The organism is Arthrobacter sp. UNCCL28 (genome assembly GCF_900102805.1).
In the GTDB taxonomy this organism is placed as follows: domain Bacteria; phylum Actinomycetota; class Actinomycetes; order Actinomycetales; family Micrococcaceae; genus Arthrobacter; species Arthrobacter nicotinovorans_A.
On the sequence record NZ_FMWE01000002.1, the window covers coordinates 347,180 to 403,897 of the forward strand.

Annotated in this window: 48 protein-coding genes, 2 tRNA genes and 1 riboswitch (2 of these 51 only partly in view); of the genes, 13 read left to right on the plus strand and 37 right to left on the minus strand. The window is 63.5% G+C overall.

Annotated elements, in window-relative coordinates:
- From BLQ01_RS06285 to BLQ01_RS06325, 9 genes are all read right to left on the minus strand, one after another.
- Positions 1 to 56 (minus strand) — tRNA-Asn (locus BLQ01_RS06285); it reaches 17 nt to the left of the window's first position.
- A gap of 115 nt (positions 57 to 171) precedes the next feature.
- Positions 172 to 244: transfer RNA gene (locus BLQ01_RS06290), tRNA-Asn, on the minus strand.
- Between the two features lie 53 nt (positions 245 to 297).
- Complete coding sequence (dnaG, locus tag BLQ01_RS06295; RefSeq protein WP_026541477.1) at positions 298 to 2,184, minus strand: DNA primase; 1,887 nt, start codon at positions 2,182 to 2,184, stop codon at positions 298 to 300.
- Between the two features lie 59 nt (positions 2,185 to 2,243).
- Complete coding sequence (locus tag BLQ01_RS06300) at positions 2,244 to 3,560, minus strand: deoxyguanosinetriphosphate triphosphohydrolase (RefSeq protein WP_091550642.1); 1,317 nt, start codon at positions 3,558 to 3,560, stop codon at positions 2,244 to 2,246.
- Between the two features lie 64 nt (positions 3,561 to 3,624).
- Positions 3,625 to 4,806 carry a tRNA dihydrouridine synthase DusB gene (gene dusB / locus BLQ01_RS06305; RefSeq protein WP_026541475.1) on the minus strand — a complete coding sequence of 394 codons (1,182 nt, stop codon included), beginning with the start codon at positions 4,804 to 4,806 and terminating at the stop codon, positions 3,625 to 3,627.
- Between the two features lie 109 nt (positions 4,807 to 4,915).
- The gene (locus BLQ01_RS06310) at positions 4,916 to 6,433 is read right to left on the minus strand and encodes a YibE/F family protein (protein ID WP_091550643.1); all 1,518 of its coding nucleotides are present in this window, start codon (positions 6,431 to 6,433) and stop codon (positions 4,916 to 4,918) included.
- A 129-nt stretch (positions 6,434 to 6,562) separates the two neighbouring features.
- A complete protein-coding gene (locus tag BLQ01_RS06315; protein ID WP_091550645.1) occupies positions 6,563 to 7,525 on the minus strand; it encodes a GNAT family N-acetyltransferase in 963 nt (320 codons plus the stop codon).
- A gap of 2 nt (positions 7,526 to 7,527) precedes the next feature.
- Complete coding sequence (locus BLQ01_RS06320; protein WP_026541472.1) at positions 7,528 to 8,913, minus strand: glycine--tRNA ligase; 1,386 nt, start codon at positions 8,911 to 8,913, stop codon at positions 7,528 to 7,530.
- Positions 8,914 to 9,058: 145 nt separating this feature from the next.
- Positions 9,059 to 10,063: a DMT family transporter gene (locus BLQ01_RS06325; RefSeq protein ID WP_091550646.1), complete on the minus strand. Its 1,005-nt coding sequence runs from the start codon at positions 10,061 to 10,063 to the stop codon at positions 9,059 to 9,061.
- A 23-nt stretch (positions 10,064 to 10,086) separates the two neighbouring features.
- Here BLQ01_RS06325 and BLQ01_RS06330 point away from each other — a divergent pair, with 23 nt between their 5' ends.
- On the plus strand, positions 10,087 to 10,314 hold the full coding sequence (locus tag BLQ01_RS06330; protein ID WP_026541470.1) for an RNA-binding S4 domain-containing protein: 228 nt from the start codon (positions 10,087 to 10,089) through the stop codon (positions 10,312 to 10,314).
- A gap of 119 nt (positions 10,315 to 10,433) precedes the next feature.
- On the opposite strand, the gene BLQ01_RS06335 is transcribed toward BLQ01_RS06330, so the two are convergent.
- Entirely contained in the window at positions 10,434 to 11,084 is a 651-nt protein-coding gene (locus tag BLQ01_RS06335; protein ID WP_026541469.1) for an alpha/beta hydrolase, read from the minus strand.
- A gap of 70 nt (positions 11,085 to 11,154) precedes the next feature.
- On the opposite strand from BLQ01_RS06335, the gene BLQ01_RS06340 reads away from it, so the two are divergent.
- The 3 genes from BLQ01_RS06340 (at position 11,155) to BLQ01_RS06350 (ending at position 13,812) form a co-directional block, all read left to right on the plus strand.
- Positions 11,155 to 11,997 carry an SGNH/GDSL hydrolase family protein gene (locus tag BLQ01_RS06340; RefSeq protein ID WP_051420857.1) on the plus strand — a complete coding sequence of 281 codons (843 nt, stop codon included), beginning with the start codon at positions 11,155 to 11,157 and terminating at the stop codon, positions 11,995 to 11,997.
- A 74-nt stretch (positions 11,998 to 12,071) separates the two neighbouring features.
- Entirely contained in the window at positions 12,072 to 13,235 is a 1,164-nt protein-coding gene (locus tag BLQ01_RS06345; protein ID WP_091550648.1) for a winged helix DNA-binding domain-containing protein, read from the plus strand.
- A 94-nt stretch (positions 13,236 to 13,329) separates the two neighbouring features.
- Positions 13,330 to 13,812, plus strand: coding sequence for a hypothetical protein (locus BLQ01_RS06350; RefSeq protein ID WP_091550649.1), 483 nt, complete (start codon positions 13,330 to 13,332; stop codon positions 13,810 to 13,812).
- 36 nt (positions 13,813 to 13,848) lie between these two features.
- Here the strand turns inward: BLQ01_RS06350 and BLQ01_RS06355 are convergent, their stop codons facing one another.
- Together BLQ01_RS06355 and BLQ01_RS06360 are read right to left on the minus strand one after the other, a co-directional pair.
- Positions 13,849 to 14,970 carry a homoserine O-acetyltransferase MetX gene (locus tag BLQ01_RS06355; RefSeq protein WP_091550651.1) on the minus strand — a complete coding sequence of 374 codons (1,122 nt, stop codon included), beginning with the start codon at positions 14,968 to 14,970 and terminating at the stop codon, positions 13,849 to 13,851.
- 15 nt (positions 14,971 to 14,985) lie between these two features.
- Positions 14,986 to 15,102: riboswitch (SAM riboswitch) on the minus strand.
- A gap of 185 nt (positions 15,103 to 15,287) precedes the next feature.
- Positions 15,288 to 16,628 (minus strand): bifunctional o-acetylhomoserine/o-acetylserine sulfhydrylase, encoded by a 1,341-nt coding sequence (locus BLQ01_RS06360; RefSeq protein ID WP_302846715.1) that lies wholly within the window; start codon positions 16,626 to 16,628, stop codon positions 15,288 to 15,290.
- A 202-nt stretch (positions 16,629 to 16,830) separates the two neighbouring features.
- Here BLQ01_RS06360 and BLQ01_RS06365 point away from each other — a divergent pair, with 202 nt between their 5' ends.
- The gene (locus BLQ01_RS06365; protein WP_026541463.1) at positions 16,831 to 17,469 is read left to right on the plus strand and encodes a VOC family protein; all 639 of its coding nucleotides are present in this window, start codon (positions 16,831 to 16,833) and stop codon (positions 17,467 to 17,469) included.
- Positions 17,470 to 17,611: 142 nt separating this feature from the next.
- Here the strand turns inward: BLQ01_RS06365 and BLQ01_RS06370 are convergent, their stop codons facing one another.
- Positions 17,612 to 18,385, minus strand: coding sequence for a CPBP family intramembrane glutamic endopeptidase (locus tag BLQ01_RS06370; protein WP_091550653.1), 774 nt, complete (start codon positions 18,383 to 18,385; stop codon positions 17,612 to 17,614).
- Positions 18,386 to 18,408: 23 nt separating this feature from the next.
- On the opposite strand from BLQ01_RS06370, the gene BLQ01_RS06375 reads away from it, so the two are divergent.
- Positions 18,409 to 19,089: a histidine phosphatase family protein gene (locus BLQ01_RS06375; RefSeq protein WP_026547271.1), complete on the plus strand. Its 681-nt coding sequence runs from the start codon at positions 18,409 to 18,411 to the stop codon at positions 19,087 to 19,089.
- Between the two features lie 40 nt (positions 19,090 to 19,129).
- On the opposite strand, the gene BLQ01_RS06380 is transcribed toward BLQ01_RS06375, so the two are convergent.
- From BLQ01_RS06380 to BLQ01_RS06400, 5 genes are read right to left on the minus strand one after another with little or no spacing between them, the layout of a single operon-like run.
- Entirely contained in the window at positions 19,130 to 19,921 is a 792-nt protein-coding gene (locus BLQ01_RS06380) for a DeoR/GlpR family DNA-binding transcription regulator (protein WP_026541460.1), read from the minus strand.
- A gap of 24 nt (positions 19,922 to 19,945) precedes the next feature.
- Positions 19,946 to 20,800 (minus strand): class II fructose-bisphosphate aldolase, encoded by an 855-nt coding sequence (locus BLQ01_RS06385; protein WP_091550654.1) that lies wholly within the window; start codon positions 20,798 to 20,800, stop codon positions 19,946 to 19,948.
- Positions 20,782 to 21,750 (minus strand): 1-phosphofructokinase family hexose kinase, encoded by a 969-nt coding sequence (locus BLQ01_RS06390; RefSeq protein ID WP_026541458.1) that lies wholly within the window; start codon positions 21,748 to 21,750, stop codon positions 20,782 to 20,784. Before BLQ01_RS06390 ends, BLQ01_RS06385 begins: the two co-directional genes overlap by 19 nt.
- Entirely contained in the window at positions 21,747 to 22,700 is a 954-nt protein-coding gene (locus BLQ01_RS06395; RefSeq protein ID WP_091550655.1) for an ROK family protein, read from the minus strand. The genes BLQ01_RS06390 and BLQ01_RS06395 overlap by 4 nt, the downstream gene beginning before the upstream one ends.
- A 9-nt stretch (positions 22,701 to 22,709) precedes the next feature.
- Positions 22,710 to 23,627, minus strand: coding sequence for an SIS domain-containing protein (locus BLQ01_RS06400; protein WP_091550657.1), 918 nt, complete (start codon positions 23,625 to 23,627; stop codon positions 22,710 to 22,712).
- Between the two features lie 275 nt (positions 23,628 to 23,902).
- Here BLQ01_RS06400 and BLQ01_RS06405 point away from each other — a divergent pair, with 275 nt between their 5' ends.
- Positions 23,903 to 28,300, plus strand: a complete 4,398-nt coding sequence (locus BLQ01_RS06405) for an endo-alpha-N-acetylgalactosaminidase family protein (RefSeq protein WP_091550659.1) — start codon at positions 23,903 to 23,905, stop codon at positions 28,298 to 28,300.
- A gap of 82 nt (positions 28,301 to 28,382) precedes the next feature.
- Here the strand turns inward: BLQ01_RS06405 and hutI are convergent, their stop codons facing one another.
- Both hutI and BLQ01_RS06415 read right to left on the minus strand, forming a co-directional pair.
- Positions 28,383 to 29,621: an imidazolonepropionase gene (gene hutI, locus BLQ01_RS06410; RefSeq protein WP_091550660.1), complete on the minus strand. Its 1,239-nt coding sequence runs from the start codon at positions 29,619 to 29,621 to the stop codon at positions 28,383 to 28,385.
- An 11-nt stretch (positions 29,622 to 29,632) separates the two neighbouring features.
- Positions 29,633 to 30,730, minus strand: a complete 1,098-nt coding sequence (locus BLQ01_RS06415) for an NAD(P)/FAD-dependent oxidoreductase (protein WP_026541454.1) — start codon at positions 30,728 to 30,730, stop codon at positions 29,633 to 29,635.
- Positions 30,731 to 30,995: 265 nt separating this feature from the next.
- On the opposite strand from BLQ01_RS06415, the gene BLQ01_RS06420 reads away from it, so the two are divergent.
- Positions 30,996 to 31,712: an AAA family ATPase gene (locus BLQ01_RS06420; RefSeq protein ID WP_091551143.1), complete on the plus strand. Its 717-nt coding sequence runs from the start codon at positions 30,996 to 30,998 to the stop codon at positions 31,710 to 31,712.
- A gap of 244 nt (positions 31,713 to 31,956) precedes the next feature.
- On the opposite strand, the gene BLQ01_RS06425 is transcribed toward BLQ01_RS06420, so the two are convergent.
- Together BLQ01_RS06425 and tdh are read right to left on the minus strand one after the other, a co-directional pair.
- Positions 31,957 to 33,150 (minus strand): glycine C-acetyltransferase, encoded by a 1,194-nt coding sequence (locus tag BLQ01_RS06425; RefSeq protein ID WP_091550662.1) that lies wholly within the window; start codon positions 33,148 to 33,150, stop codon positions 31,957 to 31,959.
- A 58-nt stretch (positions 33,151 to 33,208) separates the two neighbouring features.
- Complete coding sequence (gene tdh / locus BLQ01_RS06430; protein ID WP_091550664.1) at positions 33,209 to 34,255, minus strand: L-threonine 3-dehydrogenase; 1,047 nt, start codon at positions 34,253 to 34,255, stop codon at positions 33,209 to 33,211.
- A 107-nt stretch (positions 34,256 to 34,362) separates the two neighbouring features.
- On the opposite strand from tdh, the gene BLQ01_RS06435 reads away from it, so the two are divergent.
- The gene (locus BLQ01_RS06435; RefSeq protein WP_026547145.1) at positions 34,363 to 35,301 is read left to right on the plus strand and encodes a LysR family transcriptional regulator; all 939 of its coding nucleotides are present in this window, start codon (positions 34,363 to 34,365) and stop codon (positions 35,299 to 35,301) included.
- 34 nt (positions 35,302 to 35,335) lie between these two features.
- Here BLQ01_RS06435 and BLQ01_RS06440 read toward each other — a convergent pair whose 3' ends face one another.
- From BLQ01_RS06440 to BLQ01_RS06460, 5 genes are all read right to left on the minus strand, one after another.
- A complete protein-coding gene (locus tag BLQ01_RS06440; RefSeq protein WP_254779258.1) occupies positions 35,336 to 36,520 on the minus strand; it encodes a Gfo/Idh/MocA family protein in 1,185 nt (394 codons plus the stop codon).
- Between the two features lie 26 nt (positions 36,521 to 36,546).
- On the minus strand, positions 36,547 to 37,599 hold the full coding sequence (locus tag BLQ01_RS06445) for a LacI family DNA-binding transcriptional regulator (protein WP_091550667.1): 1,053 nt from the start codon (positions 37,597 to 37,599) through the stop codon (positions 36,547 to 36,549).
- A 65-nt stretch (positions 37,600 to 37,664) separates the two neighbouring features.
- On the minus strand, positions 37,665 to 39,323 hold the full coding sequence (locus tag BLQ01_RS06450) for a type 2 periplasmic-binding domain-containing protein (protein WP_026541447.1): 1,659 nt from the start codon (positions 39,321 to 39,323) through the stop codon (positions 37,665 to 37,667).
- 74 nt (positions 39,324 to 39,397) lie between these two features.
- Positions 39,398 to 40,321, minus strand: a complete 924-nt coding sequence (locus BLQ01_RS06455) for a carbohydrate ABC transporter permease (RefSeq protein WP_026547142.1) — start codon at positions 40,319 to 40,321, stop codon at positions 39,398 to 39,400.
- Positions 40,322 to 40,363: 42 nt separating this feature from the next.
- Positions 40,364 to 41,395 (minus strand): ABC transporter permease, encoded by a 1,032-nt coding sequence (locus BLQ01_RS06460; RefSeq protein ID WP_091550668.1) that lies wholly within the window; start codon positions 41,393 to 41,395, stop codon positions 40,364 to 40,366.
- A 290-nt stretch (positions 41,396 to 41,685) separates the two neighbouring features.
- On the opposite strand from BLQ01_RS06460, the gene BLQ01_RS06465 reads away from it, so the two are divergent.
- Positions 41,686 to 42,708, plus strand: coding sequence for a formylglycine-generating enzyme family protein (locus BLQ01_RS06465; RefSeq protein ID WP_091550670.1), 1,023 nt, complete (start codon positions 41,686 to 41,688; stop codon positions 42,706 to 42,708).
- A gap of 15 nt (positions 42,709 to 42,723) precedes the next feature.
- On the opposite strand, the gene BLQ01_RS06470 is transcribed toward BLQ01_RS06465, so the two are convergent.
- The 5 genes from BLQ01_RS06470 to BLQ01_RS06490 form a co-directional block, all read right to left on the minus strand.
- Positions 42,724 to 43,281 carry a DUF5666 domain-containing protein gene (locus BLQ01_RS06470; RefSeq protein WP_091550671.1) on the minus strand — a complete coding sequence of 186 codons (558 nt, stop codon included), beginning with the start codon at positions 43,279 to 43,281 and terminating at the stop codon, positions 42,724 to 42,726.
- A 74-nt stretch (positions 43,282 to 43,355) separates the two neighbouring features.
- Positions 43,356 to 44,864: an Asp-tRNA(Asn)/Glu-tRNA(Gln) amidotransferase subunit GatB gene (gatB, locus tag BLQ01_RS06475; RefSeq protein ID WP_026541442.1), complete on the minus strand. Its 1,509-nt coding sequence runs from the start codon at positions 44,862 to 44,864 to the stop codon at positions 43,356 to 43,358.
- Entirely contained in the window at positions 44,864 to 46,426 is a 1,563-nt protein-coding gene (gatA, locus tag BLQ01_RS06480) for an Asp-tRNA(Asn)/Glu-tRNA(Gln) amidotransferase subunit GatA (protein WP_091550673.1), read from the minus strand. Before gatA ends, gatB begins: the two co-directional genes overlap by 1 nt.
- 4 nt (positions 46,427 to 46,430) lie before the next feature.
- Positions 46,431 to 46,727 (minus strand): Asp-tRNA(Asn)/Glu-tRNA(Gln) amidotransferase subunit GatC, encoded by a 297-nt coding sequence (gatC, locus tag BLQ01_RS06485; RefSeq protein WP_026541440.1) that lies wholly within the window; start codon positions 46,725 to 46,727, stop codon positions 46,431 to 46,433.
- Between the two features lie 540 nt (positions 46,728 to 47,267).
- Positions 47,268 to 48,767, minus strand: coding sequence for a CitMHS family transporter (locus BLQ01_RS06490; RefSeq protein WP_091550675.1), 1,500 nt, complete (start codon positions 48,765 to 48,767; stop codon positions 47,268 to 47,270).
- A 156-nt stretch (positions 48,768 to 48,923) separates the two neighbouring features.
- Between BLQ01_RS06490 and BLQ01_RS06495 the strand changes: the two genes are divergently transcribed.
- Complete coding sequence (locus BLQ01_RS06495) at positions 48,924 to 50,639, plus strand: sensor histidine kinase (protein WP_091550677.1); 1,716 nt, start codon at positions 48,924 to 48,926, stop codon at positions 50,637 to 50,639.
- A complete protein-coding gene (locus tag BLQ01_RS06500; RefSeq protein ID WP_026541437.1) occupies positions 50,632 to 51,291 on the plus strand; it encodes a response regulator in 660 nt (219 codons plus the stop codon). The genes BLQ01_RS06495 and BLQ01_RS06500 overlap by 8 nt, the downstream gene beginning before the upstream one ends.
- Before the next feature lie 2 nt (positions 51,292 to 51,293).
- On the opposite strand, the gene BLQ01_RS06505 is transcribed toward BLQ01_RS06500, so the two are convergent.
- Both BLQ01_RS06505 and BLQ01_RS06510 read right to left on the minus strand, forming a co-directional pair.
- On the minus strand, positions 51,294 to 51,686 hold the full coding sequence (locus BLQ01_RS06505; RefSeq protein WP_026541436.1) for a RidA family protein: 393 nt from the start codon (positions 51,684 to 51,686) through the stop codon (positions 51,294 to 51,296).
- A 56-nt stretch (positions 51,687 to 51,742) separates the two neighbouring features.
- On the minus strand, positions 51,743 to 52,255 hold the full coding sequence (locus BLQ01_RS06510; RefSeq protein WP_026547135.1) for a GNAT family N-acetyltransferase: 513 nt from the start codon (positions 52,253 to 52,255) through the stop codon (positions 51,743 to 51,745).
- Positions 52,256 to 52,552: 297 nt separating this feature from the next.
- On the opposite strand from BLQ01_RS06510, the gene BLQ01_RS06515 reads away from it, so the two are divergent.
- A complete protein-coding gene (locus tag BLQ01_RS06515) occupies positions 52,553 to 53,920 on the plus strand; it encodes an LLM class flavin-dependent oxidoreductase (protein WP_091550678.1) in 1,368 nt (455 codons plus the stop codon).
- A 23-nt stretch (positions 53,921 to 53,943) separates the two neighbouring features.
- On the opposite strand, the gene BLQ01_RS06520 is transcribed toward BLQ01_RS06515, so the two are convergent.
- The 3 genes in view from BLQ01_RS06520 to ligA are tightly spaced (at most 10 nt apart) and all read right to left on the minus strand, a layout consistent with a single transcriptional unit that may run on beyond the window.
- Positions 53,944 to 55,152, minus strand: coding sequence for an AAA family ATPase (locus BLQ01_RS06520; RefSeq protein ID WP_091550680.1), 1,209 nt, complete (start codon positions 55,150 to 55,152; stop codon positions 53,944 to 53,946).
- 10 nt (positions 55,153 to 55,162) lie between these two features.
- Positions 55,163 to 55,987, minus strand: a complete 825-nt coding sequence (locus BLQ01_RS06525; RefSeq protein WP_026547132.1) for an inositol monophosphatase family protein — start codon at positions 55,985 to 55,987, stop codon at positions 55,163 to 55,165.
- Positions 55,984 to 56,718, minus strand: partial view of an NAD-dependent DNA ligase LigA gene (gene ligA, locus BLQ01_RS06530; protein WP_091550681.1) — the 3' portion only. 1,578 nt of this gene lie beyond the right edge of the window; 735 of the gene's 2,313 nt are visible here — the last part of the coding sequence; the start codon falls outside the window, past its right edge; its stop codon occupies positions 55,984 to 55,986. The genes BLQ01_RS06525 and ligA overlap by 4 nt, the downstream gene beginning before the upstream one ends.

The window sequence follows — 56,718 nt, forward strand, 5'->3', positions numbered from 1 at the left end:
GAACCAGTAACCCTTCGATTAACAGTCGAATGCTCTGCCAATTGAGCTACGGAGGAATGAAGCGGTTATGACTTTAGCAAAGGTTTTACCGGAATGCGAAATCGGCTCCGGATACCCCCTCCGGGTATAAAAATACCCCCGTTCCGGAACCCGGAACGGGGGTATTGTGCGCTCCTCCGACTGGACTTGAACCAGTAACCCTTCGATTAACAGTCGAATGCTCTGCCAATTGAGCTACGGAGGAATGAAGCGGTTACTAGCTTAACAGGGGCCCGGCGGAAAACGAAATCGAGCTTCTCAGCCGTCCGATCGCAGCGCCCGGCGCTCCATTTCGAGCTGCATCAGTTCGCGGTTCAGGCGCTGGAATTCCTCCGGATTTGCTCCTGCGTCCAGTCGCTGCAACTGGCCCATCTTGTCTGCCTTGATACGGGTGATCTGCAATTCAAACAGGCGGGCCAGGATGTCGCGGCAATACCGCTGCATGGCCTCCGGGGTACTGGCAGGCAGGGGTGTTACTGCCAGCTCGGATACCAAGGGCCGCAGGGGCTCGGGTACTTCCTGGCGGACCTGCTCCACCCAGGCCACGGGATCGCCCGCATGGGCAAGCCCGGCAGCCCGCACTGCCGTGTGGACGGCGGCGTAGGCGGGGGTGGCGAAGTGGGAGGCTTCGAAGCGCTCCCAGGCTCCCCCGCCCAGCACGCCCGGCTCCTGGAGGACAACCTCCAGCGCCTGGCGTTCCATGCCGGCAATGGGATCCCGGGGATCGGGGCGTTGAAAGACAAGGCCGCTCGACGGCGGTGCTCCCGCCGGTTGTTCGGCGGCACCGGCCGGCAGTGGTGCACTGCCACCGGATGCAGCGCGCTTTGCCGCTGCCCCCACGTAGCTGCTGACTTCCTCAATGGGCATACCCAGCCAGCCGGCCAGGTTGCGTGTGTAGCCGGGCCTGGTGGCTGAATCCCTGATCTGCGCCACCACTGGGGCGGCTTCGCGCAGGGCTGCCACACGGCCCTCGACGGTGTCCAGGTTGTGCCTGCGGAGCGTCGCGCGGATGGCGAACTCGAAGAGGGGCTTCCGGGTCCCGATGAGGTCGCGCACCGCCGCGTCGCCCTTAAGCTGGCGAAGGTCGCAGGGATCCGCGCCCGATGGTTCCACGGCAACGTACGTCTGGGCCGTGAAGCGCTGGTCTTCCTCAAACGCCCTCAGTGCCGCCTTCTGGCCGGCGGCATCGCCGTCGAAGGTAAAGATGACCTCTCCCCCGCTGCCGTCGTCCGAAAGCAGCCGCCGGGCAACCTTGATGTGTTCGGTACCGAAGGCAGTACCGCAGGTGGCTACCGCCGTCGTGACTCCTGCAAGGTGGCAAGCCATAACGTCTGTGTACCCTTCCACCACCACCAGCTGCCGCTCCTTGGCGATGTTCCGCTTGGCGATGTCGATCCCGTAGAGGACCTGGGACTTCTTATAGAGGGTGGTTTCCGGGGTGTTGAGGTATTTGGGGCCTTGGTCGTCCTCGTAGAGCTTGCGGGCACCGAAACCGATCGTGTCCCCTGCGATGTCCCTGATGGGCCAGATCAGCCTGCCGCGGAAGCGATCGTAGATGCCCCGGTTTCCCTCCGAGAACATGCCTGTGAGTTTCAACTCAGCATCGGTGAACCCCCTGCCGCGCAGGTGCTTCAGCAGGGCGTCCCAGCCCTGGGGAGCGTATCCCACGCCGAAGTGTTCGGCGGCCGCACGGTCAAAGCCGCGGCCATCCAGGAAGTTCCGGCCCTCGGCGGCACCGGGGGTCAGCAATTGCGCACGGAAGAATTCGTCGGCGATCTTGTGGGCATCCAGCAGGCGCTGCCGCTTGCCCACTTCCTCACGGCTGGGACCGGTTCCGCCGTCTTCGTAGCGCAGTTCATAGCCAATCCGGGCGGCCAATTTCTCAACAGCCTCATGGAAGGAGCTGTGATCCATTTTCTGGACAAAGGAGATGGCGTCTCCGTCTTCGCCGCAGCCGAAGCAGTGGTACCTGCCCACCTGCGGGCGGACCGTGAAGGAGGGGGATCGTTCGTCGTGGAAGGGGCACAGGCCCTTGAAACTGCCCAGCCCGGCGCCCTTGAGCGTGACGTAACCGTCAACGACTTCCTTGATATCCGTGCGCTGGCGTACTTCGTCGATATCTTCACGTTTGATCAGGCCAGCCACGTCACCATCCTAGTCTCTCGCCCCAGGACTCCCGGCCGTTAACGCCGGCTGGCCAGGAGTCACCAGAGCGATGGCAAGCTGCCCACGAGCCGTTCGTACACGGCCAGTGCCGAGACGTCCGTCAGTGATGCCACTTGGTCGATCACCACGCGCAACCGGGCACCGTCGTCGGCAGCGTCGCGCCAGTCCGCGGCGAACATCGGCTCCAGGTGGCGGTCTCCGGTGGCGTTCAAAACACCCACCAGCGCATGCAGCACTTCGCGTTGACGTTCGTACACCGGCTGGCGGTGGTCCGTGGAGATGACAAAGGTGGTGGCCAGGCCCTTGAGGACCGCGATCTCAGTGACGGTGTCCTCAGGAACCATGAGCTCGGCGTCGTAGCGGGTCAGGTTGGCTGGACCAAAGTGGGCACGGGTTGTTTCCATGGCACTTTGGCAGAACCGGCCGATCAGCTGGCTGGTCATGTCCTTCAGGGCGGCCATGGATTTCCGGCTGCCATCGGCCTCCCGGACCCAGACCTTGGTGGCCTCCAGACGCGCCAGCGCAGCATCGATGTCGGCGGGATCGTTATGTGGCAGGTACCACTGCTTGGTATAGCCCACCACGCGCGCCCGGTGGTCGGGGTTGTCCAACCACTTGAGCTGGAAGTGTCCGGCGACTATCGCGTCCTCAACGTCGTGGACCGAGTACGAGATATCGTCCGCCAGGTCCATCACCTGGGCCTCGATGCAGGAGCGGTTTCCGGGGGCGCCTTCGCGGAGCCATTCGAAAACCGGAAGATCGTCCTCGTAGGCGCCGAACTTGCTGGTCCGCTGTCCATGGATCACCGGGGCGTCGACGGCGGACCACGGGTACTTGGAGGCGGCGTCGAGGCTGGCGCGGGTCAGGTTAAGCCCTGCCGGCCGGCCGTCCTCGGCAAGGACCTTGGGCTCGAGGCGGGTCAGCAGGCGAAGCGTTTGGGCGTTGCCTTCGAAACCGCCAATGGTATGGGCGACCTCGTTCAACGCGGACTCGCCGTTGTGGCCGAAAGGCGGGTGGCCAAGATCGTGGCTCAGGCACGCAGTGTCCACAACGTCCGGATCGCAGCCCAGGGAACGGCCCAGCTCACGGCCCACCTGTGCCACTTCCAGGCTGTGTGTCAGACGGGTGCGGACAAAATCGTCAGTATCCGGGGCAACCACTTGCGTTTTGGCACCCAGCCGGCGCAGTGCGGAGGAATGCAGGACCCTGGCCCGGTCACGTTCAAAGTCGGAGCGGTACGTGTTCTTCCGTGGCTCTTCGACCCACCGCGCAGAGTCCGCTTCCGCATAGCCGGGAATGGCCAGGACGTAGTCGTGGGTGCTGCTGTTGTGGCCGAGCACTGCTTCGGTTCCCATTGGTATCTGCCTCCTTCAAGCGCCGGGGTGTGGAGCTTCTTGAGTCAGTCTTACACGTGTGAGGCTAGCCGCCCGAAACGTCCAGCTCGGCAGCGGAGATATCCGCGCTCTGTTCAGCGTTCAGCTGACGGCTCACCAGCCAGTCCTTGGGCAGGGCAGGCTTCTTGGGTGAACCCGCACGGCCCCTCGGGCCTTCGGAATCGACGCCAGGGTAGGGCGAGTCCATGTCCAGTTCATCGAGGTATTCGCGCAGCACCTCAAGGGTGGGCACTGTAGCCAGTTTCGCGCGGAGTTCGCCGCCCACGACGTAACCCTTGAAGTACCAGGCCATGTGCTTGCGGATCTCGCGCAAGGCCTTGTATTCGTCGTTCCCGAAGGTCTCGACCATGAGTTCGGCGTGGCGGTAGACGCCCTCAGCCACTTCGCGGAGCCCGGGACGGTGCCGTTGGTCGCTGCCTTCAAAAGCTGCCTGCAGGTCGCCGAACAACCAAGGACGGCCCTGGCAGCCACGGCCAACCACCACGCCGTCCACGCCGGTTTCCCGGACCATGCGGACAGCGTCCTCGGCCGACCAGATGTCTCCGTTGCCCAGCACGGGGATATCCGGGAGGGCTTCACGAAGCCGGGCGATGGCGGACCAATCGGCCTGGCCGGAATAGAACTGTGCTGCGGTCCGTCCGTGGAGGGCGACGGCGGCCACTCCGGCATCGCGGGCAATCCGGCCGGCGTCGAGGTACGTCAGGTGGTCCTCGTCAATGCCTTTGCGCATCTTGATGGTTAGCGGGATGCCGCCCTTGGAAGCTTCCTTAACCGCAGTGTTGACGATGGAGGTGAAGAGGTCGATCTTCCACGGCAGGGCCGAACCGCCGCCGCGCCGGGTCACTTTGGGCACGGGGCAGCCGAAGTTGAGGTCGATGTGATCCGCCCGGTCCTCCTCGACGAGCATCCGCACCGCTGCGCCTACCGTCACCGGATCCACGCCGTAGAGCTGGACTGACCGGACTTTCTCGTCCTCGTCGTGCGAGATGATGCGCAAGGATTCGGGCGTCCGCTCCACCAGGGCACGGGAGGTCACCATCTCGGCCACATACATGCCGCCACCGTATTCACGGCAGAGCCTGCGGAAGGCCGAGTTGGTGATGCCCGCCATGGGGGCAAGGATTACCGGGGTGTCCACGGTGATCCCACCGAGCTTCAATGGCGGGAGCTCGAGCTTTGGTGCGGGGGGCGTTGCTACAACAGTCACCTATCCATTGTTGCAAAGCGGGGCAAATCCGTGGACACCCTGCCGGAACTCTGCCTTGTTTGTCCATGCGTACGTAGAATTGCGGGGCGAACAGGAACAGGGCTTGGGTTTAGGTGGCGTCGTTCGTGTCTCCGCGCCGCTCCGCTTCGCGCTGTGCCCGTCGGCTGCCAGGCTGCGCCGGCTTGCCGGACGCGTCAAGGCGCTCACCGGCGTCGTGATCTGCCGTCGGAACGGAACCCACGACGGCGGCAGCGGCCGCCAAGGAACCGGTGTCCTTAAGCTCATCTGCAGTTACAGCGGGGCCACCGGCAGCAGCGAGTCGCTTCATGCCAGTGGCCTTGACCACCAGGACCGCGATCAGCGTGGTGACCGGGATGGCCAGGACCAGTCCGATGGAGCCCACGAGTGTCCGGATGACTTCCTCGGACAATTCGGCGCTGGTCAGTGCTTCAGCCAGAGGGCGGTCGTAGAGCATCACGATGATGAGGATCGGGAGGGCAGCCCCGGCATAGGCAAAGGCGATGGTGTAGACCGTCGAAGCAATGTGGTCCCGGCCGATCCTCATGGCCGAGGTAAACAGCTTGCGTGCACTGGTGTTGGGGGCGAGTTCGTAAAGTTCCCACACTGCGGAGGACTGTGTGATGGTCACGTCGTTCAGGACGCCAAGGCCGGAAATGATGAGGCCGCAAAGGATGATCCCGGAAATCGAGATCTGGGGTGACATATTGACCAGCGTCGAGGCATCGTGGTTTCCCACACCGGCCAGGTTGGCGGCATCAGTGGCCCAGGCAGCCAACAATGCGGTGATGCTGAGCCCAAAGATGGTTCCCAGCAGCGCCGTCGATGTCCGCGCCGAGAATCCGTGCGCGAAGTACAGCACCCCGATCATGATCACCGTTGACCCCACCAGTGCCAGAAGCAGCGGCGGCTTGCCCTCCACCAGTCCAGGCAGGATGAAGCTCACCAGGACGAAGTAGGCACCCACCAGTCCGAGCAGCGCACGGAAACCGCGCCAACGGGCCACCGCAATGACCACCGCTGCGTACAACACGGCGAGGATGGCGATGGGGATGGAACGGACGAAATCGACGAAAACGTACGCTGGAGCTCCACTGCCGGCGTTGGCGCCCTGGACTGCGGAGAGGTTCAGGTACCTGATGGAATCCCCCACATCCACGCCGTGGGACATGGCTACGTCAGGGTTGATGACCACCTTGACGACGTCTCCACCCTTGTCCGGCTCAGTGAAAGCGAACGTGCACTGCGACCCGCCTTGGTTTGGATCGGTTTGGCCCGTGCTGCCCTGGCCTGTGCCGGACGGGTCCGTGGCGCCCTGGCCTGTGCCCTGGCCGGCATCGGCCTGGCCGGTTTGTGTGCAGCTTTCCACCACCACGCTCTGGATCCGGCCGGTATCGAAAGTAACGCCCGGCGCGGCCTGGTAGGGGCTGGAGAAGGTAATTCCTTCGCGGCTTCCGGAGGGCCACATGACCATCATGGCCACGAGCGTCAGGACCCCCAGCGGAACCAGTACGGCCGCAAGGATCCAATTGGCCTTTTTCCGCGAGGCAAGGGCCTGCGGGGTTGGCTCTGGACTTTCAGAATGTCCGTGGGAGTGACCGTGGCCCATCAGCAGCAAAACCTCATGGCCTTAAGCCTACGCGGCACCAGGGCCGCTGCAGACACTGCCGGGAAACGCAGAATCCCACGCTGCCCGCAGAAAGCGGGCGGCGTGGGATCCGTAACGGCGAATCAGTGGTCAGTCGCTGACGATCACCGTGTCCGCGCCCCGTACATGGGCTTTCCCGGAGTCCAACAGGGGCTCCAGGACAGTGCGCAGCGCCGTCATTGAATCATCAACTTCCAGCAGGACAGGGTGCTGGTAGGCAATGAGTGCCAAAAGGTCCCGCACCGCGAAAGCTGCTTCCTCGGCCGAGAGCTGTGGATCATGGCCCAGGAAGACATCGGAGGGCTCGTCGGAGTTGCCTTGGGCGTAGCTGATGGCGAAGGCCTGGATCTTGCCCTTCCTGCTGGCTGGAACGCCCTGGCCAAATGCACTGGCTTTGGGCGCGCGCAGGACAATCGCCCCATGGGCACCAGTGAGGTCGTGCAGGAACAAGCGCTGCACCGTGGCAATGCTGAGTTCCCCCGGGTTGTCCCAGTGATGAACGTGTGAGTAGTACTTGCCCACCACGTCGCTCAACTCAACGGATCCCGTGGCCAGGTCTTCCACGCGCTCTGAAGCGGCTTCCTCGGAACCGTCGCCGAAGCGCGGCAAAGACAGAGGTTCCGGCTTCACCACAACCAGCTGGGAACGCTGGATGGGAACCAGTCCCGCGGCAGCAGCAAAAGCCGCACCCGCAGTGCCCGGCTCCACCTTGCTGCGCAGCTTGGAAACGCCCGACGGCGAGTTCGCGGCTTCGCGGCGGAGCATGGTCAGCAGGGTGGCACCGACGCCTTCACGCCGGTGGTCCTTGGCAACCTCGATGTACGCCCAAAGACGTTCGGGGTGCAGGGAAGCCTCGTGGACCACGCCGGCGGCAACGGGAATCCGCACGCCATCGACCACGTCTTCGGCCACGATGCACCGACGCCAGGGCTGGTTGCCGGACGGTGCCAGGGCCGCCCGGAACTGCTCAGCGGGAAGTGTCTCGGGGCCACCCCAGATTTCCAGGAGGGCGAGGTCGTCGCCTTCCTTCCATTCGCGGTACTCCAAAGCCACGGTCAGGCGCCGATCAGTCGAGCTGCCAGGTAGCCCTCAACCTTGTCCAGGGAGACGCGTTCCTGGCTCATGGTGTCGCGCTCACGGATGGTCACGGCCTGGTCTTCGAGGGTGTCGAAGTCCACAGTGATGCAGAACGGGGTACCGATTTCGTCCTGGCGACGGTAGCGGCGGCCGATGGCGCCGGCGTCGTCGAAGTCGATGTTCCAGTTCTTGCGCAGCTGGGCACCCAGGGCCTTGGCCTTCGGGGACAGGTCCTCGTTGCGGCTCAGCGGAAGGACGGCGGCCTTGACCGGCGCCAGGCGGGGATCAAGCTTGAGCACGGTGCGGACGTCGACGCCGCCCTTGGCGTTGGGTGCCTCGTCCTCGGTGTAAGCGTCGATCAGGAACGCCATGAAGGACCGGGTCAGGCCTGCGGCAGGCTCGATCACGAATGGCGTGTAGCGCTCGTTGGTGGCCTGGTTGAAGTAGCTCAGGTCCGTCCCGGAGGCCTTGGCGTGCGTGGACAGGTCAAAGTCCGTGCGGTTGGCGATGCCCTCAAGCTCGCCCCACTCCGAACCCTGGAAACCGAAGCGGTACTCGATGTCCGTGGTGCCCTTGGAGTAGTGGCTGAGCTTTTCCAGCGGGTGTTCGAAGAAGCGGAGGTTGTCCTCACGGATGCCCAGGTCCGTGTACCAGGACATGCGCTCCTTCATCCAGTACTGGTGCCACTCTTCGTCCGTTCCGGGCTCAACGAAGAATTCCATCTCCATCTGCTCGAATTCACGGGTACGGAAGATGAAGTTGCCGGGCGTGATTTCGTTGCGGAACGACTTGCCGATCTGGCCGATACCGAACGGCGGCTTCTTCCGGGACGTGGTCAGGACGTTGTTGAAGTTCACAAAAATGCCCTGGGCGGTTTCCGGGCGCAGGTAGTGCATGCCTTCTTCGCTGGCCACCGGGCCGAGGAATGTCTTGAGGAGGCCGGAGAATTCCTGGGGCTCGGTCCACTGGCCGCGCGTGCCACAGTTGGCGCAGACGATGTCGGCCAGGCCGTTTTCTGCCGGGCGGCCCTTCTTTTCCTCGTACTCTTCCTCGAGGTGATCCGCGCGGTAGCGCTTGTGGCAGGACAGGCATTCAACCAGGGGGTCGGAGAAGACTTCCACGTGGCCGGACGCTTCCCATACCTGGCGGGGAAGGATGACGGAGGAATCCAGGCCTACAACATCCTCGCGGCCGCGGACCATGCTCTGCCACCACTGGCGCTTGATGTTTTCCTTCAGTTCGGCGCCAAGGGGACCGTAGTCCCACGCCGAACGGGAGCCACCATAGATTTCACCGGCCTGGAAGACAAAGCCCCTCCGCTTGGAGAGGGAAATGACCTGGTCAAGGACGGATTTTGCTGCCATGGGTAACTCCATTTGTTCTACAGGGCCGCTGGGTGCGGTCCGCGGTGGTGTGCCCCGGAATCCGGACGAGGTTGTCCGGCGGGGTGTCGGGGGAAAAGTTTGTTGCAAGTACCCGAAGATACCGGAAAGTCATGCGAGTCCTACCCTACCGGCCTTTGGCAGGGCTTCTCCTTGTCAAGGCACCTTTGGGCCAGGGCAACGTCGCTACGATGATCGCGGCCAGCGTCAGGACCGTACCCAGTACCGTGGGCAAGGCGACCACCGCGCCGGGACTGGGGATCACGACGTCGAGCACCAGCGAGCCCACCAGTTGACCGGCGATCATGCCCAAGCCGGTGATCAGCACGCCCAAGCTGCGGACCAGCAGCGCGGCCAGGCCAATAAACAGGCATCCCATGGGGCCGCCGAGGTAGTACCACCATTCCGGGGGAAGCGGATTTCCCGGTCCTGCCACAGCCAGCTTGATGATCCAGGCCACCCAGAGGATGGCCGACCCGGCAATGAAATTGACCAGGGTGGCTGCGATGGGTGTCCCGTAATGCACTGTGGCGGTACCGTTCATGGCCTGCTGGAAACTCATGAAGAATCCGGCTGCAAGCGGCAGCAGCACTGGAAGGACCAGTGAAGCAATGTCCGCATCTCCGCCGAACCGGGGTGATACAGCCCAGGCCACGGCGGCCACTGTCAAAACACTGCCGATGACAGGGACTCCCGTGATGGCACGTTTGCCGCCCGGCCCGATTCCCATCCTGTCCACCAACAGCCCGCTCAAGGTTTGTCCCGTCACAGCCGCCACCGTGAACAAGGCCACACCGAGCAACGCCACCGTGAACGACTGGGCAAAGACGAAGAGAGCGCCGATGGCTCCGGCCATGACGTAGAAACGGGGAAAGCTCCGGTTGCGGACCGCGGGGATGATGCGTTGGAGGCCAGCCCTGCCCCTGGGGGTGGCCAGCGAAATCGCGGTAATCAGCAGCAGGCCTGTGGTGAAGCTCACCACGGCAGCTGCGATGCCGTCGTCAAGCCTGGCGCCGAGGGCCCCATTGATCCTTCCCTGAAGCGGGATGACCAAGCCTGTTGCTACTGCGACGGGGAGGCCAACGGCGAGTGGAAGGGTGGGACGGGGAGAAGGCTGCGGCACTGTCACCACACTACTTCAGGCATCATTGCTGTATGAGCACTCCGGAAATCGAAGAGATCCCCATCCGCGACGACATGATCCGCCTTGGCCAGCTCCTGAAGCTTGCCAACCTCGTGGAGGACGGCGTTGAGGCCACGGAGCTCATCAAGAACGGTCTGGCCAAGGTCAACGGCGAAATCGATGACCGCCGTGGCCGCCAGCTCCACGTCGGCGATACTGTGACGGTCAACGGCCGGACAGTCCGAATCATCGCCGCCTGATACAACTCATCGCCGCTGTTACACCGCGGGGTCACTTGTGGCCCCCTGCCCTGCGTTCAAGGGTGCATAGGTGACCCCGCGTTGGTTTTGGGCCGCGCTGGTTTTGGGCCGCGCTGCTCCTAGGCGGTGAGCACTTTGTGGGTGAGGAATTCGCCCACGTGGCCGATCTCCTGTTGGTTGATCCCGTGCCACATTCCTGTGTAGAGCACCTTGGTGAGGTCAACGTGCCCGCGCACCCAGCCCATGGTGTACTCGATCTTGTCCTGGGTGATGACGGGATCCTGCTGGTCCCGGCCCCAGAACATGGGCAGCGAACCATCCAGTTCGTGGTCCCGGAACGCGGCGTCAGCGCCGGCGTCGATCACAAAACCTGAAAGCCCGACGACGGCGGCAAAGTCTGCGGGACGGTAGCGGAGCATGGTGGTCGCCATGGCCATCCCCATGGAGAAGCCCAGCAGGGTGACCGAAGTGTGGTTCGCCTTGACCGTATCCAGCCATGCCAGCGCGTACTCGGCCGCAAGCTTCACAGCGTCCAGTGAGTAATCGATCGATGCCGTGAGCGGGAACCATGTGAAGCCCGGCCCCATGGGCATGGGTGCACGAAGTGCCGCAACCACGAAGCCTTCCGGCAGCAATCCGGCAAGGCTGAAGAGGTCGTCCTCGTTGGAGCCGTAGCCGTGCAGCAGGACCAGGAGAGGCTTGCCTGCCCGCTCGGCTTCATCATGGGACCACAGGACGACAGGTGCTGGAAAGGGGGTTGCTTCAGTCATGGCTCCATTCTTGCAGTTACCCACAAGTAACAACCTACGGTGGCGTAGGGTCGCGGTCAGGGGGCAGGATATGAGCGTGAGTGAGAACAATCAGTTGTTGAAACCCGGCGATCCTGTACAAAAACACCCCTGGACCCGATACGTGGCACTGGGAGACTCCTTCACCGAAGGCATTGGGGACCCCGAGCCCCGGAATCCCGGCGGCCACCGCGGCTGGGCGGATCGGGTGGCGGAGGAACTGGGCCGCGGCCAGGAAGACTTTGCCTACGCCAACCTTGCCATCCGTGGCAGGCTGCTCCAGCAAATCATCGATGAACAGGTGGCCCACTGCCTGGAACTGCAGCCTGACCTGGTATCCATCTCCGCAGGCGGCAACGACCTCATCCGGCCAGGCGGCGACCCCGATCTTCTGGCCGAAAAACTCGATGCCGCAGTAGGTGAGTTGAGCTCCGGAGGCGCTGCGGTGGTGCTTTTCAACGGTCCGGACACGGCATCCTCCGTCCTCGGACGCATTCGCGGCAAGGTTGCCATCTACAACGAGAACCTCCGGACAGTGGCCGCGCGCCACGACGCCATCATCGCTGACATGTGGTCACTGAGGCAGCTGGCAGACCCGCAAATGTGGGACCCGGACCGCTTGCACTTCTCTCCCCTGGGCCACCACACGATCGCCATGATGGTCCTGGACGCCCTGAACGTCCAGCACACCCTCGAACCGCTGCTGCCCAAGCCCCTGCCGCCCCGCACGTGGCGGGAGGCCCGTTCTTCGGACCTCGTTTGGGCCCGCGAGTACTTTGTCCCCTGGGTTATCCGAAGACTGCGGCACCAGTCCTCCGGTGACGGCATCAGCCCCAAACGTCCGACGCCGGGTCCCGTCTTCGGTTCCAGCGGCACCGTGCTGCCACGACGCTAGGTTGACGTCCTGGTGCTGGTAATCCGGAGTCATGGTGGCTGCAGTTCCCGTAGCTTCAGATTCGTGTGGGCTCGATGACCGACAGCGCGTTGATGTTTGCCGAAAGCGTCCGGCTCCTGCGGCTGCGTCGGCAAGGATTGCGGGCTCCTTCGTCCGCGGATGCCGGGGATGTGGTCCGCAACCTGCTTGCAGTGCAGTCCCAGGAATTTCCGTATGCGCGGTGGACCCTTGCCCAAAGGACCACGGCTTCCACCACCGTCAATGACGTGGAAAGGGCCGTTGCAGAGGGAACCATCCTTAGGACGCACATCCTCCGGCCCACCTGGCATTTTGTGCACCGGGACGACCTCGGCTGGCTCATGGGACTCTCTGCGGACCGGCTCCATCAGGGAAACAAAGGCATGTACCGCCAAACAGGGGCTGACGCGGAATCGACCGCCCTCAGTGGCCGGATCCTGGCTTCGGCGGTTGCCGACGGCGCCCACAAGACCCGGGAAGAGCTGGGCGGGATACTGGAAAAAGCCGGTCTCCCCGGCAAAGGCCTGGGGTTCATTTACCACCTCATGCACGCCGAGATCAGCCGCATCCTGGTGAGCGGCTCCCCCATCCGCTCTGCCGGTGGCGCGCTGAAGCAGACGTATGCCCTCTTCGAGGAACGCGTGCCCGGCTTCGTTCGTGCGCCCCTGACAGGCGAGGACCGCGAAAAGGCCTTGGGCGGGTTGGCGCTTCGGTACTACACCAGCCGTGGACCCGCCACCATCAAGGACTGCGCCGTCTGGTCCGGGCTCACCATGAAAGATGTGAAGCTGGGCATCGAGGTCGCGGATACGTTGTCCCCCGGCGCCCTTGCCACGGTCACCCAGGACGGCCTGGGGTTTTACCTGGCCCGGGAAGATGTCAGTGAGCTCACCGATCCCGCGTGCTCGTCGCCGCCTGACGAAGCAGAACTACCCCGTGTTGACCTCATCCAGTGCTACGACGAATACGTCATGGGCTACTCACAGTCCAGGCACTACCTGGGCGGGACAGCGCCATACTTCCCCGAGGACAATGGACCTATGCACGTAGTCCTGCTGGAGGGCAGGTTGGCTGGATGGTGGCGGCACGGCTTTTCAGGGGGTGCCTGCCAAGTGGAGGCCCGGATGAACCGGGCGACAACCGCGGCGGAGCAGGAGGCCTTAGAGGCCGAAGTGGAAAGGTACGGCCGGTTCCTGGGCATGGAAGCCACGCTCGTGTGAAAGTGCCAGCGCCTCCGGACTGCTCGGTTCCCTTGGGCAAAGTCCATGCTGGATGGCAGGACTAAGCTGGAAGGAGACCTAGGAGGCCTGCACTGTGAACAATCTGATCTTCTGGATCATCGTCTGCTCGTGGCTGATTCCGCTCGGGATCCGCATGTACAACCGCTCCCGAGGCCGCCGGATCCAGCAAGGAACGTTCCGCGACCCCGGCTACCCACCGCAGAACCTGCCCGGTCCGGGCTACCCACCGCAGCAGAACTACCCCGGCCAGCCCTACCCCGCGGAAAGTCACCCGCAGCAGAACTACCCCGGCCAGCCGTACCCACCGGAAAGTTACCCGCAGCGGAACTACCCCGGCCATCCGTCCGAGCCGACCGTCATCCGCCCGGCGGAGACGTCACCGCAGTCCGGGTCGCCGTCGAGCACTTCATCCCCCGCGCCGTTTCCGTCAACCGGCGGATCGGAGCCGCAAGGCTACCGTGCCCGCAAATTGGCTGAGCTGGACGCGAAGTTCAGCAACGGAGAGATCGCCATGGAGGATTACATGAAGCAGCGCGGCGAGATCATGAACGGCTGAGGCTTACGGCCGACCCAGCCCGCGGCAGCCGGCAGCTCAGGCGAAGAAGGCTTCCCGAAGCTGCGGAGCGAGCTGCCCAATCTCCGTGAGGAAACCGTCGTGGCCGATCGGTGCCTCAATAACGTGGACCGGAACCCTACCAGGGAGCGCGGCTGCCAACTCCTGGGATTGAGCGGGAAAATACAGCCTGTCGCTATCGACCGCGGCCACGAAAAACTTCGCCGTGGTCCGCGACAAAGCTGACTCCAGGGATCCCCGGCCGCGTGCGACGTCGTGGGACATCAGGGCTTCTGTGATGGCGATGTAGCTGTTGGCATCAAAGCGGTGGACGAGCTTTGTCCCCTGGTGGTCCAGGTAGCTTTCCACCTGATACCTGCCACGCTCACCGAGCACCGCGGCGGCCAGGGGTGTCTCCTGGTGCTGGGCTTCCCGGCCGAAGCGGAAATCCAGTTCCAGCGCCGAGCGGTAAGTGATGTGGGCGATTCGCCGGGCCAAGGCCAGCCCGTGTTCAGGGGCCTTGCCTGCGTAGTAGTCGCCGTTGTTGAAGTTGGGGTCCTGGCGGATGGCCAGTGTTTGGGCCTGCGCGAAGGCGATCTGCTCGGCCGTGCTGTAGGCGCCTACGGAAATCACGGCGCAGCGTTTGACGCGTTCCGGGTAGGTCACAGCCCATTCCAGGGCGCGGGCACCGCCCATGGATCCACCCAGGACGGCGTGCCAGGAGTCGATTCCCAAGGCATCGGCGAGGCGCCCTTCTGCCACTGTGCTGTCGCGCAAGGTGACCAACGGAAACCGGGAGCCCCAGGGGCGGCCATCGGGTGCCTCCGACGACGGTCCCGTGCTTCCGTAGCAGCCGCCCACGATGTTGATGGAGACCACGAAGAACCTGTTGGTATCGATGGTGGCTCCGGGGCCCACCAATTGCTCCCACCAGCCTTCCTCGTCCGTGGCTCCCCGTGCCACGTGGGTGCTGCCCGTGAGGGCGTGCTGGATCAGGACGGCGTTGGAGGCATCTGCATTCAACTGGCCCCAGGTCTCGTAAGCCAGGACGACGTCGGGAAGGAACCCGCCGGCTTCAAGTTCCAACGGCCCGATGCCGGCGTACTTGACGGTTCCGTCTTCTTCTCCGGATTTTGGAAGGGCTGTAGCAGTAATGGTCATTCCTTTGACACCTTAACCTCGCGCTTGCCCGTCGCCTTGCGTGCGAACAGGCCAGGTCTTCACCCGGGGCACCCCACCGCGGAGGAGGGTTGCCGGCCAGCAAGCCGGGGCTGTGTGCTGGCACTCATGACCTAATACGAAGAGTCTAGGAAATGCAGGGCGGTTCTGGCGAAGAATGTGACAACAGTGTGACGGTTTTGGGCAGCTTCGTTCACCGATCACCGCCGTGGGATGCCGTCCGGCGAATAATCGACGGCCCGGACGGCATCCCCTTGGTTGAGGCGGCTACAGCCGCCTGACAGCCTTCAGCGGAGGGTTCAGGCTCCCTTGGCAGCCCGGAATCCGGCCTCGAGGTCTGCGATGATGTCATCCACGTGCTCGATGCCCACCGACAAACGCACCAACCCCGGGTTCACGCCCGCGGCGACCTGCTGCTCCACGGTCAACTGGCTGTGCGTGGTGGAGGCCGGGTGGATGACCAGGGATCGGACATCGCCGATGTTGGCAACATGCGAGTGCAGTTCCAGCGCGTCCACGAATCGCTTACCGGCTTCAACGCCGCCCTTGATGTTGAACGCCACAATGGCCCCGGTACCCCGGGGACCGTATTTGCGGCCGCGGTCATACCACGGGCTGGACGGCAGGCCCGCATAGGCCACCGATTCGACGTCGTCGTGGGCTTCCAGCCACTCGGCCACCTTGCTGGCGTTGGCTACATGGCGCTCCACCCGCAGGCTCAGCGTCTCAAGGCCTTGGGCAATCAGGAAGGCATTGAACGGTGAAACAGCTGAGCCGAGATCGCGGAGCAACTGGACGCGGGCCTTCAGGACGTAGGAGAGGTTGGCGCCCAATGCTCCGTCCTTGCCCAGGTCCCTCGCGTAGACAAGGCCGTTGTAGCTGGGGTCCGGGGTGTTGAAGCCCGGGTAGCGCTCCGGGTCCTTACCGAAATCGAAGTTGCCGGAATCGACAATCACGCCGGCAATGGCAGAACCGTGGCCGCCGAGATACTTGGTGGCGGAGTGGACCACGACGTCGGCGCCCCATTCAATGGGACGGATGAGGTAGGGCGTGGACAGCGTGTTGTCTACGATCAGTGGCACGCCGGCTTCGTGGGCAGTCCGGGCAACTCCCTCGATGTCCAGGACGTCCTGGCGCGGATTCGACACCACCTCGCCAAAGAAGAGCTTGGTGTTCGGCTGCACGGCATCGCGCCACTGGTCCAGGTTGTCCGGGTCCTGGACGAACGTCACCGAGATGCCGAACTTCTTCAGGGTGTGGGCCAGCAGGTTGTAGGTGCCGCCGTACAAGCTGGGGCTTGCAACGATGTGGTCTCCGGCCTCGGCGATGTTGAGGATGGCGAAGGTCTCCGCAGCCTGGCCCGAGCTCAGCAGGAGCGCACCCAAACCGCCTTCGAGGCTTGCGATCCTCTGTTCCACCGCATCCTGGGTGGGGTTGCCGATCCTGGTGTAGATGGGTGCGAGCTCAGCCAGGGCAAAGCGGTTGGCTGCGCTCTCGGCGCTGGGGAACACGAAGGACGTGGTCTGGTAGATCGGCAGCGCCCTTGCTCCCGTTGCGGAGTCGGGCTCCTGGCCTGCGTGGATCTGGCGGGTTTCGAAAGACCATCCTTGGGACATGGAGTTCTCCTGTTCGTGGCGCATGGGTTCTGTGGAAACGTGCTGCATGTGAGCTGGGCCCCAGTCTAGGAAGTGTCCGGAGCCTAAGACAGCTTTGTGACGCCGGTGGAATCTTTCGGTCTTTCAGCGTCTCTCCATGACGCCGCCCGTTAGCACTTATACACATCCCACCTTAGTTAGGCTTGACTTAGCTGAGACCCCGATCACAAAGTGCCAAGATGAAGCCATGCGCATGGATCACGTCTCTTACGCCTGTGAACGAGATGGCCTTTTGGCCACTACCGAACGAATTTCCGCGGCACTGGGAGTGGACGCTGTCCGGGGCGGAGTGCACCCGCGCTTCGGTACCCGGAACATGATCATTCCCCTTGCGGATAACAAGTACCTGGAAGTGGTGGAGGTCCTGGACCACCCCGCTTCCGACAAAGCACCTTTTGGCCAGGCAGTTCGTGCCCGCTCGGCCGCCGGTGGTGGCTGGATGGGCTGGTGCGTCGCCGTTGACGACCTGGCTCCGTTCGAGGACCGCCTTGGCCGCTCAGCCGTTCCGGGTAACCGCAAGTTCCCTGACGGCCGGGAACTGGTGTGGCAGCAGATCGGCATCCTGGGCTTGATCGCAGATCCCCAGGTCCCGTACTTGCTCAAGTGGGAGGGCGACCCCTCACTGCACCCGTCCAGGATCTACGAGAGCGACGTCAAGATGTCCAGCCTCACCATTGCAGGCTCGGCGGAACGCGTCACGGAATGGCTCGGAGAAGCGGTGGAGAAGCCGCTTGAAGACGTTGCTGTCCAATGGATGGCACCGCATGGCACTCCGGGAATCATGTCCGTAACTTTCGAAACCGCCTCAGGAGCCGTCACCATCTGACAGCCCCCTCCCCCGGGCCAGTCCCGCCGCCGGTCGATCCTGCCCGGAACAAACGTCGGCCTGGAACAAACTTCGGCCGCCATCAGCGGGTGCCAATGACGTCACCCACCGATGGCGGCCGGATACTTTTAACGCGCCCTGCCTACCCCAGCCCGATCGCCTTGCCGAACAAACTGAAGCCGACAAAGGCCACAATGTCCAGCAGGGCATGGGCGATCACCAAGGGCATCACCCGGTTGGTCCTGGTGTAGATCCAGGCGAACACCAGGCCCATCACCACATTGCCGATAAAGGGTCCAAAGCCCTGGTACAGGTGGTAGCTTCCCCGCAGGACGGCGCTGACCACAATGGCCACCGGCGCGCTCCAGCCAAACTTGCCGAAGCGGTCCATGAGGTACCCCACCACGATCACTTCTTCGACGATCCCGTGCCGCACGGCCGAGAGGATGAGTACGGGCACGGTCCACCAGTAGGCGTCCAAGCCGCTGGGGACGATCGCAGTGGTAATGCCCAGGGCCCGGCCGGCAGCATAGAGGCCCAGGGAGGGAATGCCGATCAGCGCAGCAAGTCCCACGCCGTGCAGCAGGTCCTTTCCGGGCCGGGCGAAGTTGAAGCCCAGCCGGGCGAAAGCCCCGCCGGCGCCGCCGTCGCGGTTCCCCTGGCTGTGGGTGGACAGGAAGTAGAACACCAGGGCCACCGGCACGAGGGCGAAGATGATATCCAGTAACTGGTAGGTGAGGTCAAAGTACTCGCGGGTGTTTTGGGACCTGTTCAGGGTGGACGTGGCATCAGCCAAAGGAGCCCGCGTCATCTTGTCCAGGAGTTGCACCACGGAATACACGGCCGACTGGCCCAGTGACAAGCCCAGGACAATCAGCACTTCGGCGCGTAATCGCCGTCGGGAAGCAAGAAGCATGTACCCACCCTATGCTTGGTGGGATGGGCGCCCCAGCGAGAATTTTCATGATCCGGCATGGCCAGTCGGCCGCGAACGCCGACACCACCATCTACAACCGTGTGCCGGACTACCGGATCCCCCTGACGGAGCTCGGCGTGGAGCAGGCACGCGTTGCCGGGGAGGACCTTAGACGCAAGCTCGACGGGCAGCAGGTCTGCGTCTACGTCTCACCGTATTTGAGGGCGTATCAAACCCTGGAGGCGTTGAACCTTGGCCCCTTGATGGAACGGGTCATTGAGGAACCCCGGCTTCGCGAGCAGGACTGGGCCAACTTCCAGATCGCCGGGGACATCGAGGACCAAAAGGAGCTCCGAAACCTCTACGGCCACTTCTTCTACCGGTTCCGCGAGGGTGAGTCCGGCTCGGATGTCTACGACCGCGTGTCGTCCTTCATGGAGACCCTCTACCGTCACTGGCAAAAGCCTGCGTATTCGCCCAACACCCTCCTGGTCACGCATGGGTTGACCATGCGCCTGTTCTGCATGCGCTGGTTCCATTGGACGGTGGAGTACTTCGAGTCGCTCAACAATCCGGACAACGCCGAGTTGCGTACGCTGGTGAGGGACGACGACGGCCAGTACAGCCTCGATCTACCGTTCAGCCAGTGGGTGCCCAGGGAAGTTGACGATTCCGTGCTGCATGCGCCCAGAATGCGGTTCTAGCCGCTGCAAGTTTCCTGCAGGGCTCAGTTCGCTGCAGGGCTCAGCCGGCGGCTGCGACGATGACTTCGGTGCCCTTGGCTTCGAAGGCAGCTTTGTCTTCGGCACTGATCCCGGAATCGGTGATGAGGTGCCTGAAGTCGTATCCGGCCATGGCGGCGAAGGAGCGGCGGCCCACCTTGGAGGAGTCTGCCACGACGTAGGATTCCGTGGCCCGGCGTGCCATCACGGTGTTGACCATGGCTTCGCCTTCATCGGTAATGGTGGGGCCGAGGTCCGGATCAACGCCGTTGACGCCGATGAACGCAATGTCCAGGGCCACTTTTTGCATGATGACGTCCGTGTAGGGACCCACCAGTTCGTAGGAGCGCGGGTTCAGGATGCCGCCGGTGACCATGATCTTGATATTGGGCCGGACCGCCAGTTGCGAGGCGATATTGATGGCATTGGTCACCACCGTCAGGGTGGGCCGGTTGGACGGCGCGTTGAGGTCTTCGCGGGTGGAGAGCAACTGGGCCAGCGCGGTGTTGGTGGTTCCGCCGCTGAGGCCGATCACGGCACCGGGCCGGATCAGGGCTGATGCGGCCAGCGCAATGTCCTGCTTGGCCTGGGCGTGGTCGTCACGGTTGTAGCGGCCCGGGAGGTCGTAGGCCACCGATCCTGTAGTGGCGCCACCCCTGGTACGGCTGAGGAGGCGCTGCTTGGCGAGGCTGTCCAGATCCCGCCGCGCCGTGGCCGGCGACACGCCAAGGCGCGTCACGATGTCCTCGACTTCCACATGGCCGGACTCGGCCAGGAGATCGAGGATGGCAGTCAGCCGATCGGTGCGGGTCATGACGGGCCTTTCGCGGGTTCGGAGCTATTTCGCTTTGGCGAACAGCGTCAGCATACGTGCGGACTCCAACACAAGGGCATCCCGGCCGGCCTTGATGTACTTCCGGGAATCCACCACTGCAGGGTTGGCATCGAGGTACTCACGGACTGCGCGGGTAAAGAACCCGTTCAAATGTGTGGATACGTTGATTTTAGTCATACCCGCGCCAATAGCTGCCACGAGCATCTCGTCTGTGACGCCTGAGGAGCCATGGAGGACCAGTGGTTTTCCTACAGCAGTCTTCAGCCGGGTGATCAAATGCAGGTCCAGTGCCGCGCTGCGTTCGGTCATGGCATGGGATGAACCTACGGCCACGGCCAAGGCGTCCACGCCCGTGGCTTCGACAAACGCCCGGGCCTCTGCAGGGTCGGTCCGGACACCCGGGGCGTGGGCGCCGTCTTTGCCGCCCACTTTGCCCAGTTCAGCCTCCACGTAGACACCGCGCTGGTGGGCGTAGGCGGCGACGCGCTGGGTGACTTCGACGTTCCATTCATAGGGCAGATGGGCGCCGTCGTACATCACGGAGCCGAAGTCAAGGTCAACGGCGGCAAGCGCGAGGTCCTCGGACTCGGCGTGGTCCAGGTGCAGGGCGACCGGGACAGCGGCCGAGCGTGCGATCGCGAGCGCCGCTGAAGCGATCGGTTCGAGCCCGCCGTGGTATTTGGCGCAGTTCTCGGAGATCTGCAGGATCAGGGGAACCCCGGCAGCCTCGGCTCCGGCCACCAGGCCTTCGGCAGTTTCGATGTGGATGATGTTGAACGCGCCCTGGCCAGTACCGGAGGCCGAGGCCCTGTCCATGAGTTCCCGCGTGTTGACCAGGGTCACCGGGTCTCCTTCCATGTCACGATCAGTTGGTCTTGAAGTTCCTGGTAGCGCGGTGAGATTTCGCCGGCGGCCGGCATGAGCACGGCGGCTGCTGACCAGGCGGTGGCGCGGCGGAGTATTTCGCGCGGTTCGGTAATGCCTTCGGCGAGTGCGACGGCGGCAGCCGCCACGCCGGCGTCGCCCGCCCCTGTGGGGTTGCCGCTCAGAGCCTCAGGCAGGCGTGCGCTCCAGTAGCCACCGGGAGCGGCGTGGTCGAAGGCGAGCATGCCGTCCGCGCCGGCGCTGACCAGCACTGTCCGGGCGCCCATCTCGATCAGGGCAAGGGCTGCCGCTTCCAGGCTGGATTCTCCGGTCGCTTCGGCGAGCTCGTGATGGTTTGGCTTCAGGATGTCGGCCCCGGCCTTGGCTGCGGCGATGATTCCGGGACCTGAGGTGTCAATGATGGCCGGGATGCCGGCGTCGTGGGCCAGGCGCACGAGTTCGGGATAGAAATCCGCTGGAGCCCCCGGCGGCAGGCTGCCGGAACCAACCAGGACGGAGGCCGGCAGGTTCCGGTTGCCGCTGACGGCTTCAACGATGGCAATCCGGAGTGAGCGCCAGTCATCGGGCAGAAGGGCTTGGCCTTCCTCGTTGAAGATGGACGTTTCGCCGGCGACCGTGTCCACGAGGGCGATGCTGCGGCGGGTCTCGGCGGCCACTCCCACCAGCGTGTGGGGAACTCCGCTGGTCCAGAGCTCCGCTGCCAGGGTCTGCCCGGCTGCGCCGCCGGTGGGGGCGATCGCCAGGACAGGGTAGCCAAGCTGGTGCGTCACGCGGGCAACGTTGATGCCCTTGCCACCGGCGCGGCTCAAAGGAGTGGGCACGCGGTGGCTGGCGCCCTCGGTGATTCCCTGAACGGCGTAGGTCATGTCGATGGCCGGATTGGCAGTGACAGTGATGATGCGGTTCACGTTGGCTCTCTTCATTGTGACGCCCCCTGGAGTGCTTTGGCCGTCAAAAGTGCCCTTGCGTTCAACGCCGCACCCAGCAGGCCGGCGTCCTGGCCCAACTGGGCCCTGATGAGCTGCGGCCGCCGCTGGAAGTCAAGGATTCCGTCCACCTTGGCCCGGAGGGGCTCCAACAGTTCGTCGCCCGCCTCAGCCAGGCCGCCTCCTATCACCACAGCTTCGGTTCCCATGATGTTGACGCATTGGCAAATGGTGAAGGCGAGGGCATCGACGGCATCGGACCAGATGCGGGCAGCAAGGTCATCGCCCTCTCCTGCCCTGATCAGGACCCCACGGGCACCGTTGACCCTGTTTCCGGACGCCCGGTAGTAGCGTTTGGCGATGGCACCGGCCGAGCCGACGGCTTCGAGAATGGTCGAACCTGCCGATCCAGGGCCGGCGTCGGGATCCGGTACCTGGGCGTGGCCAAGTTCTCCGGCGAAGCCGCCTGCGGTGACAGCCTTGCCGCCGGAAAAAACGGCTGCGGCGATCCCGGTTCCCACCACCATCACTACAACGTCATTGAATTCCTTGGAGCCGCCGAAGGTGTGCTCCACTGCGGCAGCGGAGCGGACATCGTGATCAAAAGCCACCGGGATTCCCAGCCGCTTTTGGGCTTCGGCCGTGAAAGGGAAATTTCTCCAGCCGAGGTTGGCGGAGTAGACGCCGATGCCGGCAACGGAATCCACGATGCCCGGGACGATGATGCCGGCGGCTTTGGCAGGGGTTTCCGGGAATTCCTCCGCCAACTCGGCCTTAAGCTCGGCCAGCCTGTCCAGGACGGCCTCACCCGGGCGGGCAGGGTCCAAGGGCGTAGGGACCCGGCGCATGCCAAGGACTCTCCCCCGGGCATCCACCAGGCCGGCCTTGATATCAGTGCCGCCAACGTCGAAAGACAGGACCGGTGATTCAGCGGCTCCGAGAACCATGACCGGTGCCTAGGCGGAGGCGTCGAGAATGACGGAGCGCGTCAGGTTGCGGGGCAGATCCGGATTCAGGCCACGGACGCGCGCGCGCTCCAAAGTGACCTTATGGACGCGCGCCAGTTCAGCCAGCGGGTGCTTGTCGGTGTGGAGGTAAAGGGCGCCGGTGACGGCCATGTCACTGTCCAGGCCTTCGGGCTGGGTACCGAACAGCCACGTCACCCGGCCCGGAGCGGCGATGGAGATGGGTCCGTGGCGGTATTCCATGGCGGGATAGGACTCAGTCCAACCCTGCACAGCCTCGCGCATTTTCAGTCCGGCCTCATGGGCCAGCCCGACAGTCCAGCCCGTGCCCAGGAAGGTGAATTGCTCCGCATCCAACAGCTCCTGCGGGACCGGAGCACTCACGGCGTCGCGGGCATCCTCGATGGCCTGCTGCACATCGACATCAAGGCTTGTGAGCAGGTAGACCAATGCGGTGGTGGCGAACCGGGTCTGGACCACGGAACGTTCATCGGCGTACTGCAGTCCGATCACGGCATCTGCAAGCTCAACGATCGGAGATGTGGTATCACCAATAATCGCCACCGTGGGGACAATTCCCTGAAGCTCAGCCAGGATCTCAAGTACCTCAGTGGTGGTGCCTGACCGCGTGATGGCCACAACGGCGTCGTACTGGCGATCGGCACTGTTGCTGTTGAGGAAGGCCTCGGAGGCGGCGAAGGCATCGGTGACGCCCTTGCCTGCGGATTCGCGCGCTGCTGCATAACTCTGGGCCATGAACCAGGAGGTTCCGCAACCGATCACGGCGATGCGCTTTCCGTCGGCGGGAAGCAACTGCTCGGCCCGGGCTTGTTCTACCGCCCGCTGCCAGACCTCGGGCTGGGAAACCAGCTCTTCCTCCATGAAGGCGCCCAGTGTGTTCTCGCTCATCGTGTGTTCCGCTCCCGCTCAGCTTAATGACGTTTTCTGATCTATAGAAACACTAAACGATCATTTTCGATCTCACAAGGATCATCCGCGCGGGAAGACCGCTCATTATCTACGTAGGTGCGGAATGCGCAGGTTGACAGGGAAAGCGTGTGCCGACATGTGCACTTAAGTTAACTGACTGTTAACTCTTGTCAACTTCTGTCCCATGAAGCAGGCTTAGAACCGTCCGCAAGAATCTGATCAATATCAGCTCGGAAAAATCAAGAAGGAGCATAATGCCCCGCTTGTCATCCCCCAGACGCATCGCAGCGCTCAGTTTGGCCTGCGTCGTCGCCTCATCCTCGCTCGGTCTGCTGGCCATAGCACCGGCCACGGCAGCCCCGACCTCCCCGCCCTCCCCGCAAGCCGACCCCGTCAGCACTGCAGAAACAGCCACCATCGCCTCCGGCCAACTCACCGTGGATGTCTCCACCGGCTTTCCGCAGGTCCTCAGCTATACAGACGCAGCCACCAAAGCACGTCTGGAAGGGACCGCGAAGCGGCTCAGCACCATCACCCTCAACGGCGTGGAGTACACGGTGAGCGGGACCTCCACCGCATCCGGGAAGGATGCCCGGGACTACGTGATGACCGTTCCGGAATTTGGCAACACCGTCATCAACGCCCGTCTCTCGGTGAAGAAGAACGTGGTCTCCTTCAATGTCACCGAGATCAAGGACTCCGCTGATCATCAGGTCAAGACCCTGCAACTCCCCCGGCTGAACCTGGTGACGGTCGGATCCGCCCAGCCCGGAGCCCAAGTGTCAACGGCCAACCTGTCCGTGGACCGCAGCGTTAGCGGTGACGAGTTCACACCCATTACCGCCGCCACTGCCCTGGACGCCACCGCCAAGAGCTCGGCCTACGCCCTGGCCAACACAGCGTCCCTGGGCGCCGCCGTCGAATCGAATGCCCTCTACGACACGTCCTCGGGTCCGGGCGCCAAGGATCGCGGCCGCTTCTGGCGCCAGGCAGTAAGTGATGGTGCCGGCGGAGTTTCCATGGGTGTCGCCAGTGGCCAATGGCTGTACCGGGCAGAAGGGTCCCAGGCCACCGAGGAACTTCCGTGGACGCGTGTAGCCATCACCACCGACGCCAACGCCGACGGCGGAGTGGATTGGCAGGATGCCGCCATCGCCATGAGGTCCATCCAGGTCAGCGCAAACAAAGGCGAGCAGACCCCGGACAACGTGATCACCCATATTCCCTTCAACTTTGCCTCCCAGGCAACCCACCCCTTCCTGCGCACCCTCGATGACGTCAAGCGCATCGCCCTGGCCACGGACGGACTCGGGCAGGTGGCCATGCTCAAGGGCTACACCAGTGAAGGACACGACTCGGCCAATACCGATTACGGCAATAACTTCAATACACGCGCGGGCGGTCTGGAAGACCTTAATACCCTGGTCAAGGAGGGCAAAGACTGGAACGCCAGCTTCGGAGTCCACATCAACGCCACTGAAATCTATCCCGAAGCCAAGTCCTTCAGCGAGGACCTGCTGCGGGCGGACAAAGGCCTGGGGTGGAACTGGCTGGACCAGTCCTACTACATGAACCAGCGTGCAGACATCACCTCCGGAAAGCTTGCCCAACGCATCAAGGAACTGCGGGAAGCCACGGACAAGAACCTGGATTTCGTGTACGTGGACGTCTACTACGAGTTCGGCTGGCTGGCCGAACGCCTCCAACAGGAACTGGTGAAGAACGGCTTCCGGGTGGGCTCGGAATGGGCGGACCACCTCTCGCGGAACAACACCTGGTCGCACTGGGCCAATGATGAGAAGTACGGCGGCTCCACCAACAAGGGCGTCAACTCACAAATACTGCGCTTCATCAACAACACCCAGTCCGACGTCTGGAACCCGGACCCCAAGCTGGGCGTGAGCCACATTGTGGAATTTGAAGGGTGGACCGGACAGAACGACTTCAACGCATTCAGCGAAAATGTCTGGACAGCCAACCTGCCCGCAAAGTTCCTGCAGCACCACCCCATCACCAAGTGGACAGCTGACAGGATCGACCTCGCCGATGGCGTGTCGGTCACCGGAAACACAGCAGCCGAACGCAACATCACGGTTGCGGACACCTCGGTTTTGCGCGGCGGAACCTACTTGCTGCCGTGGTCTTCGAAGGAAAACGGCAAGGCCGACAAGCTCTACCACTACAACCCCGCCGGTGGTACCAGCACGTGGACGCTCACCAAGGAGTTCGCCAAGGCCAACACCCTTGAGCTGTTCAAACTGACGGACAACGGCCGCGTCAAGGTTGCCGACGTCCCCGTAGTCAACGGACAAGTCAGTGTCACCGCTGATGCCAGGCAGCCCTACGTCCTTGCCCCCGGGAACAGCAAGCCGGGGCTGCCCGGTACTGCCGGCTTCGGCGAAGGGACCGCGTTCAACGATCCCGGCTTCAACGGCGCCGATCTCTCCGCGTGGAACCCGGCCGGCACCGTCACCCAGGTCCGCGACGACAAAGGCCGCCGCTACGCGGAGATGGGGGCAGCGGCGTCGTCAATCAGCCAGGAGGTCAAGCTCGACGCCGGAACCCAGTCCGTGAGCGCCTGGGTGGAAATCCAGCCCGGCAAAACCCGGCCCACCACGCTGTCCGTGGACATCAACGGCAAAACCGAAAGCGCCACCATCGACTCCTCCAACGCCGAAAACTACGTGGCCGGCGACGAAAAACACGGCACCTCCTTCCAGCGCGTCCGCGTGCTGGTGGACGTCCCGCACAACAACACCAAAGCCAGGGTCACCGTGACAGCGGCCGACGGCGACGCAACAGTTCGCGTTGATGACTTCCGGGCGGTGAAAACCAGCCGGGTACCCACTACGGGCTTGCTCAGCGAAAACTTCGAAAACGTGGACCAAGGCTGGGGACCCTTCGTCAAGGGCGACGCCGGCGGCTCCACCGACCCGCGCACCCACATCACCGAACGCCACGAACCCTTCACCCAAAAGGGCTGGGACACCAACGTGATCGATGAAGTCCTGGACGGTACCTGGTCCCTGATTGCACACGATGAAAACCAGGCTCCCAACGGCGGACCCGGCATGGTGTACCGCACCACGGAGGCAACAATGCCGTTCCAAGCCGGCCACAAATACAAGGTCTCCTTCGACTACCAGAACTCCAAGGCCGGGCAGTACGCCTGGGTTTCCGGCTACGACTCCCAGGCCGGTCCCGCCGTGACCGGAAGCCATGCCCTCGATGCCAAGACCTCCACCACACGGTTCGAGCAGACACTGGACACCGGTTTCTGCGGCGACTACTTTGTGGGCCTGCAACGCACTGGCAGCTCAAACGGTTCGGACTTCACCCTGGACAACTTCCTGGTCGAAGACCTCGGAGCCTCGGAATCCGTCCCGGCGTGTGCGCAGCTCTCGGCCTCCCTTAAAGGGGACGTGGTCCAGCAAGGAAAGGCGCAGGACTTCGTGACCACCTTTGTCTCGGACGAGCCGGCAGCCATCAAGGACCTGGCCATCACCCTGGCACTTCCGGCAGGGTGGACGGCAACGCCCTCCACACCTTCTTCCGCGGACACCCTGCCCGCCGGAGGAACCCTCACCACCACCTGGAAACTCACCGCACCGGTTTCAGCGGATGGCGACTACCCCATCAAGGCGACAGCCACATACAGCACTACGTCCGGGCAGGCGGGCAGCCGGACCATCACCACCACCAGCACCGTCCGGACCCTGCCCAAGCCACCCCAGACCACCGTGTTCGCCAGCGACCACCCGTGGGTCAGTGCTGCCAACGGCTGGGGTCCTGTGGAGAAAGACCAGTCCAACGGCGGAACCGGGGCCGGTGACGGTACTCCCCTCACACTGAACGGCACGGTCTACGCCAAAGGCCTGGGAGCCCACGCCAACGGCAACGTCCGCTACTACCTCGGCGGATACTGCACCGCCTTCACCGCCACTGTGGGCATCGACGATGCCCAGCCGACGCGCGGAAGCGTGAAGTTCTCGGTAGTGGCAGACGGAACCACCAAGGTGACCACGCCGGTCCTCGGCGCTGCGAGCGCTCCTCTCCCACTCACTGTGGATGTCACCGGAGCACAGTATGTGGAACTGGTGGCCGACGATGCCGGGGACTCCAACGGCAACGACCACGCGGACTGGGCCGACGCCAAATTCACCTGTTCCACCACGTCCCAGCAACCGCCGGCACCTGTCCTGACGGGGACAGTGTTCGCCTCCGACCTCCCCTGGATCGGCAGCACCAATGGGTGGGGACCTGCGGAACGGGACCGCGCCAACGGTGAGCAGAACGCCGGCGACGGGCCCGCCTTACGGCTTGACGGCGTCGTGTACCCGAAGGGCATCGGAGTCCACGCCGACTCGAAAATCAGCATCGCCACCGAAGCCAAATGCACCGCATTCAGCGCGGTGGTGGGCGTGGATGACGCGAAGCTGAACAAGGGCCTGCACGGTTCTGTGGTGTTTATCGTCAAGGGCGACGGGCGGGAACTGATGCGGACTCCCGTCCTCAGCGCCGATTCAGCCGCGCTTCCGCTCGCCGTGGACATCAGCGGCGTAAGGAACGTGGAATTGATCGCCGACAAGAACGGAGACGACGCCGGCGACGACTGGGGCGACTGGGCAGACGCAAAGTTCAGCTGCGCCTAAAGAGCAACGCGGGGTCACTTGTGGCCCTTCCGGAACTGCGGAAGGGGCCATAAGTGACCCCGCGTTGTTTAAGTTGCTTTAATCAGACAGCCCGGACGCCCGCGCGCCACACCGAATGCGTCAGCGGGATCCCCGGGCGGTAGGCCAGGTGCGTGGCCGACGGCGCCTTCAGCAGGTGCAAGTCCGCGCGATGCCCGACGGCGAGCGAACCCACCGCCCGTTCGCCGTCGACGTCGTTCCCCGACTCCCGCCCCAACGCCAAGGCGCCACCGTACGTCGCCGCCCGGACGGCTTCGTGGACGCTGAGGTGCATTTGAAGCACGGCAGTGGTGACACAGAAGGCCATGGAACTCGTATACGAGGTACCGGGATTGCAGTTCGCCGCAAGGGCGAGCTGCACGCCGGCGTCGAGCAATTCACGGCCTGGGGCAAGCGGCTGCCGGGTGGAAAGATCGCAGGCAGGAAGGCACGTTGCCACAGTGCCCCTGCTTCCCTGACCCGTGGCCGGATCCCAGCCGGCCCACGTTCCCGCGAGCGCAGCAATGTCCTTGTCCGAGAGGTAGTTGACATGGTCCACGCTGGCAGCGGCGAACTCCACGGCCAAGGCAACACCGGGGCCCTCGCCGAGTTGGTTGCCGTGGACCCTCAAGCCCAGTCCGGCCTTTTTCGCTGCCGTCAGGACACGCCGGGACTGGTCCTCAGTGAACGCCCCCCGTTCGCAAAACACATCTGCCCAGCGGACATACGGCAGGACGGCGTCCAGCATCGGACCGCACACCAGGTCCGTGTATTCCTCGGGATCTGAACCTTTCGGGACAAGGTGCGCCCCGAGGTAAGTGACCTCATCAACTTCCGCTGCGGCGATGCGGGCGCTGCGGGCCTCGTTGTCAACGTCAAGCCCGTACCCGGTCTTGCTCTCCAAGTAGGTGGTTCCTTGCGAGACTGCCTCGACCACGCGGCCCCGGACCAGGCGGGCAAGCTCGTCGTCGCTGACCCTGCGCGTGGCACCCGTGGTGACAGCGATCCCGCCTGCGCTGTAGCTCTGGCCCGCCATGCGGGCCTCGAACTCAGCCGTGCGGTCCCCCGCGAAGACCAGATGGGAATGCGAATCCACCCAGCCGGGCAGGACGGCGCGGCCCTCGGCGTCGATCATTTCGTCAGCGGCCGGAGCGTCTTTGGCCGAACCGATCCAGGAGATGCGCTCGCCTTCGAACACGATTGCGGCGTCCTTCAGGACCCGGTGCTCAAGGTCCTGGGTCATCAGTTCGCCGATGTTGGTGATGACTGTGCTGCCGCTGTTCCCGTTCCTGTTTCCGCTCATGACCCTATTGTTCAGCGCCGGATGGACCAGCGTGTGGCTGCGAGCTGCTCCGCTGTCCGGGATTCCGGACTGTCTGCCCCGACCTCGCCGAGGATCAGGGCAGCGGCCAGTTCCGCAATGGCCGAGGACGTTTGGAAACCGTAGCCGCCCTGTCCGGCCAGCCAGAAGAAGCCGGGCGCTTCGGCGTCGAATCCCACCGCCGGAACTCCGTCTGCAGCTTCGGTGCGCAGGCCCGTCCACGCGCGGTCCACTGAGCGGATCCCCAGCGTCGTCACGGTGTTGAGGTTGCTGATCAAGGCCTCCACATCACCAGCGTATGGCTTGGCATCTTCTGCGCCGCTGGGCACGCTTTCCGAGGGCGAGATCAGCACTTGGTTGCCTTCGGCGCGGAAGTAGAACGAGTCATCTGCTGCGCACACCATGGGCGTTTGGGGCGTCAGGGGGTTCTCGACATTCACAATCGCGGCAGTCCGACGGTATGGCTGCAGGCCCAACTTCTCCACGCCGCTGATAACGGCAAGCTCGTCCGCCCAGGCACCTGCGGCATTAACCACGACGCCGGACTGGAAGCCTTCGGTGCCGGCGCCCACCTGCCAGCCGCTCCCCAACCGCTGGGCGGAGTGGACCCTGGCTCCGGTGATGATGTCCACGCCGGCAGCTTCTGCCGTCCGGCGGTGCTCGTCCAGCAAGAGCGGGGCGTTGCAGCCGAAGGAGCCATTATCCAGCCCGGCCGATGTGAAAGACCCGGGGTCCAGGGCCGGGCAAAGACGCATGGCTTCGTCGTGGGTAATAGCGTGCATGTTCCCGCTGGCCTCGGCCCGTACCGATTCTTCATCGCCCACCAGCATGAAGCCACGCGGGGTGAGGATGGGTTCTGCCGCTACGGCATCCCGGGCTGCCAGCATCTCCAAGGTTCGGATGGTCAGTTCCTGCACCACCGCCGGGCCGTAGCTGGGGATCAACTGCCGGGCTGAACGCGAGGAAGTGTGGAAAGCAAGGGATTGCTCCGCTTCGACAAGCGCCACAGTGCACTTGCCCGCGAGGGCCGCCGCCAAGGACAGTCCGCCGATCCCGCCGCCAACGATTACCACGTCATAATTCGAAGCCATGGGACCATCCTGTCAGACCCGATGCTCTCTCACATCCCAAGCCCTCCAGGGGAAACCATCTCTCACGTCCCACACCCTCCAGGGAAACCTTCTCCCACATCCCACCCGCATCAAGGGAAACCTTCTCCCACATCCCACACCCGTCAGGGGAAACCTTCTCTCACATCCCACACCCTCCAGGGAAACCTTCTCCCACATCCCACACCCTTCAATGCGCGCCGGGTCCCTGGGCTTCAACGTCGGCCAGTACTGCAACAATGACGGCATGCACCGCAACCATCCCATCCGGCGAGTAGCGGAAGATCCCGCCAAAGCACTGGACCGCCGCCAGTGGCCGGCCAGCCTTCCTCCGGTGGCACAGCTTCTGGACCAAGGTCTGGATCTGACGCCTGCAACAATCCTGGTGGGCGAAAACGGTTCTGGTAAGTCGACAGTTGTCGAGGCCATCGCCATGGCCTACGGTCTGTCTCCGGAGGGCGGCTCAACGGGGGCCCGACACACTACAAGGTCCACCGAATCCGAACTGGGCAGCCACCTGCAACTCATCCGAAACGCCGGAAGCAGCAAGCGTGGTTACTTCCTCCGGGCTGAAACCATGCACGGTTTTTTCACCTATCTCGAGCAGAACCCCAGCACGTACGGCGACTTGCCCTTCCACGACATGTCCCACGGCGAATCGTTCCTCGAGCTCGCTGTTGACCGGTTCCGTGGGCCCGGATTATGGGTATTGGATGAGCCGGAATCAGCGTTGTCGTTCAATGGCTGCCTCAGCCTGCTCTCAGTTCTCAAGGAGTTGCTGGTTGATGGCAAGTCCCAGGTCATCATGTCTACGCATTCGCCTTTGCTTGCCGCACTTCCGGGTGCCCAAATACTTGAAGTCGGGCACTGGGGTCTTCGGTCCAGACAATGGTCGGATCTGGACCTGGTCACCAATTGGCGGTCATTTCTGGACGCCCCGGAAAGATTCGTCCGGCACCTTTAGGACGGGAGCCGACGCTCGCTTACTTTCTTGAAGAAAGTGAGCGAGGATCACCCCAAAACCCGGGGGATGTGAGAGAGGATCACCCCAAACCCCAGGGGGACGTGAGAGAGGAACACCCCAAACCCCAGGGGGACATGAGAGAGGATCACCCCAAACCCCCGGGGGACATGAGAGAGGATCCACCCAACCCCCGGGGGACGTGAGAGAGGATCCACCCAAACCCCCGGGGGATGTGAGTGAGGGCTTAGGCGACTGCGGCGCGACTCTTGACGAACGCCTGGACGCAGGCTTCGACGTCGTCCGCGCTGTGGGCGGCAGAGAGCTGCACACGGATCCGGGCCGCACCCCTGGGCACCACGGGGAAGCTGAAGGCCGTCACGAAGACGCCGTTGTTGAGCATTTCGTCCGCGATCCTGGCGGCCATCACGGCGTCGCCAAACATGACGGGGATGATGGCGTGCTCGCCGTCGAGGAGCTCGAAGCCTTCCTCGCTCATGCGGCGGCGGAACAAAGCTGCGTTCTCAAAAAGTCGGGTGCGGAGTTCACCGGACTCCTGTACCAGTTCAATGGCCTTGATGGTGGCCGCGACGATTGCCGGGGCCAGGGAGTTGGAGAACAGGTACGGGCGGGCCTTCTGGCGGAGCATCGCAACGATCTCGCCGCGGCCGGAAACGTAGCCACCCGAGGCGCCGCCAAGTGCCTTGCCGAAGGTGCCGGTGTAGATATCCACACGCTCGGAGACACCGGCGTGTTCGGGGGTGCCGGCGCCGGTGGGGCCCATGAAGCCGACGGCGTGGGAGTCGTCCACCATGACCAGTGCATCGTGCTTCTCGGCGAGGTCGCAGATTGCTTCAAGTGGTGCAAGGAAGCCATCCATGGAGAACACACCGTCCGTGACGATGATCTTGCGACGCGACCCCGAAGCCTCCAGAAGCTTGGCTTCGAGATCGGCCATGTCCTGGTTGGCGTAGCGGAAGCGCTTGGCCTTGCTCAGGCGGATGCCGTCAATGATGGAGGCGTGGTTCAGGGAGTCGGAGATGATGGCATCGTCCGGGCCGAACAAGGACTCGAAAACGCCACCGTTGGCGTCAAAGCAGCTGGAGAAGAGGATGGTGTCCTCAGTACCAAGGAACTTCGAGACGCGGCCCTCGAGTTCCAAGTGCAGGTCCTGGGTTCCACAGATGAAACGCACCGATGCCATCCCGAAGCCGCGCTCGTCCATGGCTGTCTTGGCGGCGGCAATGATCTCCGGGTGGTCTGCCAGGCCGAGGTAGTTGTTGGCGCAGAAATTGAGGACCTTGTTGGCCGGCTGGCCGAGCTGCCCGGCAGCGATGTGGCTGGCCTGAGGGGAATCGATGTGGCGTTCGGTCTTGAAGAGTCCGGCGCCGCGGATCTCCTCAAGTTCGCCTTGCAGCTGGTCTTTGATGGCTGAATACATGGGTACTCCTAAAGTTGGGGGTGTCCGGGGCAAGGATGCGTCGGGGTGCCGTATGGGATTAGAGTTCGGTCCAGTCGAGGACCACTTTGCCGCCGGTACCGTTGCGGGCGATCTCGAAGCCCTTCTCCCAGTCCTTTGCCGACAGTTTGTCGGTGACCACCGCGGAGATGTTTCGATGCAGCGCGGGGTTGGAGGACAGCATGGCGCTCATGGCGTACCAGGTCTCGAACATCTCCCGGCCGTAGATGCCCTTGAGGGTGAGCATGTGCGTGACTACCTTGGCCCAGTCAATATCAATGGACTGGCTGGGGAGCCCGAGCATGGCGATGCGTCCGCCGTGGTTCATGTTGTCGATCATCTCAGGCAGCGCCGTGGGGTGTCCCGACATTTCCAGGCCGATGTCGAATCCTTCGCGCATGCCCAGTTCCTGCTGGGCTTCGCGGACGCGCATCTTGGAGACGTCGACGGCGAGGTCTACACCCATTTGCCGCGCCAGTTCCAGCCGCGGGGCTGAGATGTCAGTGATGGCGATCTTACGTGCACCGGCATGACGGGCGACGGCGATGGCCATCAGCCCGATGGGTCCGGCACCTGTAATGAGCACATCTTCGCCAACCAGCGGGAAGCTCAGTGCCGTGTGGACGGCGTTGCCGAAGGGGTCGAAAATCGCTCCGAGTTCCGGGGTGACGGATTCATCGTGGTGAACCCAGACGTTGGTTTCCGGGATGACGACGTATTCAGCGAAAGCACCATCGCGCTGCACACCGACGGACACGGTGTGGATGCACATCTGGCGGCGTCCGGCGCGGCAGTTGCGGCAGATTCCGCAGACCACATGGCCCTCGCCGGAGACCCTGTCCCCTACTTTGACGTCGCGGACATCCTCGCCGATTTCCACCACTTCGCCGTAGAACTCATGTCCGGCAATGAGCGGGGTTTCGATGATGCCCTGCGCCCATGCGTCCCAGCTTTGAATGTGGAGGTCGGTGCCGCAGATGCCGGTGGTCATCACACGGATCTTGACGTCACTGGGGCCCGCTTCGGGCTCGGGACGTTCGACGAGTTCGAACCCTGCGTGGGGTCCGGATTTGTAGAGAGCCTTCATGGGATTCCTCACTGCTGGGGCTGCTTCGCTGCTGCTGAGTCCATTAGAGCGCCGCCAACGATTTAGCACAACTAGATTCTTCTCAATCAACGATTTAGGATTTGCTAATGGAAATTCACCAGTTGCAGATGCTCCGGGAGCTTGGCGACCTTGGCAGCGTGAAGGCCGTGGCAGAAACCCTGATGGTGACCCCGTCCGCTGTTTCCCAACAACTCGCTTTGCTGCAAAAGTCAGTGGACGTGCCACTGACGCGCAAAGAGGGCCGGGCTCTGGTGCTCACCGACGCAGGCCGCGTCCTCGCAGAGGCGGGTGCCGCCGTCGTCAATGCCATGGCAGATGCGCGGGCCGCCATTGGGGCCTACCACGATGCTCCGGACGCCCCGGTGAGCGTGAGCGCCTTCCATAGCGCCGGGCAGGCGTTGTTCGCCCCGTTGGCGGCGTTGCTGGCATCCGGAACAGCGTCCGACGGCGGGATGTCACCGCGCCTGCGCCTCTCCGATGAGGATGTTGCCCAGGAGGATTTCCCGGGGTTGGCGGCCCGCTATGACTTGGTTTTGGCGCACCGGATGGACAACAGCCCCCAGTGGCCCGAAGACAAGGTGGCCGTGATTCCCCTCGCCGACGAGCCCCTGGACATCGCCCTCCCCGCGGATCACCCCCTGGCGGACCGTGCGGAACTGAAACCATCCGACGTCGTGGGTGAATCCTGGGTGACCAGCCGTGACGGCTACTCCCCCGCGGACGTCCTTGCCGCCGTCGTTGCCGTTAGTGGCAGGCCCGCCGAGGTGCTGCACCGGATCAACGACTATTCCACGGTGGCGGCGCTGGTGTCTGCGGGCGGGGCGATCGGACTGTTGCCCCGGTTCACCGCGCGACGGGTGCTCGATGCCGGGGTGGTGCTGCGTCCATTGTCAGGAGTGAATTCGGTGCGCAAGATCGACATCCTGGCCCGCCCCGAAACGCTCAAGCGGACATCGGTCATGACGGTTTGCGAGTCACTTCAAACCGTCATGACCGAGCTTGTGGAACTGTCCGGCCGGCACTGACCAGGGCTGACCATCGCGGACCGGGCAGCCCGGGTCAGTCGCGGACCAAGGCGGGCTGTCCGGCGTCGAAATACGCCACCAGCTCCGCAGGCAGCTCCGGCACCTCCCGGGCAGAGCCGTCACCACGCAGTGATTCCGCCGCCAGGATGCCGGCCACCACTGCCTGCCGCGCCGCAATGGGGCTTGTTTGGGTCCGGCCGCCTTCGGAAGCGAACTGCAGGAACTCCCCGATCAGGCGCGGGTCCGCACCGCCGTGGCCGCCTTCGCCATCCTCGATGGTGATGACCTCGTCCGGTACGGCATAGCCGGAGGACCGGCTGGTCCATACATTGATGGTCTCCCCCGGCCCGTCGCCAAGGTTCTCAATGCGCCCCTTGGTACCAATGACGGTGTAGTTGCGCCAGTAGTCCGGGGTGAAATGGCATTGCTGGTATGAAGCCAGCACACCGTTGTCCAGGACCATGTTCATCATGGAAATGTCCTCGACGTCGATCACCTCCGCCAGGTCCTTCTGCTCGGTGGGCGGCCAGTTGTCCATGGAGAACCAGTCCCCCATGCGCTTGCCGGCGTTGTCGCTCCGGTTGGCTACATCGCCGTATACGGCCAGATCTCCGACGGCGGAAACCCGCTTGGTGTATCCCCCCGCCAGCCAATGGATCACGTCGATGTCATGGGCACCCTTTTGGAGCAGGAGCGAGGTGACGTTTGCCCGTTGAGCGTGCCAGTCCTTGAAGTAGTAGTCGCCACCGTGGCCCACGAAGTGGCGGCACCAGACCGCTTTGACCTCGCCGATCCTGCCTTCCTCGATGAGTTGGCGCATCTGTACTACAACCGGCATGTGCCGCATGTTGTGGCCGACGTAAAGACGGGTGCCGGTCTCATAGGCGGTCTTGAGGATCAAGTCCGCAGCCTCGATGGTGATGTCCAGGGGCTTCTCGCAGAAGGTTGGGATTCCCGCCTTGAGCGTACGGACTGCGACGGCGGCGTGCTGGTTGTCCGGGGTCAGGACCAGGACAGCGTCGATCCCACTGGCCATGAGTTCCTCGAGATCCCCCGTGACGCGGGCGGTGGGAATCCGTTCTGCAGCGTCTGCCCGGCCGCGTTCACTGAGGTCGCAAACGATGGTGACCTCAGAGCCCTGGCCTGGCTTGTGGGCATGCTTCCACAGCCCCGATCGCAGGCCGAAACCAACGATGCCGACCTTCAAATCCTTTTCCATGGTGTGCAGTTTCCTTCTTCTGTTGCTTAGTAAAGTCTGGTTGCGGCGCTGCGGTGCGGCGCCGATTCACGCACGAACAAGTGCCAGGGGAAGTCCAGGACACCGGGCTCCTCTGCGGTGCCGGCATCGGCCGGTCCTGTCGCACGGCGCAGGAGCAGCCGGGCAAGTTTGTCGAAGAAATCCACTGGACCAACTGTGCTGAGGGAGGGCGACATCCTTTCGCCCTCCACGGTGTTGCCCACGCCGATGATGTCTACGTCGGCGCCTACCGCCAGGCCCAATCTCTGGGCGGCGTTGATGGCGCTGACTGCGGCATAATCCGTGGTGGCGTAGATGGCTGTGGGCCTGTCCGGCAGGCTGAGCACGCGGGTTGCTGCCGCATAGGCCCCGGCGCTGGTGCCATCGAACAACCCCACGTATTCCTCGCGTTGCGGAATCCCCGCGTGCTCCAGTGCCTCTGCGTACGCGCGGTACCTGGTGCCACCGGATGTGCCGGCCGCCGTAGCAGGAGTCAGGCAGGCGACCCTGCGATGGCCGTGGAGCAGGTGCTCCACGGCCATGCGGCAGCCGGGTCCGGCGATGGATCGGATGACGTCGAAGCCTTCCGCATTCACGTTCTCGTCAAAGACCACCAGCGTGGTTCCGTGCCCTGCCAGTTTTCGCAAGGCCTCCCTCTGATCAGGACGGACGGCGTCGACGAACACAGCGTCGGCATTGTGCGTGCCAAGGACCTTGACCCAGTCGGCGTCCCCAAGGATCATCGGGGTGATTCCCAACGGGGCGGCCGCCTTTTGAACGGCCTCGATCACCGACAACGACCACGGATCGGAGAGCATGGTCAGAGAAAGGATCACGGTGTTGGTGCGGCCCGTCCGGATGGCCCGGGCTGCCTGGTTGGGGCGGTAGCCAAGCCGCTCCGCGGCCGCCTTGACCTTCTCCGCCGTCGGGTCCGAAACACCGGGGCCGCCATCACCTCGGCGACCGGACAACACGTAGGAGACCGTGGCGGTGGACACGCCTGCCAGTTCGGCCACCATGCGAATGGTGGGCCGGACTCCGGTGGTGCTTGCTTTTGCCATGGTTCCCCCTGCTGTGTTCGTTGTCCGCCAGTGGTTTCCGGCACTGGCTGGTTGTTTGTTTGAGGCTAGCTCCTGAATACCGGCACATTCGGGTCCAACGCGGCCTGGTATTCCTCGCGCATCTTGTCGCCGCCTTCACTCTTCCAACGCTTCACAGCGTCCTTTAGCTCGTCCACCTTGGCGCGGCCAGTAATGATGTCCACTACCTTGTCCCGCAGTTGCTTCGTGATTTTGGCGCCTACCTTGGCGTTGGTGTCCGAGTAGGAACCGTTGGTGGGGTTGCGCCATGCAAACTCAAGCAGTTTTTCTTCCTGCTGGCTGACGTACCGGGTGTCGTCGTCGAAGCCCGGGTTGAAGATGACGTTCTCCGGGCTGGACATGATGTTCAACGCCGAGACCAGGCCCGGCGCGTTGGTGGTTCCGGTCTCGGTGCGTGCCGGGTTGCCCGAACCGTCGATGGTGTAGTCCTCACCCAGCTCGCCGAAGTTCTTCTGCATGTACTCCACCGTGCCGAACGGGGCGGACAGGTAGTTGATGAGGGAGAGCAGTTCACGGATCTTCCCTTCCTCGGCCTTCTTGAACGGCGTGAAGCCCACCGTGCCGTAACCCATGTCGTAAACCGGCTTGACCTTGCCGTCGGCACTGAACGGAATGAGGACATCGAACCGGGCGGTCTTGTTCAGCGCGCGGTAGCTCCGGATATCGTGCGGGCCAACCACTACCTGGGCTGCCACGCTGCCGTTGGCGACACGTGAGCGGATGTCCGTTGCCTTGGAGTCCGGGTAGAACACGCCTGCTGCGAACATTTTGGCGGTGAACTCCACACCGGCCAGGTACTCGTCTGTCTCGTAGAGGTGGGTAAGGGTACGGTCCTTGTTCACAGCCCAGCTGTTGGGGGCCCCGAACCATTCGGTGACCATGTGAAGGGCATTGATGTAGGCCGGTTCCAACGCATACTGCTGGTCACCGGGACGGGTCAGCTCCTTGGCTTTGTCCAGGAACTCATCGGCGCTTGCCGCTTCAAAGCCGCCCACCTTCGCCCACATGTCGTGGTTGCCAAGGTACACCTGGCCGAACGGGGTGCTCGGGATGGGAGCTCCCCAGATCTTGCCGTTCACGACGGCGGTCTTCCAGGAATCGGGCTTCAGTGCAGCCAGGTTGGGGTACTCAAGGACGGCGTCACCGGAGAGGTACGGCGTCAGGTCCTGGAACTTGGCTTCCAGCATGGGCCCGACGTTGGGGATACCCTGGTTCGGCGGAACCCACATCATGTCCGGCAGATCGTTGCTGGCCAGGACGGTGGCGAACTTTGCCGGGTAGCCGTCTCCGATGTCTTCGGCGATCTGAAGCTCCAGGTCACCACCGAGCTTGGTGTTGAGCCGCTGCCAGAAGGGATTGTCCTTCATGCCGGGGCTCATGGTGTCGAACGTTTCGGTCAGGCCGGTCACTTTGCCCTTGAGCGGCGGTGTCTTCACTGACTGCACGGCGTTGGGCAGCTTGAAGTAGCCGGCTTGGAGGCCCTTGGCGTTGCCCGCAATATCCGGGGTAACGCCGGTGAATTCCCTGTAGGTGGGCAACTTGACCGAAGCGGAGGCAGCGGCGCCTCCACTGCCCGATGCTCCGCCGCCACCGCAGGCGGACAGGCCTGCAGCGGTCACGGCCAGGCCTGCGAGGCCAAGGAAACCGCGTCGGCTGAATCCAGCCTGGGAGGTAGTGCTCGTCATGGCATAACCCTTTCTGGTTACTTGCTTTTCTCTGAGGTTTGAGTGCTTGGGTATTTCTGGAGTTCGGGAGGCTGTCAGCCCTTGACGGCGCCGGTGATGACGCCCTTGGCGAAGTGCTTCTGCAGGAAGGGGTAGACCATCAGGATGGGGACCAGGGCCACCACGACCACGGCCATCTGGATGGACTGCGGCGGCGGCGTAGTGGTGATTCCCAACTGGTCAGCCGCCCCGCTGCCTTGGACCACGAAATTGCGGAGCAGCAACTGGATGGGCCACTTGCTGTGATCGTTGATGTAGAGGAGCGCGTTGAAGAACGAGTTCCAGAAACCGACCGCGTAGAACAGCCCGACCACGGCGATCACGGCTTTGGACAGTGGCATCACGATGCGCCAAAGGATTTGCCAGTCGTTGGCGCCGTCGATCCTGGCACTTTCGATCAGTTCACCGGGGATGTTCATGAAGAATGACCGCATCACCACAAAGTTGAAGGCTCCAAAGATGCCCGGCAGGATCAAGGACCACAGCGAGTCCAACAGGCCCAGTTGCCGGATCATCAGGAACGACGGGATCAGGCCCGGAGCAAACAGGAGGGTGAACAGGACGGCGAGAATCACCGGGCGGCCAAAGAGGACGGTACGGCTGGTGGCGTAGGCCATGGTGATGGTCACGAAGAGCGCCAGGATGGTCCCTACTGCTGTGACCAGCATGCTTACGCCTAGTGATTGCAGCACCATGGGGCCTTTGAAGATGGTGGCGTAGGCCTCCAACGTGGGGCGTTCGGGCCAGAGGACAAAGCCGCCTGCCTTCACCAACTGCTCTGTGTCAGCGAGGGACGTCGAGACCACCAGCAGGATGGGCGTGAGGATGGACAAGCTGAAGACGACCAGCACTACTGCTTTGATCGTTTGGTAAAGGGCGGAAGGCTTTTCCTTCCAGACCGGGCGCTTGGGGTTGTAGGTAAGTTCCCGGGGTTTCCTGGTGAAAAGTGTTGTTGCCATGGGTTTCTCCTTGTGCGGCAGGCGCGAGGGTCAGCGTGGCTTTCAGCGCACTTGTTTTGCGAAGATGCCGTCTTCGCCGAAGCGGTGGGCAAGTTTGTTGGCGCCGTAGATCAAGAGAGCACTGACCACTCCCTTGGCCAGGCCGGCTGCGGCCCCTGAGCTCCAGCCGCCGCCCACCACGCCGGTGTAGTAAGTGAAGGTGTCCAGCACTTCCGCGGCTCCAGCACCGACAGCGTCGCGCTGGAGGATGAACTGTTCAAAGCCGACCGAGAGGATGTCGCCGATGCGCAGGATCAGCAAAAGTACGATCACGGGCCTCAAACCCGGAAGGGTGATGTGCCACATCCGGCGCCATCGACCGGCGCCGTCGGCAGCAGCAGCCTCATAAAGGGACGCATCGATGCTGGCAAGGGCTGCCAGGAAGATGATCATTGCCCACCCGGCGTCCTTCCAGATCATTTGGACAACCACCATTACCGGGAAAGTTTCCGGATTGGTCATGAACGGAATGGGGTCCATTCCCCATTCCCTCAGCAGGTTGTTGACGAAGCCTGCGCCGCCGAGCATCTGCTGGAAGAACGCGATGACCAGAACCCAGGACAGGAAGTGCGGGAGGTAAGCGATGCTCTGGAAAATCCGCCGGACCCGGGTGCTGACCAACGAGTCCACGATCAGCGCCAGTACCAAGGGAACCGGAAACAGGAACACCAGCTGCCAGCCGGCCAGGTACAAGGTGTTCCAGAAGGCGTGAATGAAGTCCGGGTTTCCGAACAGGTCCACGAAGTTCTGCCAGCCGACCCACAGACTGTCACCGATGCCCAGATAGGGCTGGTAGTCCTGGAACGCGATGACGTTGCCCAGGATGGGGATGTAGAAGAAGAGCAGCAGGAACGCCACACCCGGGACCATCATGAGCAGCATCTGCTTGTCGCGCCGCAGACGGGACCGGAAACTCTGCTGCGGGGGCTTGTTCCTCTTCCGCTTCTTCGCAGATCCAGGGGCGCTCCCCCGTGCCGGCGTCGCGACCCCGCGGGCCTCCGGCAGTGCCGGGGCCTGTTCCGTCGTCGAGTTCATGCTGTCTCCTCAAGTGTTGAGCCCGTATCAGCAATGTGATCCAAGCCACGCTCGTTAACCGTTTAACAAACCATAAGTGACAAGGATCTCTTTTTGCAAGAACATGATTGAAAGTGATCGCAAAAATCACTTTTCATCAGTTTGGTTGGGGTTGGCTCACTGTGGCGCGGGCGGCAACGGCGCGGGCGGGGACGGGTGCGTAATTGAGGCGAGGGCAGAGCAGGAGCCTCCGGCAGGCCACCCGGCCCCGCTAAAGTACAAGCAGTTGGATTTTCAGACAGAAGGTGGACATGGCAGATTGCTGCAGCCCGGGCGCCGGTGCCCGGGAACACCCCGCGCCCGGGCCGGCACTGCCCCTGCGCCCGGCGGGCGGACACCGGGACCCGGGCGCCGCCGTCGAGCCTTCCGCGTCGACGGCTGTCCCAGCCGTAAGCGGCGACGGAACCAACGATGTCGACATCCCTGCCGGAACGTTTTCCATGGGCGATCCCTTCAACGAAGGTTACGAAGACGACGGCGAATCACCCGTGCACGAGGTGTCGGTCTCACAGTTCCGGATCAGCGCCACCACCGTGACCAACGAAGAGTTCGCCGCTTTCGTCGATGCCACCGGCCACCGCACGGAGTCGGAGATCTACGGAACATCAGCAGTGTTCCACCTTGCCGTGGAGGCCAACAGCCAGGACGTTTTGAACCGGGTCAACAACGTTCCTTGGTGGCTGAATGTCCGTGGAGCGGATTGGGCCCATCCTGGAGGCAAGCTCTCCCACTGGTCCGACATCCCGGACCACCCCGTTACACATGTGTCCCACAACGACGCCTTGGCTTACTGCCAATGGGCGGGTCGCAGGCTTCCCACGGAGGCCGAGTGGGAATATGCCGCACGCGGCGGGCTGTCGGGGCAGCGCTATCCCTGGGGCAACGATCTGCACTCCACCACAGCAACAACAGAGGGACACAACTGCAACATCTGGCAGGGCGACTTCCCGACCCGCAACACAGTGGAGGACGGCTACCTCACCACCGCGCCCGCCAAAGCGTTCAACCCCAACGGCTACGGGCTATACCAAACCAGCGGGAATGTGTGGGAATGGTGCAGCGACTGGTTCCTGCCCAAGTACTACAAGACCTGCCACGCACAGGGAACCGTCCAGGACCCGCAAGGGCCCAGCATCGGCCGGGGCCGGGTAATGCGCGGCGGCTCATACCTCTGCCACGATTCCTATTGCAACCGCTACCGCCTCGCCGCGCGGAGCTCAAACACGCCGGACTCAGCCAGCGGCAACCTCGGTTTCAGGACGGTGGCCCTCTAGCTGCGGGGCTTTGACCTACTTGTGCCCATGCCCACGCTGGTGCCCATGGCCTTTAATGCCAACCGGCAGATCGCCGGAGACGATCCTGGTGGCTGTCACTGAGCCGCCATCCTTGGTGCCGCTGATGCGCACGGCATCGCCGGCTTTGAGGTCAGCCGCCGTGGCCGACGTCAGTGACGGCCTGCCTCTGCCATTCCCCGGCTCCGAGGTCCCTGCAGAGACTTTGGCGATCCGCGTCTCCGCGTTGATCGCGTAGCGCTGGCTGAAACCGTCCTCGCTCTTCACAGTCACCTCCGAAGCGCTCACGGCATCAATGGTTCCGGCCTGGGTCACCACGGTGCGGTAGCTCCCATCCTGCTGCTTCACCACGTGTTCGCCATGGATTGGCTGCCCGCGGCCTGCGGTGGGGTCGGTTTTAGCGGACGCGGACGGACCGGGTGAGGCAGAAGCGCTCGACGGCGAAGGGCTGGGTTGGGTGCCCGCCCACACGGCGGCGGCCCCGCCGCCGGTCAAGGCAACGGCGATTCCGCCGGCCAGAAGGACCTTCCGGAAGCTGGGTGAAAATGTGGCCATGGATCCATTGTGCGCCCAAAGCAAAGTAGGCCGCAGTAAAAACTGCGGCCTACTTTGAAGGGAAGAACGGGCGCTTAGCCCTGGACGCCCAACTTCTCAAGGATGAGTTCGCGGACGCGTCCAGCGTCTGCCTGGCCACGGGTGGCCTTCATGACGCCGCCAACGATTGCACCGATGGCCTGGACCTTGCCGCCACGGATCTTCTCGGCGACATCCGGCTGTGCTGCCAGTGCTGCGTCGATCGCTTCCAAGAGAGGCCCGTCGTCGGAGACAACCGCAAGGCCACGCTTCTCGACGATCTCCGCCGGAGTTCCTTCGCCGGCGAGCACGCCGTCCAGGACCTGCGTGGCCATCTTGTTGTTGATCTTGCCGTCTTCAACGAGCTTGTTCAGCTCGACAATGACCTGCGGGGTGACACCGAGCTCGGAAGGATCGACGTCGGCCACCTTGGCACGGCCTACGATTTCGCCCATCCACCACTTGCGGGCAACATCGGCGGAGGCACCGGCAGCAATGGTTTCCTCAATGGAATCCATGACACCTGCGTTCACTACGTCACGGAATTCCAGATCCGAGTACCCCCATGCTTCCTTCAGGCGCTTGCGACGCTCGGCCGGCGGCTCGGGAAGGGTGGCGCGGAGTTCCTCCACCCACTCACGGGAGGCGACAACCGGAACCAGGTCCGGCTCCGGGAAGTAGCGGTAATCGTCAGCGTCGGACTTGGGCCGGCCCGACGTCGTCGAACGCGTGTCCTCGTGCCAGTGGCGCGTCTCCTGGATGACCGGCTCGCCGGAGTCAAGGACGGCAGCGTGGCGCTGGATTTCGTAGCGGACGGCGTGCTCGACGGCCCGCAGCGAGTTCACGTTCTTGGTCTCCGAACGAATACCGAAGCGTTCCCGACCATGCGGGCGGAGAGAAACGTTGGCGTCGCAACGGACGTTTCCGCGCTCCATCTTGGCGTCGGAAACGCCAAGGTTCTTCACGATCTCACGGACAGCGGCGACGTAGGCCTTGGCCAGTTCAGGCGCCCGGCTGCCGGCACCCTCAATGGGCTTGGTGACGATTTCCACCAACGGAACACCCGAACGGTTGTAGTCCACCAACGAGTAATCGGCACCCTGGATACGGCCGGCCGCGCCACCCATGTGCGTGAGCTTGCCGGCGTCTTCCTCCATGTGGGCGCGCTCGATCTCCACGCGGAAGACGGTGCCGTCCTCAAGCTCAATGTCCAGATAACCGTCGTAGGCGATCGGCTCGTCATACTGCGAGGTCTGGAAGTTCTTGGGGGTATCCGGATAGAAATAGTTCTTCCGGGCGAAGCGGCAGGACTCGGCAATCTTGCAGTTCAAGGCAAGGCCGATCTTGATGGAGGACTCCACAGCCGTTTTGTTCACCACGGGCAAGACGCCGGGCATGCCCAGGTCAACCTCGTTGACGTTGGTGTTCGGTTCGTCACCGAAAACGTTCGGCGCGGAGGAGAACATCTTGGTCTTGGTGTTGAGCTCCACATGGACCTCAAACCCCAAAACGGGATCGTACTTCTCCATGGCCTCTTCGAAGCTCAGGGTTGCGTCGACGGACATTAGTTGGAACCTCCGGCGGTGTTGGATACTGCACCGAGAGCAGGCGCCTGCGCAAGCATCGGACCGCCCCACTTCTCTTCAAGCATTGATTCGAGGACTGCGCCCACACGGTACAGGCGGGCGTCCTGGCGGGCAGGAGCCAGCAACTGGATGCCAACGGGCAGGCCGTCTTCATCAGCCAGGCCACCCGGCAAGGACAGACCCGGAATACCGGCAAGGTTGGCCGGGATGGTGGCGACGTCGTTCAGGTACATAGCCAAGGGATCATCCAGCTTCTCGCCCAGCTTGAACGCCGTGGTGGGCGCCGTCGGGGAGATCAGGACATCGGCCTTGGCGAAAGCGGCATCGAAGTCACGCTGGATGAGCGTACGGACCTTCTGGGCCGAGCCGTAGTAGGCGTCGTAGTAGCCGGCGCTCAGCGCGTAGGTACCGAGGATGATGCGTCGCTTCACTTCGTCGCCGAAACCAGCGGCACGGGTGGCACCCATGACGCGCTCGATGGTCATGGGTCCGTCCTTGGGGAGGACGCGCATACCGAATCGGACGCCGTCGAACTTGGCCAGGTTGCTGGACACCTCGGAGGGCATGATCAGGTAATAGGCGCCCAAGGCGTACTTCAGGTTGGGGCAGGAAACCTCGACGATTTCAGCGCCTGCATCCTTGAGCAGCTGGAGGGACTCATTGAAACGGTTCTCGACGCCGGCCTGGTAGCCCTCGCCGTGAAGCTCCTTGACGATGCCGATCTTCATGCCGGCCACGTTGCCGACGCGGGCGGCAGCAACAAGATCGTTGAACGGATCGGTCAGCGACGTCGAATCAAAGGGGTCATGCCCGCCGATGACTTCCTGCAGCAGCGCCGAGTCCAGCACCGTACGGGAAACCGGGCCGATCTGGTCCAGGGACGAGGCCATGGCAATGGCGCCGTACCGCGAAACCGCACCGTACGTCGGCTTCACGCCAACGGTGCCCGTGACGGCACCGGGCTGGCGGATGGAGCCACCGGTGTCCGTGCCGAGCGCCAGCGGCGCTTCGAAAGCGGCGACGGCGGCAGCGGAGCCACCGCCGGATCCACCGGGAATCCGGTTCAGGTCCCAAGGGTTGCGGGTGGGGCCGTACGCCGAGTGCTCCGTGGAGGAACCCATGGCGAATTCGTCCAGGTTGGTCTTACCCAGGATCGGCATCTTCGCCGCGCGCAGCTTCTTCACCACTGTGGCGTCGTAAGGGCTGTGCCAGCCCTCAAGGATCTTCGAACCAGCCGTGGTCGGCTGCCCGATCGTGACGATGAGGTCCTTCACGGCGATGGGTACACCGGCGAGGGCGTGCAGCTCTGCGGCCGCGGAACCGCCCGCAGCACGGGCAGCGTCAACCTCGGCCGCAACAGCCAAAGCCTCTTCGGTATTTACGTGCAGGAAGGCGTGGACACCATCGGCTCCGCCATCAACAAGGGCGATACGGTCAAGGTGCGCCTGCGTCACCTCGACGGCGGTGACCTCGCGGGCGGCCAGCTTGGCAGCGAGATCGGCAGCGGAGTGGTGGATGAGTTCGTTCTTCGGTTCAGTCATGTGATTAGCCCTCATCCAGGATCGCGGGGACCTTGAAACGGTTCTCGTAAGCATCCGGTGCGCCGGACAACGCCTGCTCCGCCGTGAACGTGTGGCCCACAACGTCCTCACGGAACACATTGGTCAACGGAATCGGGTGCGACGTCGCCGGGACGTCCTCCCCCGCAGCTTCGCTCACGCTCTTCACCGAATCCACAATGACAGCAAGCTCAACAGCCATCCTGTCCAGTTCTTCGGCACTCATTTCAATGTGAGCCAGACGCGCAAGATGCGCGACGTCGTCACGGTTGATCGCAGCCATGGATCTCCCCTGCAAAGTTCAAATGGTTTTCCGGACCAGTCTACTTGGCTTGGGTGTGCCGGTCAGACGGCGGGGTTGGCTATGTGGAAAGTGCTCGCCTGCGGCGACTGCCCGGACACGATCCTTTGGTCGCTCGCTCGTGCCTCGCTTAGACGCGACCGGCAGGATGTCTCCGGACCGCCGCCTCCCTGCCCATCCCACCTTGCGGCCGGCGCCCTACGCTGCTCCGGGATCTCCAAACCAAAAGACCCTCGGGCGGACCATGTCGGGCTTTGCTTTCCTGTTGGGTTGGGGTCGGGGGGTGGGTGGGCTTGATTCGCGATGTGGTGCGAAGCTTCCTTTGGTGCGCGGGCTGACTGGGTGCTCTCGCAAAAGAACCCAGGCATCCGGAAGCGTGCGTCAAAGCGACGAAGGAGCAGCACGCGGAGGATGTCTGGGTTCTTTTGCGCCGGAAGGCGGCCATTTCAGGCCGCCCTCCGGAGGATTGTCCGGGCCGGATTGCTTTGTCGGCACACCGGCGTTGGGGTTCTATCCGGCAGGTCAGCCGATGCCGATTGCTCCGGTCAGGACACCCACTGCCAGCATGACCACCGAGATCACTGCCGTGCGCCAGAGGACCTTCTTGTGGTGGTCGCCCAGGTCCACCTTGGCCAGGGAGACCAGCAGGAGGATGGCCGGAACCAAGGGGCTCTGCAGGTGGAATGGCTGCCCGGTGATGGAGGCGCGGGCCATATCCACGGCATCGACGCCGTAGTGCGCTGCGGTTTCGGAGAGGACTGGCAGGACTCCGAAGTAGAAGGCGTCGTTGCTCATGAAGAAGGTCATGGGGATGCTGAGGAGGCCGGTGATGATGGCCATGAACGGGCCCATGTCCGCGGGGATGATCTGGACCAGCCACTCGGACATTGCCTTCACCATGCCAGTGCCGTTCAGGACACCGGTGAGTACTGCAGCTGCCATGACCATGCTGACAACGGCGACGATCGAAGGTGCGTGGGCGATCAGCTGCGCGCCCTGGTCCTTGACCTTGGGGAAGTTCACCAGCAGGGCAATGGCGGAGCCCACCATGAAGACGAACGGCAGCGGAACGATGTTGGCCACCAGGACCACCATGACGGCGACCGTCAGGGCCAGGTTGAACCAGAACAGCTTGGGACGCAAGGTGGCGCGGTTGGGGTCCAGCGCGGTGTCCGCCATGGCGGTGTCGTGGTCGTCCACCAGGGTTGCCGGGTCTTCAAGAACCGCGACGCCGGAGCCTCCGCCGGTGCCTGGCTTGCCCGCAGTGGTTGAGCCCTTACGGGCAAAGCCGAACCGGCCGGCGCCTGAACCTGTACCGGAACCGGGGGTGACGGCACCGCCGCGGCCCGTGCCGCCGTCGAACGCTTCTGAAGGATCGGCGACGTCGCCCCAGATCTCAGGAGCGGTGGTGCGGAGGCGGTTGCGTTCCTGCAGGCCGAGCAGCCAGGCGAAGACCAGGACAACGATCAGGCCGACGATGAGGGACGGGACCATGGGGACGAAGACGTCGTTGACATCGAGCTTCAGGGCGGTGGCGGCGCGGGCGGTTGGCCCGCCCCACGGGAGGATGTTCATGGTGCCGTTGGCCAGGCCGGCCACGCAGGTGAGGACCACGGGGCTCATCTTGAGGCGCAGGTATACGGGCAGCATGGCGGCGGTGGTGAGGATGAAGGTGGTGGAGCCGTCACCGTCCAGGGAAACCGCTGCGGCAAGGATTGCCGTGCCGAGGACCACCTTGGCGGGGTCGTTGCCCAGCTTGCGGAGGATGAACTTCACCAAGGGATCGAAGAGGCCGACGTCGATCATCAGGCCGAAGTAAATGATCGCGAACATCAGGAGTGCGGCCGTGGACGTCATGGACTTCATGGAGTCCATGACCATGGGTCCGATACCGAGGCCCGCCCCGGCGAAAAGGCCGAAGACGGTAGGGACGATGATCAGCGCCAACACTGGCGTCAACTTTTTGGTCATGATCAGGACCATGAATACCGCAATCATTGCGAATCCAAGCAAAACCAGCACGGCCGGCTCCTTACTACTGTGAATGGCGCCACGTCGGTGTGATGCGCACTACAGACGATATGGTGGCGCCCGTCACTGGGAGGGGTTTGTGGGAATTGTTGGGAATACTGCTCGTTACGAAGGTTGTGCGCATTGTGCTCAGTGCTTCAATGGAGCATGCGTTTCTCCACCCAAACCCTCCTCCTCCAGCTTGGGGTGGTGCTGCTGGTGGTCCTGCTCAGCGGTGCCGTCCATGGGTGGCTGGTGTACGAACGGATCGGCGACGAAGCCGAGAACCAGGCACTCACCCTTGCCAGGACGGTTGCTGCAGATCCGGATATCAGGTCCAGCGTCCAGTCCATCAGCAAAGAAGAAGGAACGCCTCCCCCGGATATCCTTGCGGCCGGACCCCTCCAAGCTGCCGCCGAAGCCGTGCGAAACCGGACGGGCGCATTGTTCGTGGTCATCACGGACGAAACCGGGCTCCGGCTGGCCCACCCCGAGATCGCCCGGCTGGGCGAGCGGGTCAGCACGGATCCTTCCGTGGCACTTGCCGGAGAGGAAATCACCACGCGCAACACCGGAACCCTGGGACCATCCGCCGGGGCTAAAGTACCCGTCTACGCCCCGGGGGCTTCCGGTGCCATTGTGGGCGAAGTCAGTGTGGGCTATTCCGTGGAGTCGCTCAGCAACAGCCTTGCCCGGGACATTGCGCCCATTGCCCTCACTGCCGGGGGTTCTTTGGTGGCCGGCGTGTTGGCATCGTTCCTGCTCCGGCGCAGGCTGCAGCGGCTCACCCTCGGCTTGGAGCCCGAGGAAATCAGCACCCTGGTCCATGATCAAGTGGCAGTCCTTCAAGGCGTGGACGACGGCGTGATCGGCATCGCCGCGGATGGTCGCATCTCCGTTTTCAACGCCGCAGCCGCCAGGCTCCTGGACATGCCCGATGCCACCGGCCAGGACTGGGTCTCCGCCGCCGTTCCCGAACACCTCAAGCAGCTCACCCAGCCGGCATCCCGGGATGCCGAAGCCGTCGAAATCGTGGCGGGCGGGCGCGTACTTGTTGCCAGTGCGCGGAAGGCCTGGCACCGCAAGGAGGACCTGGGCTGGGTGGTCATGTTGCGGGACCGCACCGAACTGCAGCAGCTGACCCGTCAACTCGACGCCGTGGGGACCATGTCCACCGCACTGCGCGCCCAGCGCCACGAGTTCGCCAACCAACTCCACACCATCGCCGGTTTCATGAGCATCGGCCAGTACCAATCTGCCAAAGAGTACCTGGCCAGGATCTCGGCAACAGGGCCGTTGAAGTTTCCGCTGGAGCAGGCCGAATTGCTTCAGGACCCCTACTTGCAGGCGTTCGTAGGAGCGAAGAGCGTAGAGGCCTCGGAGCGTGGCGTGGCCCTGCGCATCGGACCCGAAACACTGGTCCGTGGACACGTTGCCGATCCACAGGACGTGACCACAGTGCTGGGCAACCTGATCGACAATGCGGTGAGCGCCGCCGTCGCAGGCTCCTCGGACGAGCGCTGGGTGGAGGTCGAACTGCTCGATGACGCCACCACAACCGGCGGGACTTTGCATCTGGTGGTGGGCGACTCCGGCGACGGTTTGGGGGGCCTGGAACCTGAAGAAATCTTCGCGGAAGGATTTACGACGTCGGCACAACCGGTACGCTCGGGGGCTGGACAAGGTTTGGGGCTGGCATTGGTGCGGCAGCTTGCTCGGCGGCGCGGCGGTGATGTCCGCGTCCTGGAGCCCGGGAGCCACGGCGGCCCCGGCGCGGTATTCATGGCAACGATCCCCGGCGTCATGGATGCGGCCGGGCGCGGTGCTGCCGAACAGGGTGCTGCCGGAACCGACCCGACGTTGAGGGAGGACAGCAATGGCTGAGGATTTACGCGTGCTGATTGTGGATGACGACTTCCACGTTGCCAGGCTCCACGCCGCCTATGTGGATTCGGTGGCCGGCTTCATGGCCTTGGCACCGGCGGGGTCGGTGTCCCAGGCTTTGCAGGCCATCCATAGCCTGCGCCCCGATCTGGTGCTGCTGGACGTATACCTACCGGACGGCTCCGGCCTGGACCTTCTGGGCCAATTGGACGTGGATGCCATCATGCTCACGGCGGCCTCTGACGCCCAATCCATCAGGGTGGCTTTCAGGCGCGGCGCCCTGGGGTACATGCTCAAGCCGTTCACCGCAGAGTCCTTGTCCCAACAGCTCCGCTCCTACGCCAGATACCGGCGGATTTTGGCCCAGCAAACCGCTGTGGACCAAACCACCATTGAGCGGGCCAAGCGGTCCCTGATCCCGGGTGATGTTACGCCGGCCGCCAAACCCCGTTCGGCAACCGAAGCTGCCGTCCTCGAATCCCTGCTGCCCGGTGAACAGTACTCAGCTGCCGAGGTGGCTGAACGCGTTGGCGTTTCCCGGGCCACGGCGCAACGGTACCTTTCCTCGCTGGCGGACGATGGCGCCGTCGAGATCCAACTGCGCTACGGGACCACGGGCCGGCCGGAACACCGGTACGGCGTCCCGGCCTGACCTTAGGCGGACTTTTGCGCCACGAGCTCGATCTCCACCAGCATGTCCGGATCAAGGAACGGCAGGACGTGCACCAGGGACAAGGTGGGACGGATCTCCCCGAAGACTTCGCCATGCGCACGGCCGGCATCTTCCCACTTGCTGATGTCCGTCAGGTACAGCTTGGACTGCACCACGTCCTCATAGGAGAACCCTGCTTCTTCCAGGACAGTCCCGAGCTTCTCGAGGATGTACTTGGTCTGGGTGTAGAAATTATCCCCAACAATGCCCTGTTTGCCATCGACAAGCCCGGACGCAGCCGTCGCCGAAATGAAAAGTGTGTTGTCCACCTGGACTGCGCGGGAGTATCCAAGGGTCTGCTCCCAGACCGAGCCCGTGCCGAATGTCTTGCGCATGCCGCGCCTTCCTGTCGCTTCGCACGGTCCGGTGACCGGCGTTTACGAAGGAAACTTTATGAGTTTGGAAGGTCCAGCCGGTAAACGAACAGCTTTATGTCGGTGCCGGGAACAAACCAATCGCGGTGCGGAGCACGGTCAAAGCCGGTACGCGCATAGAGGGCATTGGCACTTTCCCACGTTGCACCCGTGGTCAGGGACACTGCCTTGATACCGTCCATGGCCTTGGCCTGATCCACCACGGCCTTCACCAGGGCCCGGCCGGCTCCGGAGCGTTGGACTGCCGGATCCACCACCAGAGTACGGAGTTCCAACTCGTCCTCGAGGCCGATGTCCGAGAAACCGCCGCCTGCAGGGGCCGCCGTGACGGAGCCGATGATTTGCCCGTTGCGCTCTGCCACGAGGATTTCTGCGTGCTCCGCGCGTCCGGCCACGTCCTGGAGCTTCTGCAGGTACGGGTGATCGGCGTCGCCGTAGTACCCAGCGGTGACGTAGGAATCCTGCGTAATGCGGGCAACGGCGTCGTAGTCTTCGGGCAGGGCGGGACGGACGGTAATCGGCGAAAGCACCTACCAATGGTAGTTGGATTGGAGGCGCGAACAGCGCCGGAATGGCCTTTCCGTGATGGAGCTATCAGTCTCATACGGAACGCACGACGCCGGATGGCTGGCTCTGCGCCCTCCACTCACGGCTGCGGGGGCCGCTTTTGTGTTGCCCCACGTGGCGCCGGATGGAGCACCATTGCGTGCGGTGAACCCCGGTTTCGTGCTGTTGCGGGGACATGTCGGGGCGCTGGCGGACCCCTTGGAACCCGTGCTTGAGTTGCCACACACCAGCCCCAGCTGTTCCGAGTATGAGGAGAAACCATGACCCCGCCACGCCGCCAACTTCACCTGAACGCCTTCCTGATGAGCACCGGGCACCACGAAGCATCCTGGCGTTTGGCGGAGAGCGACCCCCTTGCCTCTACCAAGGTGGAGCACTACCAGCATCTGGCCCGCACAGCCGAAAGGGGAAAGCTGGACTCCATCTTCTTCGCCGACTCCCCCGTCCTTTTCGGGGAAGTGGGCAGGCGACCGGCCGGGAAGTTGGAGCCCACCGTCCTACTGACGGCACTGGCAGCAGCCACCCGGAAGATTGGCCTGATTGCTACTGCCTCCACCACCTACAACGATCCCTTCAACCTGGCCCGCCGCTTTGCCTCCGTTGACTGGGTCAGTGGAGGCCGCGCAGGGTGGAACGTTGTCACCACAGCGGGGCCGGACGCGGCCCGCAACTTCGGCGTGGATGATCAACCTGCGCATGCGGTCCGGTATGAACGGGCCGCCGAATTCATCGAAGTTGCCCGGAAACTCTGGGACAGCTGGGAAGACGACGCCATCCTGGCGGACAAGGCCGACGGCGTCTGGGGGGACGACACCAAGATCCGCACCATCGACCACGAAGGAAAGCACTTCCGCGTCCGTGGCCCCCTGAACGTGCCCCGGTCCCCGCAAGGCCACCCGCTGATCGTGCAGGCAGGGTCATCGGAGAACGGTAAGAATTTGGCGGCACACTATGCGGAAGCCGTCTTCACTGCCCACCAAACGCTGGCCGATGCCCAAGCCTTCTATACGGATCTGAAGGCACGCACTGCGGCGGCCGGGCGGGATCCCGAAGGCATCAAGATCCTGCCCGGAATCGTCCCCGTGATCGGCTCCACCGAGGCTGAAGCACTCAAACTCGAGCAGGAGCTGGACCAGCTCATCAAGCCCGAGTACGCCCGCGAACAACTGGCCAAAACCCTCCGCCTATCTCCTGAGGACCTGCCATTGGACCGCCAATTGCCCGCCGATCTGCCCTCGGAGGATGAGATCGAGGGTGCCAAGAGCCGCTACACGCTCATTGTGGAGCTGGCCCGGCGCGAACAGCTCACCGTCCGGCAGCTGATCGGGCGCCTCGGCGGCGGGCGCGGTCACCGGACCTTCTCCGGCACACCCGAACAGGTGGCCGATGCCATCCAGGACTGGTTCTTTGCCGGCGCCGCTGACGGTTTCAACATCATGCCGCCCGTGCTTCCCTCCGGCTTGGAGATCTTCGTGGACCAGGTGGTACCGATCCTCCAGCAGCGCGGACTGTTCCGCACCGAGTACACGGCGTCCACCCTTCGCGGGCACTACGGGCTCGAGCGCCCGAAGAACCTGTACACCGGGAGCGTCCCGCAGGAGCTTAGCTCCATTGGCTCTGCCTTCTGACGGATTTCAGCCTGAGCCCGATTTCAGCGCTTGGGCCAACTCCATAGCGGCCCTTCCAACGGACCCATGCCCTTGATCCTGGTCTCGCCCATGTCCTTATACAACTCGTGTTCATGGGCGGCGCCGCTGCTCCGCAGAGCACTCAGCAAGGCTTCCGAGTGGGTCACCACGATCATCTGGCTGTTGGCACTGGCCTGGACAATAAGTTCGGCCAGTGCCGGCATCAGGTCAACGTGGAGGCTGGTCTCCGGTTCGTTCAGGACCATGAGCTCAGGCGGACGCGGGGTCAGCAAGGCGGCGGTCAGCAAGAGGAACCGCAGGGTCCCGTCCGAGAGTTCGGCTGCTTTCATGGGACGGAGCATGCCCGGCTGCCGAAGCTCCACGCTGAACCGGCCATCATGGACGGCAATTTCCAATCGGCTTCCAGGAAAGGCATGGCCGACGGCGGCATCCAGCTGCCGTTCGAAACCCACCTCGCGCAGCGTCTGCAGCGCGGCAGCAAGATCCTTCCCGCTGTGGTGCAGGACCGGAGTACGGGTACCCAGTTGCGCCTGGCGAGCCGGTGCCTCGGCATCAGTGCGGAAGTGATCGTAGAACCGCCAGGACCGCACTGAGTCCCGAACCCTCAGTACTTCCGGAGCCCGGTCCTGGTCCGAAACCTCGGTCAGCATGCTCTGGAAGGTGTCCAGCCGCCGCGACAACTCGGCCCACTCGCCTTTGGCCCCCCGTAATCTGGCCAGGCTTCCCTTCCGGTCCACCAGCAAAGACCCCGGCCTGGCTACGGAGCCGGAAAAGATCTGCTCCCGTTTGATTTCCGGGTCGAGGCTGAAGGCCGAGGGGCGGGTCCGGCCGGTTTCCGGGTCAAACCCCGAACCGCTGCCGGCAGGCATTCCCAGGTCCACCAAGTATCCAAAGTCGTCGCCGGAGTAACCGAGCTTGAGGTTGACGGACTCCCGACGGACTGTTCCCTGAACGGGCACCTCACCCCGCCGCATTGCCTCGCTGATGGATTCCGGGCCGGCCCACAGCGTCGAAGCCAGGCCGCCATCACGCGCCAGGGATCCCACCACATTTCCCGAGTCTCCCCCGGCGCACTCGGCCAGCAGGCGCAGGGCGCGGTAAAGCGAGGACTTTCCGCTGCCGTTGGCCCCGGTCACGATGTCCAGTCCATGCAGCTCCAAGGCAAGATTCCGGATTGACCGGTAGTTGGCGATGGCGAGGGTGGTGATCACTGGCTGGGGGTTACAGCGGGAACTTGCCGGACAGTTCCAAGGTCCCTGCGCACATCCAGGCCGCCAAGCGGTCCTCTGTGCTGGGCCCACCGGTCAGCGGGCTTTCCAGCCGGGGCCTGCGCACCCAACAACCGGCTTCCTCCGCCACCAGCGCGCCGGCGGAGAAGTCGTGCTCGTTCAATCCACGCTCGCCGTACGCGTCAAAGGTTCCGTCGGCCACCAGGCACAGATCCAACGCTGCGGAACCCAGTCGCCGAACATCAGCAAATCCTTCCATGAGTTCGGCCAGCCCGGCGGATTGGCTTGCACGGGTTGCGGGATCGTAGCTGAACCCCGTGGCCAGGATGAGACCTGTGCGCCCTGGAACCGGACCCGCCAACCGGATGGATTCTCCCCCGGTTTCCAGCCAGGCTCCCAGCCCGCGGCCGGCCGAGTAGACCCGTCCCAAGGCAGGTGCGTGGACCACGCCGGCCAGCCATACGCCGTCGGAATCGGCTACGGCAACAGAGGTGGCGTAGTAGGCGATGTTGCGGATGAAGTTGGTGGTCCCGTCCAGGGGATCAATGGACCAGCGGTACCCCGACGGCCTCTCCGGCCTGGTGGTGCCGTGTTCTTCCCCGGTGATGGTGTCATCCGGACGCTCCGCAAGGATCGCTGCACGGACAGCGTTCTCCGCGGCGACGTCGAAGGCTGTCACCCAGTCTCCTGCCTCGCCTTTGTTGCTGGTTTCCAAACCATCGCCGCCGGTGCCGATGACGGACCGGCGGGCCAGCACGGCGGCCCCCGCTGCCGCAGCCCGTTTGGCTACAGCCAGCAACCCGTTCACGTCAGTCATTCGGAATCCGTCCCGGCAGTACCTTCTTGGGTTGCTGCTTCAGGTGCTTCTTCAGTCGCATCTTCAGGTGCCGCTTCAGCGGCGGCGGGTCCGTTGGCAAGGAGCTCCCGGAATCCGTCCTCGTCCAGCACAGGAACGCCGAGCTGTTCTGCCTTATCCAGCTTGGTCCCGGCACTTTCTCCGGCCACGAGGTAGCTGGTCTTCTTGGACACTGAACCGGATGCCTTCCCGCCACGGATGATGATGGCTTCCTTGGCTTCGTCGCGGCTGAAGTTGGGCAAGGTACCGGTCACCACGATGGTCAGGCCTTCGAGCGTTCTCGGCATGGAGGTGTCCCTCTCGTCCTCCATGCGCACACCGGCGGCAGCCCAGCTGTCCACGATCTCGTTGTGCCAGTCCACGGAGAACCACTCCTTGAGGGCCACCGCGATGGTGGGGCCAACACCATCCACGTGTGCCATCTGCTCTTCGGTGGCGTTGCGGATAGCGTCCATGCTGCCGAAGGCCGTAGCCAGTGCCCGTGATGCTGTGGGGCCCACATGCCTGATGGAGAGTGCCACCAGCACCCGCCAGAGCGGTTGCTTCTTGGCCTTCTCCAGCTCCACGAACAGTTTCTCCGTGGTGGCCGTTGGCTTGGACGGGGACTTGGCCGTGCCCTTGGTGTAGAAATACGGAACGAGCTCGTACTCGCCCGTGCCTACGCCTTTGGAACGCTTCTCCCTGCGGATCAG

What these genes read in the sequence shown, in the direction of transcription:
- BLQ01_RS06300 (WP_091550642.1), bottom strand. Translation starts at nt 3,560, where the DNA reads ATGGGAACCGAAGCAGTGCTCGGCCACAACAGCAGCACCCACGACTAC.
- BLQ01_RS06310 (WP_091550643.1), bottom strand. Translation starts at nt 6,433, where the DNA reads ATGGGCCACGGTCACTCCCACGGACATTCTGAAAGTCCAGAGCCAACC.
- BLQ01_RS06320 (WP_026541472.1), bottom strand. Translation starts at nt 8,913, where the DNA reads ATGGCAGCAAAATCCGTCCTTGACCAGGTCATTTCCCTCTCCAAGCGG.
- BLQ01_RS06330 (WP_026541470.1), top strand. Translation starts at nt 10,087, where the DNA reads ATGAGCACTCCGGAAATCGAAGAGATCCCCATCCGCGACGACATGATC.
- BLQ01_RS06335 (WP_026541469.1), bottom strand. Translation starts at nt 11,084, where the DNA reads ATGACTGAAGCAACCCCCTTTCCAGCACCTGTCGTCCTGTGGTCCCAT.
- BLQ01_RS06340 (WP_051420857.1), top strand. Translation starts at nt 11,155, where the DNA reads ATGAGCGTGAGTGAGAACAATCAGTTGTTGAAACCCGGCGATCCTGTA.
- BLQ01_RS06345 (WP_091550648.1), top strand. Translation starts at nt 12,072, where the DNA reads ATGACCGACAGCGCGTTGATGTTTGCCGAAAGCGTCCGGCTCCTGCGG.
- BLQ01_RS06355 (WP_091550651.1), bottom strand. Translation starts at nt 14,970, where the DNA reads ATGACCATTACTGCTACAGCCCTTCCAAAATCCGGAGAAGAAGACGGA.
- BLQ01_RS06360 (WP_302846715.1), bottom strand. Translation starts at nt 16,628, where the DNA reads ATGCGCCACGAACAGGAGAACTCCATGTCCCAAGGATGGTCTTTCGAA.
- BLQ01_RS06365 (WP_026541463.1), top strand. Translation starts at nt 16,831, where the DNA reads ATGCGCATGGATCACGTCTCTTACGCCTGTGAACGAGATGGCCTTTTG.
- BLQ01_RS06370 (WP_091550653.1), bottom strand. Translation starts at nt 18,385, where the DNA reads ATGCTTCTTGCTTCCCGACGGCGATTACGCGCCGAAGTGCTGATTGTC.
- BLQ01_RS06375 (WP_026547271.1), top strand. Translation starts at nt 18,409, where the DNA reads ATGGGCGCCCCAGCGAGAATTTTCATGATCCGGCATGGCCAGTCGGCC.
- BLQ01_RS06380 (WP_026541460.1), bottom strand. Translation starts at nt 19,921, where the DNA reads ATGACCCGCACCGATCGGCTGACTGCCATCCTCGATCTCCTGGCCGAG.
- BLQ01_RS06385 (WP_091550654.1), bottom strand. Translation starts at nt 20,800, where the DNA reads ATGGAAGGAGACCCGGTGACCCTGGTCAACACGCGGGAACTCATGGAC.
- BLQ01_RS06390 (WP_026541458.1), bottom strand. Translation starts at nt 21,750, where the DNA reads ATGAAGAGAGCCAACGTGAACCGCATCATCACTGTCACTGCCAATCCG.
- BLQ01_RS06395 (WP_091550655.1), bottom strand. Translation starts at nt 22,700, where the DNA reads ATGGTTCTCGGAGCCGCTGAATCACCGGTCCTGTCTTTCGACGTTGGC.
- BLQ01_RS06400 (WP_091550657.1), bottom strand. Translation starts at nt 23,627, where the DNA reads ATGAGCGAGAACACACTGGGCGCCTTCATGGAGGAAGAGCTGGTTTCC.
- BLQ01_RS06405 (WP_091550659.1), top strand. Translation starts at nt 23,903, where the DNA reads ATGCCCCGCTTGTCATCCCCCAGACGCATCGCAGCGCTCAGTTTGGCC.
- hutI (WP_091550660.1), bottom strand. Translation starts at nt 29,621, where the DNA reads ATGAGCGGAAACAGGAACGGGAACAGCGGCAGCACAGTCATCACCAAC.
- BLQ01_RS06415 (WP_026541454.1), bottom strand. Translation starts at nt 30,730, where the DNA reads ATGGCTTCGAATTATGACGTGGTAATCGTTGGCGGCGGGATCGGCGGA.
- BLQ01_RS06420 (WP_091551143.1), top strand. Translation starts at nt 30,996, where the DNA reads ATGCACCGCAACCATCCCATCCGGCGAGTAGCGGAAGATCCCGCCAAA.
- BLQ01_RS06425 (WP_091550662.1), bottom strand. Translation starts at nt 33,150, where the DNA reads ATGTATTCAGCCATCAAAGACCAGCTGCAAGGCGAACTTGAGGAGATC.
- tdh (WP_091550664.1), bottom strand. Translation starts at nt 34,255, where the DNA reads ATGAAGGCTCTCTACAAATCCGGACCCCACGCAGGGTTCGAACTCGTC.
- BLQ01_RS06435 (WP_026547145.1), top strand. Translation starts at nt 34,363, where the DNA reads ATGGAAATTCACCAGTTGCAGATGCTCCGGGAGCTTGGCGACCTTGGC.
- BLQ01_RS06440 (WP_254779258.1), bottom strand. Translation starts at nt 36,520, where the DNA reads ATGGAAAAGGATTTGAAGGTCGGCATCGTTGGTTTCGGCCTGCGATCG.
- BLQ01_RS06445 (WP_091550667.1), bottom strand. Translation starts at nt 37,599, where the DNA reads ATGGCAAAAGCAAGCACCACCGGAGTCCGGCCCACCATTCGCATGGTG.
- BLQ01_RS06450 (WP_026541447.1), bottom strand. Translation starts at nt 39,323, where the DNA reads ATGACGAGCACTACCTCCCAGGCTGGATTCAGCCGACGCGGTTTCCTT.
- BLQ01_RS06455 (WP_026547142.1), bottom strand. Translation starts at nt 40,321, where the DNA reads ATGGCAACAACACTTTTCACCAGGAAACCCCGGGAACTTACCTACAAC.
- BLQ01_RS06460 (WP_091550668.1), bottom strand. Translation starts at nt 41,395, where the DNA reads ATGAACTCGACGACGGAACAGGCCCCGGCACTGCCGGAGGCCCGCGGG.
- BLQ01_RS06465 (WP_091550670.1), top strand. Translation starts at nt 41,686, where the DNA reads ATGGCAGATTGCTGCAGCCCGGGCGCCGGTGCCCGGGAACACCCCGCG.
- BLQ01_RS06470 (WP_091550671.1), bottom strand. Translation starts at nt 43,281, where the DNA reads ATGGCCACATTTTCACCCAGCTTCCGGAAGGTCCTTCTGGCCGGCGGA.
- gatB (WP_026541442.1), bottom strand. Translation starts at nt 44,864, where the DNA reads ATGTCCGTCGACGCAACCCTGAGCTTCGAAGAGGCCATGGAGAAGTAC.
- gatA (WP_091550673.1), bottom strand. Translation starts at nt 46,426, where the DNA reads ATGACTGAACCGAAGAACGAACTCATCCACCACTCCGCTGCCGATCTC.
- gatC (WP_026541440.1), bottom strand. Translation starts at nt 46,727, where the DNA reads ATGGCTGCGATCAACCGTGACGACGTCGCGCATCTTGCGCGTCTGGCT.
- BLQ01_RS06495 (WP_091550677.1), top strand. Translation starts at nt 48,924, where the DNA reads ATGCGTTTCTCCACCCAAACCCTCCTCCTCCAGCTTGGGGTGGTGCTG.
- BLQ01_RS06500 (WP_026541437.1), top strand. Translation starts at nt 50,632, where the DNA reads ATGGCTGAGGATTTACGCGTGCTGATTGTGGATGACGACTTCCACGTT.
- BLQ01_RS06505 (WP_026541436.1), bottom strand. Translation starts at nt 51,686, where the DNA reads ATGCGCAAGACATTCGGCACGGGCTCGGTCTGGGAGCAGACCCTTGGA.
- BLQ01_RS06515 (WP_091550678.1), top strand. Translation starts at nt 52,553, where the DNA reads ATGACCCCGCCACGCCGCCAACTTCACCTGAACGCCTTCCTGATGAGC.
- BLQ01_RS06525 (WP_026547132.1), bottom strand. Translation starts at nt 55,987, where the DNA reads ATGACTGACGTGAACGGGTTGCTGGCTGTAGCCAAACGGGCTGCGGCA.